The organism is Blautia sp. MSJ-36 (assembly GCF_018917985.1).
GTDB lineage: Bacteria > Bacillota > Clostridia > Lachnospirales > Lachnospiraceae > Blautia_A.
The window spans coordinates 1-54,099 of the sequence record NZ_JAHLPQ010000022.1; the positions used below are offsets into that span (position 1 = coordinate 1).

49 protein-coding genes are annotated in these 54,099 nt (G+C 45.5%); 8 read left to right on the top strand and 41 right to left on the bottom strand.

Going from position 1 to position 54,099, the window contains the following annotated elements; translation table 11 throughout:
* Positions 1-107: 107 nt before the first annotated feature.
* A complete protein-coding gene (mutY, locus tag KQI39_RS17425; protein WP_253293181.1) occupies positions 108-1,157 on the bottom strand; it encodes an A/G-specific adenine glycosylase in 1,050 nt (349 codons plus the stop codon).
* A 12-nt stretch (positions 1,158-1,169) separates the two neighbouring features.
* Positions 1,170-1,850 carry a DNA/RNA nuclease SfsA gene (gene sfsA, locus KQI39_RS17430; RefSeq protein ID WP_173762881.1) on the bottom strand — a complete coding sequence of 227 codons (681 nt, stop codon included), beginning with the start codon at positions 1,848-1,850 and terminating at the stop codon, positions 1,170-1,172.
* Positions 1,851-1,999: 149 nt separating this feature from the next.
* Between sfsA and KQI39_RS13080 the strand changes: the two genes are divergently transcribed.
* Entirely contained in the window at positions 2,000-2,620 is a 621-nt protein-coding gene (locus KQI39_RS13080; protein WP_216418900.1) for an HAD family hydrolase, read from the top strand.
* Between the two features lie 2 nt (positions 2,621-2,622).
* Positions 2,623-3,981, top strand: a complete 1,359-nt coding sequence (locus KQI39_RS13085; RefSeq protein ID WP_216418939.1) for an MATE family efflux transporter — start codon at positions 2,623-2,625, stop codon at positions 3,979-3,981.
* Between the two features lie 97 nt (positions 3,982-4,078).
* Here KQI39_RS13085 and KQI39_RS13090 read toward each other — a convergent pair whose 3' ends face one another.
* The 7 genes from KQI39_RS13090 to KQI39_RS13120 all read right to left on the bottom strand — a co-directional run bounded on the left by KQI39_RS13090 (position 4,079) and on the right by KQI39_RS13120 (position 12,318).
* Positions 4,079-4,378 (bottom strand): DUF3784 domain-containing protein, encoded by a 300-nt coding sequence (locus KQI39_RS13090; RefSeq protein WP_148447416.1) that lies wholly within the window; start codon positions 4,376-4,378, stop codon positions 4,079-4,081.
* Positions 4,379-4,475: 97 nt separating this feature from the next.
* The gene (locus KQI39_RS13095) at positions 4,476-6,128 is read right to left on the bottom strand and encodes a L,D-transpeptidase family protein (RefSeq protein ID WP_253293183.1); all 1,653 of its coding nucleotides are present in this window, start codon (positions 6,126-6,128) and stop codon (positions 4,476-4,478) included.
* A gap of 153 nt (positions 6,129-6,281) precedes the next feature.
* The gene (locus tag KQI39_RS13100) at positions 6,282-7,634 is read right to left on the bottom strand and encodes an MATE family efflux transporter (RefSeq protein WP_216418903.1); all 1,353 of its coding nucleotides are present in this window, start codon (positions 7,632-7,634) and stop codon (positions 6,282-6,284) included.
* A 188-nt stretch (positions 7,635-7,822) separates the two neighbouring features.
* The gene (gene gpmI / locus KQI39_RS13105) at positions 7,823-9,364 is read right to left on the bottom strand and encodes a 2,3-bisphosphoglycerate-independent phosphoglycerate mutase (RefSeq protein WP_216418905.1); all 1,542 of its coding nucleotides are present in this window, start codon (positions 9,362-9,364) and stop codon (positions 7,823-7,825) included.
* Between the two features lie 139 nt (positions 9,365-9,503).
* Positions 9,504-10,799, bottom strand: a complete 1,296-nt coding sequence (locus tag KQI39_RS13110; protein ID WP_148447422.1) for a homoserine dehydrogenase — start codon at positions 10,797-10,799, stop codon at positions 9,504-9,506.
* A gap of 54 nt (positions 10,800-10,853) precedes the next feature.
* The gene (locus KQI39_RS13115; protein WP_148447424.1) at positions 10,854-11,972 is read right to left on the bottom strand and encodes an Mbeg1-like protein; all 1,119 of its coding nucleotides are present in this window, start codon (positions 11,970-11,972) and stop codon (positions 10,854-10,856) included.
* 124 nt (positions 11,973-12,096) lie between these two features.
* Complete coding sequence (locus KQI39_RS13120; RefSeq protein ID WP_173762877.1) at positions 12,097-12,318, bottom strand: hypothetical protein; 222 nt, start codon at positions 12,316-12,318, stop codon at positions 12,097-12,099.
* 101 nt (positions 12,319-12,419) lie between these two features.
* Between KQI39_RS13120 and KQI39_RS13125 the strand changes: the two genes are divergently transcribed.
* Positions 12,420-12,698: a helix-turn-helix domain-containing protein gene (locus KQI39_RS13125; protein WP_148447428.1), complete on the top strand. Its 279-nt coding sequence runs from the start codon at positions 12,420-12,422 to the stop codon at positions 12,696-12,698.
* Positions 12,699-12,815: 117 nt separating this feature from the next.
* Here the strand turns inward: KQI39_RS13125 and tpiA are convergent, their stop codons facing one another.
* The 3 genes from tpiA to gap form a co-directional block, all read right to left on the bottom strand.
* On the bottom strand, positions 12,816-13,565 hold the full coding sequence (gene tpiA / locus KQI39_RS13130) for a triose-phosphate isomerase (protein ID WP_015527001.1): 750 nt from the start codon (positions 13,563-13,565) through the stop codon (positions 12,816-12,818).
* A 44-nt stretch (positions 13,566-13,609) separates the two neighbouring features.
* Entirely contained in the window at positions 13,610-14,806 is a 1,197-nt protein-coding gene (locus KQI39_RS13135; protein ID WP_216418907.1) for a phosphoglycerate kinase, read from the bottom strand.
* A 186-nt stretch (positions 14,807-14,992) separates the two neighbouring features.
* Positions 14,993-16,012, bottom strand: a complete 1,020-nt coding sequence (gene gap, locus KQI39_RS13140) for a type I glyceraldehyde-3-phosphate dehydrogenase (protein ID WP_021652276.1) — start codon at positions 16,010-16,012, stop codon at positions 14,993-14,995.
* A 260-nt stretch (positions 16,013-16,272) separates the two neighbouring features.
* Here gap and KQI39_RS13145 point away from each other — a divergent pair, with 260 nt between their 5' ends.
* Positions 16,273-17,091, top strand: coding sequence for a histidinol-phosphatase HisJ family protein (locus KQI39_RS13145; RefSeq protein WP_173762876.1), 819 nt, complete (start codon positions 16,273-16,275; stop codon positions 17,089-17,091).
* A 74-nt stretch (positions 17,092-17,165) separates the two neighbouring features.
* A complete protein-coding gene (locus KQI39_RS13150) occupies positions 17,166-19,136 on the top strand; it encodes a hypothetical protein (RefSeq protein ID WP_216418909.1) in 1,971 nt (656 codons plus the stop codon).
* 64 nt (positions 19,137-19,200) lie between these two features.
* Here KQI39_RS13150 and KQI39_RS13155 read toward each other — a convergent pair whose 3' ends face one another.
* From KQI39_RS13155 to KQI39_RS13170, 4 genes are all read right to left on the bottom strand, one after another.
* Positions 19,201-21,687 carry a cation-translocating P-type ATPase gene (locus KQI39_RS13155; RefSeq protein WP_216418911.1) on the bottom strand — a complete coding sequence of 829 codons (2,487 nt, stop codon included), beginning with the start codon at positions 21,685-21,687 and terminating at the stop codon, positions 19,201-19,203.
* Positions 21,688-21,777: 90 nt separating this feature from the next.
* On the bottom strand, positions 21,778-22,224 hold the full coding sequence (gene nifU, locus KQI39_RS13160) for a Fe-S cluster assembly scaffold protein NifU (protein WP_015526995.1): 447 nt from the start codon (positions 22,222-22,224) through the stop codon (positions 21,778-21,780).
* A gap of 28 nt (positions 22,225-22,252) precedes the next feature.
* Positions 22,253-23,440, bottom strand: a complete 1,188-nt coding sequence (gene nifS / locus KQI39_RS13165) for a cysteine desulfurase NifS (protein ID WP_148447435.1) — start codon at positions 23,438-23,440, stop codon at positions 22,253-22,255.
* Between the two features lie 25 nt (positions 23,441-23,465).
* Positions 23,466-23,894 carry an RrF2 family transcriptional regulator gene (locus KQI39_RS13170; RefSeq protein ID WP_015526993.1) on the bottom strand — a complete coding sequence of 143 codons (429 nt, stop codon included), beginning with the start codon at positions 23,892-23,894 and terminating at the stop codon, positions 23,466-23,468.
* Between the two features lie 122 nt (positions 23,895-24,016).
* On the opposite strand from KQI39_RS13170, the gene KQI39_RS13175 reads away from it, so the two are divergent.
* Positions 24,017-25,351 carry a polysaccharide biosynthesis protein gene (locus tag KQI39_RS13175; RefSeq protein ID WP_216418912.1) on the top strand — a complete coding sequence of 445 codons (1,335 nt, stop codon included), beginning with the start codon at positions 24,017-24,019 and terminating at the stop codon, positions 25,349-25,351.
* 42 nt (positions 25,352-25,393) lie between these two features.
* Complete coding sequence (locus tag KQI39_RS13180) at positions 25,394-26,425, top strand: 3-deoxy-7-phosphoheptulonate synthase (protein ID WP_118062126.1); 1,032 nt, start codon at positions 25,394-25,396, stop codon at positions 26,423-26,425.
* A gap of 158 nt (positions 26,426-26,583) precedes the next feature.
* Here KQI39_RS13180 and xerD read toward each other — a convergent pair whose 3' ends face one another.
* The 6 genes from xerD to uraA all read right to left on the bottom strand — a co-directional run bounded on the left by xerD (position 26,584) and on the right by uraA (position 33,081).
* A complete protein-coding gene (gene xerD, locus KQI39_RS13185; RefSeq protein WP_216418914.1) occupies positions 26,584-27,468 on the bottom strand; it encodes a site-specific tyrosine recombinase XerD in 885 nt (294 codons plus the stop codon).
* Positions 27,469-27,672: 204 nt separating this feature from the next.
* On the bottom strand, positions 27,673-28,281 hold the full coding sequence (locus KQI39_RS13190; RefSeq protein WP_021976877.1) for a stage II sporulation protein M: 609 nt from the start codon (positions 28,279-28,281) through the stop codon (positions 27,673-27,675).
* A 129-nt stretch (positions 28,282-28,410) separates the two neighbouring features.
* Positions 28,411-29,970: a ribonuclease Y gene (gene rny, locus KQI39_RS13195; protein WP_021976878.1), complete on the bottom strand. Its 1,560-nt coding sequence runs from the start codon at positions 29,968-29,970 to the stop codon at positions 28,411-28,413.
* Positions 29,971-30,110: 140 nt separating this feature from the next.
* The gene (locus tag KQI39_RS13200) at positions 30,111-30,599 is read right to left on the bottom strand and encodes a regulatory protein RecX (RefSeq protein WP_173763025.1); all 489 of its coding nucleotides are present in this window, start codon (positions 30,597-30,599) and stop codon (positions 30,111-30,113) included.
* A gap of 3 nt (positions 30,600-30,602) precedes the next feature.
* The gene (recA, locus tag KQI39_RS13205) at positions 30,603-31,655 is read right to left on the bottom strand and encodes a recombinase RecA (RefSeq protein WP_148447443.1); all 1,053 of its coding nucleotides are present in this window, start codon (positions 31,653-31,655) and stop codon (positions 30,603-30,605) included.
* Between the two features lie 175 nt (positions 31,656-31,830).
* Positions 31,831-33,081 (bottom strand): uracil permease, encoded by a 1,251-nt coding sequence (uraA, locus tag KQI39_RS13210; RefSeq protein WP_216418916.1) that lies wholly within the window; start codon positions 33,079-33,081, stop codon positions 31,831-31,833.
* 186 nt (positions 33,082-33,267) lie between these two features.
* Between uraA and pepT the strand changes: the two genes are divergently transcribed.
* Positions 33,268-34,494, top strand: coding sequence for a peptidase T (gene pepT / locus KQI39_RS13215; protein WP_216418918.1), 1,227 nt, complete (start codon positions 33,268-33,270; stop codon positions 34,492-34,494).
* 163 nt (positions 34,495-34,657) lie between these two features.
* Here pepT and KQI39_RS13220 read toward each other — a convergent pair whose 3' ends face one another.
* The 19 genes from KQI39_RS13220 to KQI39_RS13310 form a co-directional block, all read right to left on the bottom strand.
* Complete coding sequence (locus KQI39_RS13220) at positions 34,658-36,283, bottom strand: putative polysaccharide biosynthesis protein (RefSeq protein WP_216418920.1); 1,626 nt, start codon at positions 36,281-36,283, stop codon at positions 34,658-34,660.
* A 15-nt stretch (positions 36,284-36,298) separates the two neighbouring features.
* Complete coding sequence (gene ung, locus KQI39_RS13225; RefSeq protein WP_021976884.1) at positions 36,299-36,973, bottom strand: uracil-DNA glycosylase; 675 nt, start codon at positions 36,971-36,973, stop codon at positions 36,299-36,301.
* A gap of 21 nt (positions 36,974-36,994) precedes the next feature.
* Complete coding sequence (gene hisF / locus KQI39_RS13230) at positions 36,995-37,753, bottom strand: imidazole glycerol phosphate synthase subunit HisF (RefSeq protein WP_118513037.1); 759 nt, start codon at positions 37,751-37,753, stop codon at positions 36,995-36,997.
* Between the two features lie 2 nt (positions 37,754-37,755).
* Positions 37,756-38,388 (bottom strand): imidazole glycerol phosphate synthase subunit HisH, encoded by a 633-nt coding sequence (gene hisH / locus KQI39_RS13235; protein WP_216418922.1) that lies wholly within the window; start codon positions 38,386-38,388, stop codon positions 37,756-37,758.
* 146 nt (positions 38,389-38,534) lie between these two features.
* Complete coding sequence (locus tag KQI39_RS13240) at positions 38,535-40,058, bottom strand: sensor histidine kinase (protein ID WP_216418924.1); 1,524 nt, start codon at positions 40,056-40,058, stop codon at positions 38,535-38,537.
* Positions 40,055-40,735, bottom strand: coding sequence for a response regulator transcription factor (locus tag KQI39_RS13245; protein WP_148447456.1), 681 nt, complete (start codon positions 40,733-40,735; stop codon positions 40,055-40,057). Before KQI39_RS13245 ends, KQI39_RS13240 begins: the two co-directional genes overlap by 4 nt.
* Before the next feature lie 159 nt (positions 40,736-40,894).
* Positions 40,895-41,761 carry a phosphatidylserine decarboxylase gene (locus tag KQI39_RS13250; protein ID WP_216418926.1) on the bottom strand — a complete coding sequence of 289 codons (867 nt, stop codon included), beginning with the start codon at positions 41,759-41,761 and terminating at the stop codon, positions 40,895-40,897.
* Positions 41,758-42,441 (bottom strand): CDP-alcohol phosphatidyltransferase family protein, encoded by a 684-nt coding sequence (locus KQI39_RS13255; protein ID WP_216418927.1) that lies wholly within the window; start codon positions 42,439-42,441, stop codon positions 41,758-41,760. The genes KQI39_RS13250 and KQI39_RS13255 overlap by 4 nt, the downstream gene beginning before the upstream one ends.
* Before the next feature lie 27 nt (positions 42,442-42,468).
* Entirely contained in the window at positions 42,469-43,485 is a 1,017-nt protein-coding gene (locus KQI39_RS13260; protein ID WP_216418929.1) for a lysylphosphatidylglycerol synthase transmembrane domain-containing protein, read from the bottom strand.
* Positions 43,485-44,183 (bottom strand): phosphatase PAP2 family protein, encoded by a 699-nt coding sequence (locus tag KQI39_RS13265; RefSeq protein WP_216418931.1) that lies wholly within the window; start codon positions 44,181-44,183, stop codon positions 43,485-43,487. The genes KQI39_RS13260 and KQI39_RS13265 overlap by 1 nt, the downstream gene beginning before the upstream one ends.
* Positions 44,184-44,507: 324 nt before the next feature.
* A complete protein-coding gene (locus KQI39_RS13270) occupies positions 44,508-45,155 on the bottom strand; it encodes an L-rhamnose mutarotase (protein ID WP_216418933.1) in 648 nt (215 codons plus the stop codon).
* A gap of 126 nt (positions 45,156-45,281) precedes the next feature.
* Positions 45,282-46,205 (bottom strand): AEC family transporter, encoded by a 924-nt coding sequence (locus KQI39_RS13275; RefSeq protein ID WP_216418935.1) that lies wholly within the window; start codon positions 46,203-46,205, stop codon positions 45,282-45,284.
* Positions 46,206-46,230: 25 nt separating this feature from the next.
* Positions 46,231-47,418 (bottom strand): S41 family peptidase, encoded by a 1,188-nt coding sequence (locus KQI39_RS13280; RefSeq protein ID WP_216418937.1) that lies wholly within the window; start codon positions 47,416-47,418, stop codon positions 46,231-46,233.
* A 71-nt stretch (positions 47,419-47,489) separates the two neighbouring features.
* Complete coding sequence (ftsX, locus tag KQI39_RS13285; protein ID WP_148447465.1) at positions 47,490-48,395, bottom strand: permease-like cell division protein FtsX; 906 nt, start codon at positions 48,393-48,395, stop codon at positions 47,490-47,492.
* Entirely contained in the window at positions 48,385-49,068 is a 684-nt protein-coding gene (gene ftsE, locus KQI39_RS13290) for a cell division ATP-binding protein FtsE (protein WP_021976897.1), read from the bottom strand. The genes ftsX and ftsE overlap by 11 nt, the downstream gene beginning before the upstream one ends.
* A 305-nt stretch (positions 49,069-49,373) precedes the next feature.
* Positions 49,374-50,465, bottom strand: a complete 1,092-nt coding sequence (locus tag KQI39_RS13295) for a PucR family transcriptional regulator (protein ID WP_118062117.1) — start codon at positions 50,463-50,465, stop codon at positions 49,374-49,376.
* A 136-nt stretch (positions 50,466-50,601) separates the two neighbouring features.
* Positions 50,602-51,471: a YitT family protein gene (locus tag KQI39_RS13300; protein WP_148447467.1), complete on the bottom strand. Its 870-nt coding sequence runs from the start codon at positions 51,469-51,471 to the stop codon at positions 50,602-50,604.
* A gap of 110 nt (positions 51,472-51,581) precedes the next feature.
* Positions 51,582-51,956, bottom strand: coding sequence for a PqqD family protein (locus tag KQI39_RS13305; RefSeq protein WP_021976374.1), 375 nt, complete (start codon positions 51,954-51,956; stop codon positions 51,582-51,584).
* Entirely contained in the window at positions 51,956-53,854 is a 1,899-nt protein-coding gene (locus tag KQI39_RS13310) for an OPT family oligopeptide transporter (protein WP_177289732.1), read from the bottom strand. The genes KQI39_RS13305 and KQI39_RS13310 overlap by 1 nt, the downstream gene beginning before the upstream one ends.
* Positions 53,855-54,099: the final 245 nt, after the last annotated feature.

The window sequence follows — 54,099 nt, forward strand, 5'->3', positions numbered from 1 at the left end:
AACGAATCAATATCTTTCAAAAGAACGATATTTTCACCAAGGGGGACGTCTACCCTTTTTTAGCCAGAAAATAAGAGCAATTTTTTTCATTTAACTATTGACATTTATTAGCTGGACTTCATGTATCTGGTGTATGCGCGAAACGCAGATGGTATTGCATATTTTTTATCGGATTCTCTCTTATCCGCAAACAGGAACTTTTCCCTAGGTGCTTCTTCCAGGGAGGATACGGCGATACGATAGGCGCACATTCTCCATTCAATATGGGAAAAAATGTGCTTCGCATCCGGCAGTGCTTCGATCCTTAAGGGTTCCAGTCCCATATCTTTCACCTGGGCAAGCGCTGCCTTTTTGGTCAGGTGTCCTTCCACATTGGGAAGTTCATAAAGGCCTGCCAGAAGTCCTGTATCCGGGCGTTTCCGGATCGCTGTGCTGGCCCCGTCCTGGATCACAAGGACTGTGCGCTGTTCTATGGTGCGAGCTTTTTTCGGTGCTTTTACCGGAAGTTCTTCTACAGTTCCGTGTTTTCTGGCAAGACAGAACTGCCCAAGGGGACATTCTTCACACTTCGCCGTTCCGTTTGGAACACAGACTACAGCTCCCAGTTCCATCATGGCCTGGTTGAAATCCCCTGGCCGATCCTTAGGCATCCGCTCTGTAAGCTCGTTTTCCACGGCTTTCCGCACAGACTGTTTCATGATATCTCCCCTGTTTTCGGTCAGTCTTGCATATACCCGCAGCACATTTCCATCTACTGCCGGGACTTTCTTCCCATAGGCAATGGACGCAATGGCACCTGCCGTATATCTTCCTATTCCTTTTAACGAGAGAAGTGTCTCAAAGTCTTCAGGAATCCTGCCATCATATTCTTCCATGACCTGAATGGCCGCTTTCTGCATATTGCGAACACGGCTGTAATAACCAAGGCCTTCCCACAGCTTGACGATCCGCTCTTCCGGCGCTGCTGCAAGGGCTTCCACATCGGGAAGTTCCTGGATAAACCGTGCAAAATAAGGTTTCACAGCTTCCACCCGGGTCTGCTGGAGCATGATCTCTGATACCCAGGTATAATAGGCATTATTCTTATCACGCCAGGGCAGGATCCTCTTGTTTTTATCGTACCATTTCAGAAGGGGTTCTGCAATGTTTTCGGTCATATTGTTTCCTTTCTATAATTTCACCGGTACCGGATCACAGATCTTCATGGAATCTTCCGTGATGGCGCAGTCATAGGCCAGGATATGGACACCGGCATCTGCTGCCTCCTTAAGTGTTTCTCCGAACTTCGGATGTGTCTCCCGGTTCGGTTCAAAATACCGTACGTCCTTCATCTGGATTACCAGAAGAAGGTAGGCTTCATAGCCGTCAGCTGCCGCCTTCATCAGTTCGTAAAGATGCTTGATCCCACGCTCTGTAGGCGCGTCCGGAAAACGCACGATATTATTTTCTTCCAGGGTGACGCCTTTTACCTCGATAAAAGCCTTCCGCTCTTCGGATTCCACATACAGGTCAAAACGGGAGTTTCCGTATGTCTTCTCACGCCTGACCGTCACTTCCTCCGGAAAAAGGTTTCCGGCTGCCACCCACTCTTCTGCTGCTTTATTTGGGGCCTGGGAATCCATATTGATCCAGCGGCCCCCTTTGTTCACACAAATCAGATCGTATTTCGTTTTTCTGGCAGGGTTGTCACTCTTTTCCAGGATCACTTCCGTTTCCGGAACAAGAAGTTCCCGGCATCTGCCTGTGTTCTTTACGTGAACCGTCTCCAGCTGATCCCCGATCTGTACATGGGCGATAAACCGGTTGGGCCTGTCTTTGAAAATACCTCTGATCGTATTTTTATAGTTCATATTTTTTCCCTCGTATCTTTTACTATAACATAAAATCTTCAAAAGCGCAGTTGCTTTTTTTTCTTTTCTCATATAGAATTGTTTTGTACTATGTCCAGTACAAAGGGTTGCTTTTTTACATATTACAGATTTTTTGGGAGGTTTTTCTGATGGACAGTATTATTTTTGATGTTGACGGTACGCTCTGGGATTCCACCGGGATCGTAGCTGAGGCCTGGAGTGATTACCTTATCCATACGGAGCACATGGATACCGACGTAAGCGCCAAACGACTGATGGGGCTTTTCGGCCAGCTGCTGCCGGATATAGCAAAGACTCTTTTCCCTGAGCTTCCGGAAGCAGAACAGCTTCGTATCATCGACGGCTGCTGCCAGGCAGAGCACGAGGCACTGCTTCGCAAATGTGCTCCGCTGTATCCGGATCTTGAGAAAACACTGAAGATTCTTTCCAGCCGTTTTCCTCTTTTTATCGTCAGTAACTGCCAGGCCGGATATATTGAAGTGTTCCTGAAATCCACAGGCTTTGGCCACTATTTCAAGGGCCATCTCTGTCCCGGTGACACCGGCATGGCCAAAGCGGAAAATATCATGAAGATCCGCGAGGATAATAATCTTTCCGATCCGGTTTATATCGGTGATACTATAGGAGACTTTAATGCCTGCCGGAAAGCAGGAGTTCCTTTTATCTTTGCTGAATACGGTTTCGGTCAGGTGGATAAACCGGATTACCGGATCACCAGGCCTTTTGACCTTACGGAGATATGCAGATGAGTATGAAAAGATCAAAATCCATAGACCTTACTTCCGGTCCAATCCTGAAAACTCTTGCGGAACTGGCCCTTCCTATCATGGCCTCGTCCTTTCTGGGAACTGCCTATAATATCACGGACATGGCCTGGATCGGGCTTCTGGGATCCAAGGCAGTTGCCGGTGTGGGGGTAGGCGGCATGTATGTGTGGCTTTCCCAGGGACTGGTCGCCCTTCCCCGAATGGGAGGACAGGTAAACACAGCCCAGGCCTGCGGCAGGAAAGATTATAAAGAGGCACGTTCCTACGCGGCCAGTGCCCTGCAGATGACCATTCTCTTCGGTCTCTTATTTGCTGTGGCAAGCATCGTTTTTCTCGATCCGCTGATCGGATTTTTTAATCTGGCAGACCCTGATGCCTATGCTTCTGCCAGATCTTATATGCTGATCACCTGCGGACTGATCATTTTTTCCTTCCTGAACCTGACCCTCACCGGACTTTTTACAGCCCAGGGAGATTCCAGGTCTCCGCTGATGGCCAATTTTCTTGGACTTGTGGGAAATATGCTCCTGGATCCGCTCCTGATCCTTGGCATTGGACCTTTTCCACGGCTTGAAACGGCAGGTGCTGCCATTGCCACAGTAACTGCACAGTTCCTGGTTTTTGCAGTGCTGATTTTCCGGATCTTTACTTCCGGGCTGGAAACAAATGTACTTCGTGAACTTCATCTTTTTTCACGTTTTCCGGGAAAATTTTATAAAAATATCTTCCGCATTGGTTTTCCAACCGCTATCCAGAGCATGATCTACTGCATGATCTCCATGGTACTGACCAGAATGGTTTCCGCCTTCGGTGCTGCTGCCATCGCTGTCCAGCGTGTGGGCGGGCAGATCGAATCTGTTTCCTGGAATACCGCAGATGGTTTTGCCTCTGCATTAAATGCATTTACCGCACAGAATTTCGGTGCAAAAAAATACGACCGCATCCGCCATGGATACCGCATTTCTTTCGGCATCCTGGCAATCTGGGGTCTTATTATAACTGCATCTTTTGTGCTGCTTCCACGCCCGATCTCCGGTCTGTTTTTCCATGATCCGGAATCCCTTGGAATTTCCGTAAATTACCTGACTATCATCGGTTTCAGTGAAGCTTTTATGGCTATCGAGCTTATGACCATCGGTGCGCTGTCCGGCCTTGGAATGACGAAGCTCTGCAGTATCATCAGTATTATCCTGACTGGTTCCAGAATTCCACTGGCTATGCTGCTGACCCATGCGGGAATGGGACTTGATGGTATTTGGTGGGCACTTTCCCTTACTTCTATTGTGAAAGGTATCGTCTTTACGCTGACATTCCGGCATACCAGCCATACAAAATTAAAATAATTTTTCCCACATCAGGGACAAAAAGGACTCCCCGTAAATACAGGAATCATGCGGATACAGATTCCTTATTTACGGGGAGTCCTTTTTATTTTCTTCCTTATTTTTTCAGGCATTTTGTTCTGAGAACAAACAGATATACCGCAAGTATCACAAACAGCACAACCACATAAACAATCTTCGCTGTCACACTTGTGGTAAACGCATCAATTCCTGTTGCGATTCCAATCAGAATCAGACCGATTCCGGAAACTTTTTCCATTTTTTTCTCATCATACTTCTGCGCTCTGGCCTGGGTGTTTCCACCTTTCATAAAAACAGAACCATGGCCGGTAAGAATCATAATACCAATTACCAGTGCCGCAATTGCCAGTATGTAACTGAATGACTGGTCAAACATAATTATTTTCCTCCTTATAAATAACAGGAGCCCTGCACCGGATCACCGGCTGGCTCCTGTCTGATTTTAACCGAATATCCGCTTGATATGGGTTCGATCAATAGAAACAGATAATCGGAACATTGTACTGAATAATATTGTAAAGTTCTCCTGCCTTATCCGGTGGCATATTGATACAGCCGTGGGAACCTCCTGTAAGATACCGGTCACCACCAAAGTATGGCTGCCAGTCTGCATCGTGGAATCCAATTCCCCCGTTAAACGGCATCCAGTAGGTTACCGGCTGTTCATAGGAATATGTTCCATCTGCCTTCTTGGTACCACGGAGCACATCCGGGCTCTTCTTATAATACAGGGTAAAGATTCCTGGAGGCGTTTTCCTCTCCGGATCACTTGCAAGTCCGGATACAATATCGGACTCAAAAATCACACTTCCATCCTGATAATACCGCATATACTGTTCTGTAAGATCTACTTCAATGTAAGTATTTCCAAGATCGTTGGCACCATGAGAATTGGCTGTCATGGAATACACCGGCTCTCTTGTTGTCTGTGTACCGGACTGAATCTCCTGGGTAAGCTGTGCTACTTCTGCATCCTGATCAATCTTCCATCCATATGCAGAACCATATACCGATACGGTTCTTCCACTTGTGGTCTGGAACTGTCTCTCAGTGCCTACCGTATCATGAGAAGCGGCAAGTTGTGCTACATAATCCACAATATGCTGTTTAAAAGACGCATCGTCCTGTATCAGCTGTCCTTTTTCATCAAACTGCAGCCAGTCCTTAATAGTGCTTCCATCAAGTGTTACTGTCTCATCTCCAAATGTATAGGTGATGCTTGCTTTTGCGAAGTTATTATATGCATCTACCGTTGCCTGAAGATCTGCACTGTCACTGGTAACATCCGCTGTGACATATGCATCCGGATTACTGCCCAGATCTACTTCTGCATCATCACTGCTGATGGCTTCGCTGATCATCTGGTATGCTTCCTTCACCTTCAGCTCCGTGCCCTCGGTTTCCGGCACAATGGTAAATTCTGAATTGTTAAAACTTACATATGCATTCTCCGGCGCCACCTGGTTTTCTTTCTGTGCACAGTTCAGTGCTTTCACCTGTGTTTCCAGCTTACTCTTGTCAAAAGCTGTTTCTTCCTTGGCTGTGTAAGTGGTTTCTCCAAAAAATCCCTTCACCCACTCATATGGCTTCTGAGATTTCAGGAGTTTCAGAATTTCGCCACTGGATATATAGCGATAATCAATATCTGATCCTGTAATGGTCTGTGATTCCTGATCTCTCGCTTTTACCTCGATGGTATAGTTCTCCATCTTGCTGGCAATCTCCTGCTCCACCTCATAGGCAGTCTTGTTGGAACTGTCAATTCCGTTGATCGTTGTCCCTTCAAAAAAGTGGTTCGTGTAATAATAAGACACTCCGGCATATGCACAGCCGGCTGCTACCAGAACCATGGCCGCGATCATTCCGGTTACTTTTAACGCCTTATGCTTCTTTTTTTGGGGGAGAACGATTGGGGCAAATTCAGATTCATCAATCGGCACATACGTGATCTTCTTCGGTCTTGCCGACTTGGAAGGTCTCGCTGACTTCGAAGGCCGGGCAGACTTTTGAGAAGCAGATGCATCTGATTTTTTCTCAGGCTGGGCATCTCCGACTGTATCGCTGACAATCTTGGCCATGGCATCATTGATTTTATCTTCGATATCCCTCTTCTCCTCGTTGCTCATATTTTTATTTCACCTCTATGTTTATGTGTCTTTCGAAAAGACACCTTTCCATTGATACTTTCCGGGCTGATCTGTACTTATGTACACAGATCAGTTACCAGCTTTTTCATTATATCATACTTTCTGGAAATTGCATCTCATTTCACGGTTTTTTTATAACTTATTTGTACCGTACAATTTCCGGGACATATCTTTCATAACATAGAAATACATAACCCAGAGAAGCACCGTTGCAAAAATCCATGCCACCGGACTTGCCAGACAGGTGCCAATATAGCTGCTTCTTCCTGCCGCAATCGTAGCTGTGATTCCTCTTCCCGCAAGTTCTGCCACGCCGGCCATCATAGGAAGAAGACCATATCCCATTCCCTGGATTCCGTTTCTAAGTACATTGACAAAATACAGCGGAATAAAGAACAACGCCACACATTTTACATAGATTGCTACCATAGGAAGCACTTCTTCAATGTTATCCGAGATAAACAGATATGCAAAATATTTGCCAGCAAAGAACAGAAAACCTCCCACAATAATCGAGTATACAATTCCGATAAAATGGGAAGCCCGGAATCCTTCCCTCACTCTTTCAAGCTTTCCGGCTCCGATATTCTGTGCGTTATAGGTAGCGCTGGCAGTTCCCTGTGCCACAAATGCCTGGGTAAAAATCTGCTCGATCTTACTTCCTGCGGTAAATGCTGCCACTGCATAGGAACCCAACATATTTAAGGCAGACTGTACCATCATGGTTCCGATCGCTGTAATGGAATACTGAAGTCCCATGGGAATTCCAACACCAATCTGCTTGAAGGCAAGACTGCGCCGGAAATACCAGTCTTCTTTTTTCATGCGGAGTTCCGGCACAAATTTCCAAATATACAGAAGGCATAAAACTCCGGATACTCCCTGGGAAATAATGGTAGCCCAGGCTGCTCCGGGCGCTCCCAGCTTAAACACTATGATAAATACAAGATCCAGCACGATATTCAGCATCGCAGATAAGATCAGAAAATACAGTGGTATCTTACTGTTTCCCAGTGCACGGAGGATACTGGCCAGAATATTATATAAAGCCTGGGCAAAAATACCTCCGCAGATGATCATAACGTAAGCATATGCATCGTTAAAAATATCATCTGGTGTATGCATGAATTTCAGAAGTGCATGCATGCCTGTCATGCTGATTGCTGTCATAACTGCGGAAATCACTGCTGTCAGAATCAGTGCGTTACCTACTGTCTGGCGCATCTCATCCATTTTTCCCGCACCATATTTCTGCGCGGTCAGTACGGTAAAGCCGGCAGTCAGTCCCAGAAGAAAACCTATGATCAGAAAGATGATGGTTCCTGTTGAGCCCACTGCCGCCAGTGCCTTTGTTCCTACAAATTTTCCTACAACCACCGCATCTACCATATTGTAGAACTGCTGAAATACATTACCAATAAATACCGGGATCGTAAATCCCAGGAGCACTTTTACCGGTTTGCCCTGTGTCATGTCTGTTTTCATGAAATATTCTTTTCCCCCAAATTACCCAAAAGTTACCTGTTTTTATGTATCAGAGGGATTATAGTTGAAATGGAATGATTTTACAAGATGATTTTGAAAAAATTTTTTATGTGTGGAAACAGAAACAAGGAAATACAAAAAATCCCCGCAGATCTGTGAAAATCTGCGGGGATTCCATAATATCTTATTTATTTCTCAACAAGAAGAGACTCTCCTGTCATTTCCTTCGGCTGCTCTATGCCCATAAGCTGGATCAGTGTCGGAACGATGTCTGCAAGGCATCCGTTCTCACGAAGTGTGTATTTCGGATCTGCGTTTACCAGGATAAACGGAACCGGGTTGGTTGTATGAGCTGTCCATGGCTCACCTGTCTCATAGTTTACAAGCTGTTCTGCGTTACCGTGGTCAGCACAGATAAAGAGCTGTCCGTCAACCTCTTTGATTGCCTCTACAGCCTTACCTACACACTCATCAACAGTCTCAACAGCCTTGATTGCAGCTGCCTCAACACCTGTGTGGCCAACCATATCCGGGTTTGCGAAGTTGATGATGATCACATCATATTTGTCAGATTTGATCGCCTCTACAAGTTTCTCGCAAACTTCCGGTGCGCTCATCTCCGGCTGCATATCGTAGGTCGGAACCTTCGGGGATTTTACAAGGATTCGATCCTCTCCCTTGTTCGGCTCCTCAACGCCACCGTTGAAGAAGAAGGTAACATGTGCATATTTCTCTGTCTCAGCGATACGTGCCTGTGTCATATCATGAGCTGCAAGGTACTCACCGAATGTATTGTGAAGAAGAACTTTGTGGAATGCTACCAGTTTGTTCTGGATAGTATCGTCATACTCTGTGAAGCATACGAATGTGGTATCCAGTCTCTTAGCTCTCTCAAAGCCTTTGAAATCATCATCACAGAAAGCTCTTGTGATCTCTCTTGCACGGTCCGGACGGAAGTTGAAGAATACAACGGAATCCTTATCGGAAATCGTTGCAACCGGTTTTCCGTCTTTCTCGATAACTGTCGGAAGTACGAACTCATCTGTCTTGTCATCGTCATAGGAAGCCTGAACTGCTGCTGCAGCGTCTGTTCCCTTTACGCCTTCGCCCTGTGTAAGTGCTTTGTATGCAAGCTCAACACGATCCCAGCGATTATCACGGTCCATTGCATAGTAACGTCCGGAGATCACACCGATCTCACCAACGCCGATCTCTTTCATCTTGGCTTCCAGCTGCTCTACAAACTCTTTACCGGATGCAGGCGGTGTGTCACGTCCGTCCAGGAAGCAGTGTACATAAACTTTCTTGAGACCTTCTCTCTTGGCCATCTCAAGAAGTCCGTAGAGATGTGTGTTGTGGCTGTGTACACCACCGTCAGAAAGAAGTCCCATGAAATGGATTGCAGAATCGTTCTCTTTTGCGTTCTTCATTGCAGCGAGAAGTGCCTCGTTCTTGAAGAAATCTCCGTCCTGAATCTCTTTTGTGATTCTTGTAAGCTCCTGGTATACGATACGGCCTGCGCCCATATTCATATGACCAACCTCGGAGTTACCCATCTGTCCGTCCGGAAGACCTACAGCAAGACCGCTGGCATTACCTTTTACAAACGGATAATCTTTCATAAGTCCGTCCATAACCGGTGTCTTCGCCTCATATACAGCATTTCCGTCATGTCTGTCATTGAGTCCGTATCCATCAAGGATCATTAAAACTGTTGGTTTTTTACTCATAATTTTCCCCTTCTTATCTTTGATCGAAGTTCCATCCGGCGTAAGCTTCCGGTGATCCGGAAATGTCCTGCGCCATCTGGGATTCTTTTGTTTTCCATTTTATATAGTACCAAAATCCAGGAATTTTGCAACGCTTTTTTTATTTCTCATATACACGGATCATGGAAGAAATCTTTCTTACAGATGCACTGTTCTCCAGCTCTTCCTTGACCTTAAAGAAAGCTCCCTCACTTACCAGCTTGGTGATCACAACAACCTCTGCAGTATCCGGTCTCTTGCTCTCTTTCTGCATGATCTGTGCGACACTTGCCTGATATTTTGCAAAGTGCTCCAGGATCTCTGCCAGCACACCGCAACGGTCCTCAACCTGCAGACGGAGGAAGTAACGGTTGTGGGTATCTGCCATGGCTTTTACAGGAAGTGTCTTATAGCAGGTGCAGCCCACACGGCCGCAGCAGTCTGCCTTCATGTTGCGGACTACCTCAAATACATCTCCAACAACCGCACTTGCTGTTGGAAGTTCTCCTGCTCCACGTCCGTAGAACATAGTATCACCTACAGCATCTCCATGTACAAATACTGCATTGTAGGAATCATTGACAGATGCAAGAGGATGCTCTGCAGGGATCAGCATTGGGCATACATAGGCCTCAACGCCATCCTCCTGGCAGCGGGCAACACCCAGAAGTTTGATCTCACAGCCCATTTCCTTGGCGTAACGGATATCTTTCGCTGTGATCTTGGTGATTCCCTCGATATGAACATTGTCAAGGGTAACTCTGGAATTAAAAGCAACAGAAGCAAGGATCGCTACCTTTCTTCCTGCATCAATTCCTTCTATATCTGCAGTCGGATCTGCCTCTGCATATCCAAGCTCTGTGGCAAGGGCAAGGGCATCGGAAAATTCCATTCCTTCCTGGGACATCTTGGTAAGGATAAAGTTCGTAGTTCCGTTTACGATTCCCATAACTTCCGTTACATGGTTGGCCTCGAGGCTATTCTTAAGCGGGCTGATAATCGGAATTCCTCCGGCAACAGCAGCCTCAAACAGGAAATCTTTCTGTGCAGCCTTGGCAGTTTCCAGAATCTCTTTTCCGTGAACTGCGATCAGGTCTTTATTTGCAGTTACTACATTCTTTCCGGCTTTCAGTGCTGCAAGAATGTAAGTACGGGCCGGCTCAATTCCACCGATCAGCTCGATCACAATATCAATAGAAGGATCTCCTTCGATATCTGCCCAGTCTGTTGTAAGAACAGATGGATCTTCTACTTTTTTAGATGCTTTTTCGAGGTTACGCACCAGGATCTTTGTGATCTTTACCTGACATCCAAGCTTGGCTGTCATTTCCTGCTCCTGATTTTTGATAACTTTATAGACTCCGGTTCCTACTGTTCCAAGACCAAGAAGGGCCGCATTTACGACTTTTTCGCTCATTTTCTGATGTCCCCTTTCCGTTTTTTCCAATTTTTATCAGAGTTAACTCCTATGTTATGGCAGAAAACGCTTTTTGTCAAGCTCCGGCAGCGGAAGGAGTTCCAGCCAGCTGCCAAAAATTCCGACAATCAATTCCTGTACCATAGCTTTGGAGTGAGGCTCCATTTTATCCAGCTGTCGTACCATGGCAGCCAGACTTTTCAGGCCTCCATCCTGAATCTGGGAAATCGTATCCGCGCCGGTGGCCTCAAGCACAGAAAAAAGTTCTCCTATCAGATGTGCCCTTTCCTCTTCATTCATAGTATCAATCCATTTGTGAAGACTCCGGTCTGATGCCGCCGCCCTCCTTGTCAGTGTTTCTTTCTGAATAAAAGACGGCCCCATCACCTCCCAGGTAAAAGCATCGTGCTGCAGGATGCCTTTCTGACTGCTTGCCACGATCAGCGGTTCTTTCTGATGCGTAAGAAGCATACCGATCACAGATGCCTCCGGTATAATACGGGTGACTTTTGGCAAAACCTTCTCCACTCTCTCAGGGCTGAAAAATTCCTCCGGAAATCCTGGTCCGTCGTTATCGTAAACAGAAAGAATCTTCTCCTGAAGTATTTCATTACACTGCATGGCAGCATACATAGCCAGATTACCACCTTTGGAATGTCCTCCGATACGCAACATGGACTGCAGATAGGTTCCGTGTTCTTCCAGATATTCCAGAGCTTTTCTGTGGGATGGAACAACTCCATTGCTCAAATTAAAATCCTCTTTCCATCCCACAATCGTATCATCGGTTCCCCGGAAAGATATATAGGATGTTCCATCTCCCAGCCCGATCATCACTGCCGCAAACTGCTGTGCCTGTCTGGACAGAATTTCATTCACAAATCCTCCCACTATGCATTCCCGGAATCGTTTCGAACGGGCCATCTTTTCAAGAAGAACCGGCGTATTCTGCAAAAACGCACTTTCTGCTTTCATATCCTGTTCTTTTTTTTCTGTGGAAAATCTCTCTGAGAGATCCTTTATGCAAAGAGTATCTCCATTTTTCAGCTCGGTTATCTCATCCAGATCCAGATAGGAAAAGCATGACAGTATCAGATTGTCAACTTCATTAAACGGTGACTGTTCAAAAGTAAGGTCCCCTCTCCAGTCAAGATAATCCAGAATATTTCCCATAAAACCCTCCACAAATAATCACATAAGCGTCTTCCGCACAGTTACAGTCTTTCTTTCTATTATAATACATAACTGTCCGGTTTCATCCATCCTCTGTTTTTCTTTATCATACCATAAAACCTGATTATTTGCCCTGTTTATCCAGTTTTTTCCTGAGATAGATAATGTAATGAATACAGCCACAGGTAAAAGCCGGAAACAGAATTGACAGGCCTGCTGCTGACACTACATAAATTACAGCTCCTTTTCCATTCTGCGGTGCTCCGGCCACAAAACAATAGAACATGGTAGTCGAAAAATATATGGTAACCGCCAATGAAAAAAATACCTTCAAAAATTTCCTCATTGTTTCTCCTTTCCATAGTGTCTCTATAAGGACACTGTTGTGATTCCAATTTTACATTCATAATAAGATTAATTCAAGGACGAATCGGACAGGATAAACATATGATAAAGTATGACAGATTTTGGGTCACAATGAAAGAACGAGGTATTACTCAGTATGATCTTTATGAACACTATGAAATTACCCGTTCTCTTCTGGACAGGCTTAGAAAAAACAAAAACATTGAAATTTTTACAATAGACAGGTTGTGTTCCATTCTTCACTGTGATATTGAAGATATCGTAGAACATATTCCTGATCCGGATGAAATGAATAATAATCCAAAAGAAATTTCGGAGAAAAACAGTTCTTCCTCCGAAAATAAGAAAAACTCTCTCTGAGCATAAACACCGAATTTTTATTTCTGCGTATTTATGTCAGAGAGAGTTTTTTTTGACAAATAGATTTTCCATTATTCCACAAAAAAAAGGGGCCGAAGCCCCTTTCTTTGTTTATTCTTATTTGTAGTTTACGATCTTTCCGAAATCTGGTTTCAGGGAAGCGCCACCTACAAGACCGCCGTCGATGTCAGCCTGAGCAAATAAGTCAGGAGCTGTTGCAGCGTTTACAGATCCGCCGTACTGGATACGAATCTCTGCTGCTGTAGCGTCATCATAGATCTCAGCGATGCATTTACGAATATCAGCGCAAACTTCCTGAGCCTGCTCTGTTGTAGCTGTCTTACCTGTTCCGATAGCCCAGATCGGCTCGTAAGCGATAACTGCTGTCTTAGCCTGATCAGCTGTAACACCCTGGAATCCAACCTTAACCTGCTGACGGATGAAGTCCATTGTTACGCCCTGCTCTCTCTGAGTAAGTGTCTCACCGCAGCACATGATCGGTGTGATACCATGCTCGAAAGCTTTGAGCATTTTTTTGTTAACGTCTTCGTTTGTCTCACCGAAGTACTCTCTTCTCTCGGAATGTCCAAGTACTACGTACTTAACGCCTGCATCTACGAGCATAGCCGGAGCGATCTCTCCTGTGTAAGCACCTTTCTCCTCGAAGTACATGTTCTCAGCACCAACCTGGATGTTTGTTCCTTTAGCTGCCTCAACAACAGGGATGATGTCGATAGCCGGTACGCAGAATACTACGTCAACTTCATCGTTAACAACAAGCGGTTTTAAAGTCTCAACAAGCTTTACAGCCTCGCTTGGTGTCATGTTCATTTTCCAGTTTCCAGCAATAATTTTCTTTCTTGCCATTGTTTTTATCTCCTTTTTGTGTTCGTGGAACACTTTATTTTTTATCAGTCTTTATCGTTAGCTGCTGCTACACCTGGGAGCTCTTTGCCCTCAAGGAACTCAAGAGAAGCACCGCCACCTGTAGAGATGTGTGTCATCTTGTCACCATATCCAAGGATATTTACAGCTGCTGCAGAATCACCACCACCGATGATTGTTGTTGCGTCTGTCTCAGCAAGAGCTTTTGCAACTGCCTCTGTACCATGTGCGAAGTTTGGCATCTCGAAGCATCCCATCGGTCCGTTCCATACAACTGTCTTAGCATCTTTTACAGCATCTGCAAAGATTTTCTCTGTCTCTGTTCCGATATCCATTCCTTCCCATCCGTCCGGAATCTCACCACGTTTTACGATCTGGATGTTGCAGTCGTTGGAGAAGTCATCACCGATTCTGTTATCTACAGGAAGAAGAAGTTTTACACCTTTCTCCTCTGCTTTCTTCATCATGTCGAGAGCATACTGAAGGTAATCATCCTCGCAAAGGGATCTTCCGATATGTCCGCCCATAGCTTTGGAGAATGTATAGGACATTCCACCACCGATGATCAGTGTGTCTACCTTGTCAAGAAGGTTGTTGATAACGGAGATCTTGCTGGAAACCTTAGCACCGCCAAGGATTGCAACGAATGGTCTCTCCGGATTGTTTACAGCGTTTCCGAGGAAATCGATCTCTTTCTGCATCAGATATCCTACAACTGCTGTTTTCACATATTTGGTAACACCTACGTTGGAGCAGTGAGCTCTGTGAGCAGTTCCGAATGCATCGTTTACGAATACATCGCAGAGGGAAGCAAGATCTTCGCTGAACTTGTCTTCGTTCTTTGTCTCTTCTGCACGGTAACGTGTGTTCTCAAGAAGAACTACATCACCATCTTTCATCTCTGCTACAGCAGCTTTTGCGTTCGGTCCTACTACCTCAGGATCTGCTGCAAATTTAACTTCCTGGCCAAGAAGCTCGGAAAGACGAACTGCTACAGGTGCAAGAGAAAGCTCCGGTTTCGGCTCTCCCTTCGGTTTTCCAAGGTGGGAGCAGAGGATAACTTTTCCGCCGTCTGCGATCAGTTTCTTGATTGTAGGAAGAGCAGCTACAAGACGGTTCTCATCTGTGATCTTTCCGTCCTGAAGCGGAACGTTGAAGTCGCATCTTACAAGTACTTTCTGTCCTTTTACATTGATATCGTCAACACTTTTTTTGTTCAGCATCTCTATATCTCCTTAACTTTTATTTCTGCAAAAGCAGATGAATAAGGGCGAGCGGTATTGTTGTCCGCTCTGTTAACAGTCATTTCCTCAGACATTTTTTTGTTTGGTCTTTTGGAAAAAAAGGGCCCGGTCCTCTTCAGACCGGACCCTTTCTGAGTCTATTCTTCTACACCCGTTCGCAGAAAATTAAGCGTTCAGAAGTTTTCCGAAGTGCTTGATTGTACGAACCATCTGGCTTGTGTAGGAGTTCTCGTTGTCATACCAGGAAACTACCTGAACCTCTGTTGTGCCATTCTCAAGTGGAAGTACCATTGTCTGAGTAGCATCGAAGAGGGAACCAAATCTCATACCAACGATATCGCTGGATACGATCTCATCCTCGTTGTATCCGAAGGACTCATTGGAAGCTGCTTTCATAGCTGCGTTGATCTGCTCTTTAGTAACGTTTCCTTCAACTACTGCTGTAAGGATTGTTGTAGAACCTGTTGGGGTAGGTACACGCTGTGCAGAACCGATAAGTTTGCCGTTAAGCTCTGGGATAACAAGTCCGATAGCTTTAGCAGCACCTGTGCTGTTCGGAACGATGTTAACTGCAGCTGCACGGGATCTTCTCAGATCGCCTTTTCTCTGCGGTCCGTCAAGTGTCATCTGATCGCCTGTGTAAGCGTGGATTGTGCACATGATACCGGATTTGATCGGTGCAAGATCGTTAAGAGCCTTAGCCATTGGTGCAAGGCAGTTTGTTGTACAGGAAGCTGCGGAGATGATCTTGTCCTCGTTTGTAAGACCCTGATGGTTTACGTTGTAAACGATTGTCTTAAGGTCGTTTCCAGCCGGAGCGGAAATAACTACGTGCTTAGCACCTGCATCGATATGAGCCTGAGCTTTGTCTTTGGATGTGTAGAAACCTGTGCACTCAAGAACTACGTCTACACCGATCTCTCCCCATGGAAGCTCTGCAGCGTTAGCCTTAGCATAGATTTTGATCTCTTTTCCGTCTACTGTGATGGAATCCTCGCCTGCTGTTACTTTATCAGCAAGAGCATATCTTCCCTGTGTAGAATCATATTTTAATAAGTGAGCAAGCATCTTAGGAGATGTAAGATCGTTGATTGCTACGATCTCAAATCCTTCTGCTCCAAACATCTGACGGAATGCAAGACGACCGATACGTCCAAAACCATTAATTGCAACTTTTACTGCCATGATAAATTCCTCCTATGAATTGAATGGTGATTTAAATCGTTCCTTTGTTAAAGAAACATCAACCTGTCTCATATTGTACCTAATTCCAAACAAAAATTCAAGAGCTATTTATAAAAAAGCACATTAAAATAAATATTAAGAAAATTTCCGAAAAATGTGTTATAATTCTGTGAGAGAAATTTCTGTCCTGCCAGCTGTAACACAACAAGCAGGTACAGCAGCTGTTACACACTACACAGACTTGAATATGGAGGTACAAAATGGGCCAGAAAATTTTATGGGACTGCCATATGCACTCCTCTTTTTCCGCAGATTCCGAAACACCCATGGAAAATATGATCCAGGCCGCAGTTGATAATGGTCTTACAGGAATCTGTTTTACGGAACACCTTGATCCGGATTACCCGGAAACGCCGGAAAATCTGGACTTTTCCCTGGATATCCCGGCATACCGCCAGCGTCTTTTTGAACTGGCTGATGCTTTTCGGGACCAGATCACTGTAAATTTCGGAATCGAACTTGGACTTCAGCCCCATCTTTCTGAATCTTTCTCCGGACTTCTGAAAGAAATCCCCTTCGATTTTGTTATTGGTTCTTCTCATGTCGTACACGGATACGATCCCTATTATCCTTCTTATTTTGAGGGACGGAAAGAATCCGCCTGCTATATGGAATATTTTGAATCCATTCTGGAAAATGTCGCTGCCTTTGATGAAATGGATGTCTACGGACATATTGATTATGTGGTGCGTTACGGCCCCAATCAGAACCGTCAGTACTCTTATGGCCGCTATAAAGAAATCCTGGATGAAATTCTCCGCACACTGATCCGTAAGAACATTGGAATCGAATTAAATACCGGCGGTTATCACTACGGCCTTGGCGAGCCAAATCCATGTGTAAATGTAATCCGCCGCTATCATGAACTTGGCGGTGAAATTATTACCATCGGTGCAGACGCCCACACCCCGGATAAAATCGCCTATGCTTTTGACAAAGCAGCAGATGTTCTCCGTGAATGCGGCTTTTCCTATTATACTGTGTTTAAAAACCGTCAGCCGGTTTTCCATAAGCTGTAGATCTATTTCTCTCTCCGGTCAGAGAGTTTACATTTTTATACCGAAAATACCATTTATCTAAGGAGGAACTCTATATGTCAACAAAAAGACTCCAGAAAAAGAAAGCTGCCATGCAGGCAAAAAAAGAACAGCAGCTGAAGAAAAATACAGTTGCTGCTAAAATTGAAACTTCTAAGACAGAACCACCGAAAGTAGGAACAAGCAAAACCGAACCGGTCAAAGTCGAGACTTCCAAGACTGAGCCACTCAAGGTGGAAACCTCCAAGACCGAGCCAATCAAAGTCGAGACTTCCAAGACCGAGCCGATCAAGGTGGAAACCTCAAAAACCGAACCGATCAAAGTCACAACTGCAAAGACCGAACCGGCAAAAGTAACTACTTCCAAAACAGAACCTCTGAAAGTTGAGACTTCCAAAGAAGACACCGCCTACGATGCCCTCTACGAGAAACGCCTGAACCACTACTACAATGATCTGAAATGGCTCTACTGCGAGCTGTTCCGTAATCATCCGGAGGTTTCCGGCACATTCTCAAGCCTCACAAAGAAGATGAAAGAGATCTACCGTGAGCGTTCTCTTTCCATGAAAGAAGCTGACCAGAACTGTGCTGCGGATCCGGAATGGTTCCGTAAGACCACGTTCACCGGAATGGCTGTAAATCCTGCGGATTTCGCAGATACCCTTGCCGGACTGTCCAGTAAGCTGGACTATATCAGTGAATGCAAGGCAGACACTCTGTACCTGACAGATCTTTTCCAGGCAACTTCCAACTGCTCTCTTCGCATTATCCCGGAGATTGGAAGTTCAGAAGATCTGCACGACCTTGCAGTTAACTGCCAGAAAGCAGGTATCCGCCTGGCTCTTGAAATCCCGTTAAGCCTTTCTGTGGACGACCCACAGTCCGGTGCTCCATGTGTACTTCAGACTCCGGCCTTTTTCAATGCAATGCTTCTCCAGATCCTGGAACTTGCAAATGAGGGGGCTTCTGTATTCAGCCTTGGTGTCCTCCCTGTGATGAACAGCGAAAACCTCTGGAAGCTGCATTCCCTTCTCCGTATGACACGAATGGTCTGCGAGATCGTATGCCCAGGAGTCCTTCTCCTTGGCGAGACAGACCGCACCCCTTCCGAAGCAGCTGCATTCGGCGGAACTTCCGATATGCCGGAACTTCACATTGTAAACAGCACACAGCTGATGTCCGATATCTGGCACACGGTTGCCACAAAGGATACTGCTCTTCTCCGCCACGGAATTGATAAGACTGCCAATCTTCCACAGGCACCGGTATTTCAGAATTATCTCCGCAACCGCAACACGGTACGCTGGAATCTGGACTATGATTTTCTGAAAGACAGCTTTATCACAGAAGGCCCTCACAGAGATTATCTGAATGAATTCCTCGCCGGTCTTTTCCCGGATTCTTTTGCCCGGGGCGAGATCTATGTAAATCCGGAAACCGAAGAAGCAGAACTCTGTGGAACAACTGCCTCCCTTGCAGGAATCGAACGTTTTGATTATGAAGGAAATGCCGATGGTGTCAGCCGCGGAATCCGCTATGACGTAACACTCCACGCACTGCTTCTTTCCCTTCCAGGAATTCCGGTACTTCGAAGCGGTGACGAAGTCGGACAACTGAACGATTACACCTACAAAACCGACACTTCCAAGGCTTCTGATCCCCGCTGGCTCCACAACGGACGCTTCAACTGGACACTTGCCCAGAACAGAGCCGATGCCGAAACGATCCAGGGACGTATCTTTAACAGCCTAGAACAGCTGGAATCCATCCGCGCCAGCCATCCGGTATTTGCACCAGATGTTCCTGCACACACACTGGAAACCTGGGAAAAATCCCTCCTTGCCCTGGTAAAAGAAACTTCTGAAGAAAAACTGATCTGCATCTACAACTTCAGCGACCAGGACAAAGTAGCCTGGATCAACGAGCAGGACGGTACTTACACAGATCTCCTTACCGGAGTTCAGAGAGACGCTCAGGCCGTAGAGCTCCCTGCCTTTGGATTTATCTGGCTTATGCATACGAAATAACGATTTCCACCCAAAAGGACACTGCCCGTAAAATGGCAGTGTCCTTTTACATTTCTCATATTTTTTATTTTCTCAGCTTATCAATGAATGCGGCAAATTTCCCCTGCTCTCCCTTATCCAGCGAACGGCTGTAGATATTCTTGATCCAGGCCGTAATCACATCGATCAGGATCGGAGAAAACGTCATCAGAAGGAATACCAGAATGATCATTCCAAATTCCAGGGATCCCAGAGTCAGCAGATTCTGCAGAATCACGGCTGCCCCGAAAAAGATCACCTGCATACTGTAAATAATCACCTTACGATAGGTATTCAAAGGTGCGTAAACCGTCTTAAGTGCCGCCATATAATTCCAACCTGTTACAAGCACACAAGCCGTATTCAGCATTGCATTGGAATGATATACATTCTGACATACCAGCATCACGCTGAACACACAGCCTGTGATCGTCACAGCGGCCGGAAATGCATTCATAAACACGTGACGCAAAAATGTGTGGTCAATCTTCTCATAATTGTTCTCCTGGGCCAGAAGAAACGTAGGAATGCCAACTGCACAGGCACTGATCAGAGACATCTGAATCGGTTCAAAAGGATAGGAATCCCCAAAGAAGATCGTGATCAGTGACAGCAGCACGGAAAAAATCGTCTTGATCAGAAACATGGATGCTGCAGTACGGATATTATTTACAACCCGTCGTCCCTGATTCACGATCTCCGGCATCGCCGCAAAATTGGAATCCAGCAATACCACATTTGCAATATTCTTGGCCGCATCACTACCCTCAGCCATGGCAATACTACAGTCTGCCTCTTTAAGAGCCAGAACATCGTTTACGCCATCACCGGTCATTGCAACCGTATGCTTCTGTGCCTGCAAAGACTTCACCATCGCCTGCTTCTGCTGCGGTGTCACACGTCCGAACACACTGTATATTGCAACTGCCTCGTCCATCTGTTCCTGGGTTGTGATCGTTGTTGCATCTACATACTGCTCCGCATTTTTAAGGCCTGCACGTCTGGCAATGGCAGAAACCGTCACCGGATCATCTCCGGAGATCACTTTCAGATCCACGCCCTGGCTCTCAAAATATGCCAGCGTATCCGGTGCCTCTGCACGGATCACATCCGTAAGAAGCAGAAGTCCGATGGGTTCAAGTCCTGCCGGGATCTCCGTGCCTTCATTTACATTCTCACTGTGAGCAACAACCAGAACACGAAGTCCCTCTTTCGCAAAACCACTACAATATTCTGCCAGCTGGGGATTTCCTTCCGGGAAAAGAAACTGCACAGCGCCCATCAGATAAGTGCCTGTATCTTTAAAAGCTGCTCCACTGTACTTTCTGTCGGAAGAGAACGGGATCACATGATCCAGTTCCATATCCTGGGATACTTTAAATCTTGCACGGAGGGCATCGGCAGTGGCATTCTGATCTTTCAGCACAGAAAGAAGATTTCCCATGATATGTTCAATTTCCTGAATCTTCGCCGGATCTTCCTGACTGTGCTCCTCTGTACCATCTTCTGAATTCTCCTCTTGTGAGAGAATCGAACTCTCATCCTCTTTTGCGATTGCTTCTGATGCGGAAACTGCAGAAGTCTCATCATACACTGGCGGATAGCTCTCCACCGCTTCCACACACATAGTACCCTCTGTGATGGTTCCTGTCTTATCCAGACAGAGTGTATCCACACGTGCAAGAGTCTCAATACAGTACAATTCCTGCACCAGCGTTTTCTTCTGAGCCAGCTTCAGGGCTCCCAGGGTCAGTGCCACACTGGTAAGGAGAACAAGTCCCTCTGGGATCATTCCAAGAACTGCCGCAACCATATTGACAACAGAATCCCGGATATTATCTCCCACAAAATAATACTGTTTATAAAAAAGCATCGCACCCAGTGGTACGATAATAATACTGATCACCTTCAGAATAGCATTCAGGGAATTTCGAAGCTCTGAATTATGGCGTTTGAATTCCTTGGCCTCACTGGTGATCCTTGACGCATAGTTGTCACTTCCTACATGGATGATCTGGCAGCACGCCTGTCCCGCTGTCACAAAACTTCCAGAAAAAAGCTCATCTCCCGGATTCTTCGGAAGATTGTCCGCCTCACCGGTAAGCAGAGATTCATTGACCTCCAGGTTTCCTTCCAGGATCTTCGCATCTGCTGGGACCTGTTCTCCGGCCTTCAGAAAGATCAGGTCATCGACAACCAGCTTCTCTGTAGAAATTTTCCATTTTTTTCCTTCACGCAGAACAACCGTCTTGGATTCTGTCAGGATCGCCAGCTTGTCAATGGTCTTCTTGGCACGGATCTCCTGAATGATTCCGATTACGGTATTAATAAAAATGATTCCTACAAACATGGAGTTTTTGTAGGAACCAACCAGCAGTACGAGAACCAGCAGCACCAGGTTCAGAAAATTGAAGAATGTCAGTGTATTCTCCAGAATGATCTGTTTATATGTCCTGGTGTTGGGGTTTTCGTTATTATTTACCTGGCCCTGCGCAATTCTTTCCTGAACTTCTTCGTTCGTAAGTCCTGTCATGCTTCTTACTTACCTGTCCTTTCAATGGCTTACGGTTTCTGTTCGATTGAAGCTTGCTCATGCCTCGGTTATGATCGCAAATACAGAGGATTAATATTCCTCTTCTGTGTCCTCTTCACCTTCGTGGATATCAGACTTCGGTTTGGAAAGACCTTCGATCTTAATGTGATGTTTCTCTGCATAATCCCAGAGAGCCGCATGAATTGCTTCCTCAGCAAGCAGGGAACAGTGAATCTTTACCGGCGGAAGTCCGTCCAGAGCCTCCATAACGGCTTTGTTTGTTACTTCCATAGCTTCCTCAATGGTTTTACCCATTACAAGCTCTGTTGCCATGCTGCTTGTTGCAACTGCCGCACCGCATCCAAATGTTTTGAATTTGCAGTCTTTGATAATATGAGTTTCGTCATCAATGTCAAGGAATATTCTCATAATATCGCCGCATTTTGCATTTCCTACAGTACCCACGCCGCTTGCGTTCTCAATCTCACCTACATTACGTGGATGCTGAAAATGATCCATTACTTTTTCACTATACATTATTTTTTCCTCCTGGCAAGTGTTTTTATTATTTTTTCTGCTTTTTAATAAAATCTTCATATAATGGAGACATACTTCTTAAATTTGCAGTAATATCTTTCAGTTTATCTACTACAAAATCAACGTCCTCCATTGTTGTCTCCTCGCTTAATGTCATACGGAGTGATCCGTGTGCGATCTCATGAGGAAGGCCAATAGCCAGCAGAACATGTGACGGATCCAGAGAACCGGATGTACATGCAGAACCGCTGGATGCACAGATTCCGAAGTTGTCAAGCATCAGAAGAAGGGACTCACCCTCGATGAACTGAATGCTTACGTTTACGTTGTTCGGAAGACGTTTTACCTTATCTCCGTTAAGACGTACGTACGGGATCTCTGTGAGAATTCTGTTAATCATATGATCTCTAATCTCGATCTCTTTTGCAGTACGCTCTTTCATGGATTTGTTTGCACGCTCTGCTGCAAGACCGTATCCTACGATACCAGGAACGTTCTCTGTACCTGCACGACGTTTTCTCTCCTGTGCTCCGCCGTGTACGAAGGAACGGATCTTAACACCTTTACGGATATAGAGGAAACCGATTCCTTTCGGTCCGTTGATCTTATGTCCGCTGGAGCTGAGCATATCAATGTTAAACTCATCTACATTGATCGGGATCTGTCCGAATGCCTGAACAGCGTCTGTATGGAACAGGATTCCATGCTCATGTGCGATCTGTCCGATCTCTTTCAGCGGCTCAAGAGTACCGATCTCATTGTTTGCAGCCATAACAGAAATCAGGATGGTCTCCGGTGTGATGGCTTTCTGAAGTTCATCCAGGTCAATGAAACCGTTCTCATCCACATCCAGATATGTGACCTTCGCACCGCGCTCTTTTTCAAGGTATTCGCAAGTATGAAGGATTGCATGATGCTCGATCTTTGTTGTGATGATATGGTTACCTTTATTCTTGTATGCCTCAAAAGTTGCTTTCAGAGCCCAGTTGTCAGACTCGGAACCGCCCGCTGTGAAATAGATCTCCTCTTTCTTGGCTCCGATCACGTCTGCGATCTGCTGTCTTCCTTTTGCGATGGCAGCTTTACTGTTTGCCGCAAAATCATAAACGGTTGAAGCATTTCCGTAAAACTCTGTAAAATATGGCAGCATTGCCTCCACAACTTCCGGTGCGGTCTTTGTGGTAGCCGCATTGTCCAGATATATCATTTTTCCCATTTTCTTTTCCTCCTGTTCAGGATAATTATTTTTCGTGTATTCTCCGGCTTTCTTCGATCAGCTCGCTGAGCATCAGTGTATCCACTGCATCCGTGATGCTGTCGTTGATCCTCTTCCACACTAATTTAGCTACACAGAGATCGGAGCCCTGGCAGCCACCGTCACCTTCTGTTCCCGGACATGTTGCAGCCTCCAGACCGCCCTCCAGGACACGAAGGATATCTCCCACTGAAATCTCTTCTGCCGGTCTTCCAAGGAAGTATCCTCCGGCTGCGCCGCGGACACTCTTCACAAGGCCCGCTTTCTTTAAAAGTGCCATCAGCTGCTCCAGATAGCTGACTGATATATTCTGACGGCCCGCAATACTCTGAAGCGAGACCGCTTCTTTCTCACTGTAAAGACCAAGGTCTATCAAAGCCTTAAGTCCGTATTTTGCTCTTGTTGACAGTTTCATCCGCTCACCTCTTTTTCAATTCCCAGTGTTTTCCTCGGATTTCATGTTTACTCTATCAGAAACATATGGTTCTGTCAAGACTAACTTCTTCATATACTGACAAAAAAGACTCAAGGTTATCCATGTCAAAAAAAATATTTTTCAAAGGAACCCTGATTCTTGCCTGCACAGGCCTTATCAGCCGTATCGCAGGTTTCTTTTATAGAATATTCCTCTCCCATGCCATTGGTGCGGAAGGTCTTGGCCTGTATCAGCTGGTTCTTCCTCTCCAGGGACTTATGGCCGCTTTATCCTATACAGGGATCCAGTCTGCTCTTTCACGTCTGATTGCGTCCAGACTTGCTCTTCAGGAGAAAAAGGAGGCACGGTTTTCGCTGGTCACAGGAACACTTGTGGCTGTCTTTTTTTCTGCTGCAGCCGGTTTTCTGATTTTTCGGCACACAGATTTTTTTGCTTCTGCAATCCTGCAAACACCGCAGACTGCCGGTCTTCTTCGCATAACAGCTGTCAGTATTCCGCTCTGTGCCATACACTCCTGCATTGACAGCTATTATTATGCCCGGAAAAAAGCCTCTGTTCCGGCTGTCGTACAGCTTTCGGAGCAGGCTGCACGGATCGGCACTACCTATATCCTGTATCTGATCTTTCTTTCCGAAGGACGTCCGATCACTGCATTGATCGCAGCGGGTGGCTCCCTTGCCGGAGAGGCTGCCGCTTCGCTGGTGTCGCTGTTGGTAGTTTCCTTCCATTTTGGAAATCACCCTGTACAAGAAAAAACTCCCGTCAGGGTCTTTCCGCTGATAAAGGACCTTTTCACACTGTCTTTTCCCATTTCCCTGAACAGGATCCTTCTGACACTTCTCAGCAGCATAGAAGCGGTCCTGATCCCACAGATGCTTCTACGTTCCGGCATGACAGCCTCAGACTCACTGAAGATCTATGGGATCTTTACGGGAATGGCACTGCCCCTGCTCCTGTTCCCTTCCACACTTACGTCTTCCGCCGCTGTGATGCTGATGCCTTCCATCGCACAGCTCGATGCACTGGGAGAACAGAAGCAGATCCGTCGTATCACAGACCAGACCTTTTTTCTGTGCATGTTCCTGGGATTTCTGTGCGGAAGCGGATTCTTTCTTTTTGGCCCATTCCTCGGAGCGCTGCTTTTTCACAGCCAGACTGCCGGCACCTACATACGGTATCTGTCCTTTATCTGTCCTTTTCTTTATACAAACATCATGCTCACCAGCATCCTGCATGGGCTTGGAAAACCGGGGATCTGTCTGCTCCACAGTATTGCCGGCATTCTCATCCGCATTTTCTCCGTTGTTTTTATAATTCCGGCAACAGGGATCCGAGGCTATTTTTACGGGATTTTTCTGGGTGAGCTGCTGCTTACTCTTCTACACGTGAAAGCGCTAAAATTTCCCTATCGACAATCGGACAATAATCGTTTATAATAAATAATCGAAATGTCTATAGTTATGGAGGAATAGAGTACTATGAGTTTTGAATTCATAAAAAAACTGCCAACTCCTGAGGAAATCCGCAATCAGTATCCCATCGATGCTGAACTTCAGGCTCTCAAGGAGAAACGCGATGCTGAGATTCGCGACGTTTTCACCGGAAAATCCGATAAATTCCTCGCTATCATCGGACCATGTTCTGCAGATAACGAAGATGCTGTATGCGATTATCTTTTAAGACTTCGCAAAGTTCAGGAAAAGATCGAGGATAAAGTCCTTATCATCCCGCGTGTTTACACAAACAAACCACGTACAACCGGTGAAGGATACAAGGGAATGGTCCATCAGCCAGATCCTGAGAAGAAACCGAACCTTCTTGCCGGACTGATTGCAATCCGTAAGATGCACATGCGTGCCATCCGCGAAAGTGGTTTTACCTGTGCAGATGAGATGCTTTACCCGGAGAACTACCGTTATCTTTCTGATCTTCTTTCCTACGTTGCTGTAGGTGCACGTTCTGTTGAAGATCAGCAGCACAGACTGACAGTCAGCGGCATGGACGTTCCGGCTGGTATGAAGAATCCTACCAGTGGCGACTACAGCGTTATGCTGAACTCCATCGTTGCAGCACAGGGCGCTCACCGCTTCATTTACAGAAGCTGGGAAGTTGAGACCACCGGTAACCCGCTCTCCCACGCAATCCTTCGTGGTGCGGTAAACAAACACGGAGAAGCTATCCCGAACTACCATTATGAGGATCTTCGTCTTCTCTATGACAAATACCACGCAAAGAACCTTGCCAACCCGGCAGTAATCGTGGATACCAACCACTCCAACTCCAACAAGCACTACGAGCAGCAGGTTCGTATCGCAAGCGAGGTTCTTCACAGCCGTCAGGTAGATCCTGAGCTTCACACTATGGTAAAAGGTCTCATGATCGAGAGCTATATTGAGCCAGGCAATCAGAAGATCGGTGTAGATCACATCTACGGAAAATCCATCACAGATGCATGCCTTGGATGGGATGAGTCTGAGAAACTGCTTTATACGATTGCTGAGAACTGCTAAGATCCGTCCGATCTGCAGTTTTAACAAATCAAGGGGTCCCTACGGGATTGCAAATATTCCCTTGACTGAAATGCACATCAAAAGAACCGACGTTCTTCCTTTTTTGGAAGCGTCGGTTCTTATTTTTTTCTGCTTAATATTATATTTCTGTTTACAGGTTAATGCCTCGGATGCGCCTTCATATACACATCGCGCATTTTTGCAACACCAAAATTCAAATAGATCTGTGTAGTGGAAATGTCCGAATGTCCCAGCATTTCCTGTACACTCTTTACATCCGCCCCGTTCTGCAGCATATGTGCGGCAAAAGAATGTCTCAGGGTGTGTGGTGTGATATCATGCTGGATTCCTGCTTCTTCCGCATATCCCTTCAGCACTTTCCAGAACCCCTGTCTGCTCATGGACTTTCCTGAACAGTTGGTAAAAAGGCTCTGTGTCTCATTTTCTTTCACAAATGTTCCACGGGCTTCTTTCAGATATTTCTCCATGGCATTCCTGCACACATTTCCCACAGGAATGACCCGTTCCTTCTCTTCATCGTGACAGACCACATAACCAAGCTGAAGATTCATATCCTCCAGATTCAGGTGAAGCAGTTCACTGACACGCATTCCTGTCGCATAAAGAAGTTCCAGCATGGCGCTGTCCCGAATTCCTTTCGGGGTATTCAAATCCGGCTGTCTCAGAAGTCTGTCCACTTCATCCACAGAAAGAATCTCCGGCATCCTCTTCTCAACCTTAGGTGGCTTCAGTTCCAGGGATGGATCTCTCTCAATCCGGCCTTCCTGCTGAAGATACTGAAACAGTGCACGGATCGAAGCCACATTTCTGGAAATGGTAGAAGAGGCAAACTGTCCTCTCTCCATGTAACTGAGATATCCCTCCAGTTCCAGCTCTCCCACTTCACGGATATCATAAATTCCACGCTCTTCAAAATATGCTGCCATCTTCTTCAGATCTCTCTGATATGACACCTCTGTATTATGAGATGTTCTTTTTCTATTATGTAAATATGTAATAAATTCCCGTATCTCTATGTCCATTCTCTTACATCCCGTTTCTAAATAACTCATTATCAACAAAATCGTAAAATCTGTATTCTTTTATGACTGAATTATACTGTGTATTTTACATAAAATCAAACGGTTTTTCAGCGCAAAACCACGCAATTTCAACACTTTCCGCCTCAAACCACCAAATATCGCAGATTTTATGGAAACCATCACTACATATTGTAAAAAATTTTTTCAAAAAAATTTCAGCCCCTTTACAACTTTCTCAAGAATCCACGGATTCAGGAAACTTTCCGCAAGAATTCCCCCTGTATACACCAGAAATGCAGTCATTCCCTGCCGGATATATAGCCTCGATTTCTGAGGTACAAGCCCATAGTTTTTCCAGATATCATAGGACTGTCTGTATACAAGACCAGCAAGATAAAAATACACCGGAATATAGATCACATACTGAGGAATCAGAAGTCCGGCCCCGGCCACACCTCCGTAAATACCAAATTCCAGCACGGATAAAGTCAGGATAAGTCCTGTCTCCATCCCAAGAATCAGCATATAAGCCACTGACAGCGGTACCCCAAATATGGTAAACCCACAGAAAAACAGAAAAAGAAAGAGTACTCCCCTGTGTCGTAACACTTCCAGCAAATATGCTCCGCCGGAAATATCTTTCCCCGCAAAATTCCGGATCAGATAGAAAGAAGCCAGGGTTTTCTGTTTCCATTCCATTTTCCAGATCAGATTCGGTATGATATTTCCCACCAGAAAACCGGTCAGAAAAAGAATCTCTGCCGGAAAACGACCAGCTGTTTTCCATTTTCTGCTTTCATTTCTTTTTTCCATTCACTCACCCTGTACCAGTTTACGTCCAAACTCTCCGTAATATAACCTGTTTCCGGGCAGCAAAAAAGCCGGCCAGCTATTAAAGCTGTCCGGCTTTCATTATTTCCAGAGTATTCTGTGAGTGAAAGCTTATTTTGCGTAATCAACCGCTCTGCTTTCACGGATCACATTAACCTTGATCTGTCCCGGATATTCAAGTTCTGCTTCGATCTGCTTTGCAATGTCTCTTGCAAGGAGAACCATATCTGCATCACTTACGTGATCCGGTACAACCATAACACGAATTTCTCTTCCTGCCTGAATAGCAAAAGATTTTTCTACGCCCTTGAACTCATTGGTGATATCCTCGAGCTGTTTCAGACGATTGGTATAGGTTTCCAGTGTCTCTCGTCTTGCACCAGGTCTTGCCGCGGAAATTGCGTCAGCAGCCTGTACAATACAAGCGATAAGAGATTCCGGTTCCACATCGCCATGATGGGACGCAACTGTGTTGATAACGATCGGGGATTCCTTATATTTCTTACAGAGATCCACGCCAATCTGGATATGAGAACCTTCCACCTCATGATCAATGGATTTACCAATATCATGAAGAAGTCCGGCACGTTTGGCCATACGCACATCCACACCGATCTCTCCTGCGAGAAGTCCGGAAAGCTGTGCAACCTCAATGGAATGTCTTAAAGCATTCTGACCATAACTGGAACGGAATTTCATACGTCCAAGAAGTTTCAGAAGTTCCGGATGGATTCCATGAACACCCACATCCATGGCTGCTGTCTCACCGTCTTCACGGATCTGTGTTTCCACTTCTTTCTGGGCTTTCTCCACCATCTCTTCAATTCTTGCCGGATGAATACGTCCATCCACAATAAGTTTCTCCAGAGCCACTCTGGCGATCTCTCTACGGATCGGATCAAACGCGGAGAGAACAACTGCCTCCGGTGTATCATCAATGATCAGATCCACACCGGTAAGTGTCTCCAATGTACGGATGTTACGGCCCTCACGACCGATAATCCTTCCCTTCATTTCATCACTTGGAAGCTGTACCACAGAAATTGTTGTCTCAGATACGTGATCTACCGCACATTTCTGGATAGCATTGACCACATATTCCTTGGCTTTCTTGTTGGCTTCTTCTTTGGCTCTGTTCTCAAGCTCCTTATAGAGTCTTGCAACATCCACCTTTACGTCATCTTCTACAGATTTCAGTAATTCTTCTTTTGCCTGTTCGGAGGTAAGACCTGAAACTCGTTCCAGTTCCCGTACTCCTTTTTCCTCAAGTTCATTTACTCGTTTTTCTTTTTCTTGTAACTCGTTAAATTTCGCTGTACATTCCAGCTCACGCTTCTCCACTGCATTGGCTTTTTTGTCAACAGATTCCTCTTTTGACAAAACTCGCTTCTCGTATCTCTGCAGCTCGTTTCTCCGTTCCTTGGTTTCCCTTTCCAGTTCATTTTTAGTTCGCAGAGATTCTTCCTTTACCTCAAGTAAAGTTTCGCGTTTCTTGGTCTCTGCTGCTTTCAATGCTTCATCAAGAATATTCCTTGCTTTATCCTCTGCTGTACCTACGATTTCCGCATCCTTGCGTACTTTCTTGTCAACAGCAACCTTGCAAGTAACAGGAACTGCAATAAGTAGCGTGACTACCACAGCGACAATAACACCGATAATTGTGCCTGCCACAGGAGCACCTCCTTATTTAGTTTTCATTGTACAAATACAACAATACAAGTTTAGCTGTTTTTCACATTTATGTCAAGTTTTTCTCATGAAAAAGCCGATTTTGGTTAGCACACATGAACTGTGACTTTTTTTGTATGGAATTATTCCATCTCGTGCTTCACACGGATGTTCATTTCTTCCAGAATATGAGAAATATCCTCGTACTTAAATGCTCTTCTGGCAAGGTACCCATAGAGTCTCCGCATCTGTCCTTCATCAAGCTCGGTATCCGGTGCATATTTCTTCTCTATGGTCTTCCGTAAAACGGCACGTTCATCGGGTTCCATAAGTTCTTCCATTTCCTCCCAGGCTTCCAGTGCAGTCTGACGGTCCACGCCTTTCATCTGAAGCTCGGAAAGGATCTTCTGGCGGCTCTTGGACTCCATGCGGAAAGAAATGTATGTCCTGGCATAACGGGCATCATTAATATAGCCGTAAGACTTCACATAGGCAATGGCATCCTCCACTGCCTCCGGTGAAAATTCAGCCTGACGGAGTTTATCCGTCAGGCCTTTCTCTGTACGATCCATATGTTCCAGAAGCCGCATGGCTTTCTTTCTTGCCCGGTTTCGTTCTTCCGGATTCAGCATGGATTATTCCTCTTCTTCCGTATCCGCTGTCTGTGTCGCAGCTTCTGCTGTTTCATCTGCCGGATCCAGGTGATACTGTACACGTACCTTCTTCTCGATCTCATCACGGATCTCCGGATGCTCTCTCAGGAACAGCTTGGCATTCTCACGTCCCTGTCCGATCTTATCACCCTCGTATGCATACCATGCGCCGCTCTTATTTACAATGGAGCAGTCTGCCGCAAGATCCAGGATGTCTCCCTCTCTGGAAATACCGGTTCCGAACATGATATCAAATTCTGCCTGTTTAAATGGAGGAGCCACCTTGTTCTTAACTACCTTCACACGGGTATGGTTACCTACCATCTCACCGCCCTGCTTCAGTGTCTCTACACGGCGTACATCCATACGGACAGATGCATAGAATTTCAGGGCACGTCCACCGGTTGTGGTCTCCGGATTACCGAACATTACGCCGACCTTCTCACGGAGCTGGTTGATAAAGATCACCACACAGTTGGACTTGCTGATAACAGCAGTCAGTTTACGGAGTGCCTGTGACATCAGACGTGCCTGCAGGCCCACATGGCTGTCTCCCATATCGCCCTCGATCTCTGCCTTGGGAACAAGGGCTGCAACAGAGTCCACGATCACGATATCCACAGCACCGGAGCGCACCATGGTCTCTGTAATCTCCAGAGCCTGCTCTCCGTTATCCGGCTGTGAAATGTAAAGATTATCAATATCCACACCGATATTCTTGGCGTAAACCGGATCAAGGGCATGCTCTGCATCGATGAATCCTGCGATTCCGCCTCTCTTCTGAACCTCGGCAACCATATGTAAAGCTACGGTTGTCTTACCACTGGACTCCGGTCCGTAGATCTCCACGATACGTCCCTTCGGCACACCACCTACGCCAAGAGCGATATCAAGGCTTAAGCATCCTGTAGGAACAGCCTCCACCTGCATATGGGAGCTGGAATCTCCAAGTTTCATAACAGAGCCCTTACCAAACTGCTTCTCAATATTTCCAAGGGCTGCTTCCAGCGCCTTCTGCTTCTCTTCACTGATCATTCTGCAATCTCCTATTCTTTCTTCTCTTCTATCGCTAAGTTTCCTGTTTTTTCGAACCTTTGTTCGTGTTTTCTGTATTACATAGTATTATAAAACGGAATGATTGTCAAGCAGAAAAAGCAGATAGAAAGGTTTCCCTTTTTATCTGCTTTGTAAAATGAATGCTCTTATTTTTTTACTGATCGTTGGTCAGTTTCAGTTTATCCAGGATATAGAACACAAGGCTTAATGCCATGGCAACCACGCACGCCAGCACCATACCTGTAAGCTCTACATTTCCAAGTTTCAGGGCAATTCTGGAAAGTCCCACAACAAAGACAACACTTGTCAGTGTCAGGTTTCTGGATTTGCTGTAATCCACGTGATTGTCAACCAGCATACGAAGTCCGGAAGTTCCGATCATTCCGTAAAGGAGGAAAGAAATTCCGCCGATAACCGGACCAGGGATAGTACTGATCAGGGCTGCCAGTTTGCCAAGGAAAGAACAGCAGATGGAAAGCACTGCCGCACCGCCGATAACCTGTACGCTGTAAACCTTTGTCACAGCCATAACACCGATGTTCTCACCGTAAGTGGTGGTCGGCACAGAACCAAGGCATCCGGAAACTGTGGTGGAGAAGAAATCCGCAAACAGGGATCTGTGAAGTCCCGGGTCTTTCAGAAGATTTCTTCCGACGATCTTTCCGGTTACGATCTGATGTCCGATATGCTCGGAAGTTACCAGAAGCAGTGCAGGGAAAATCGTCATGACAGCCTCAAAATTAAATTTCGGGGATGTAAAGTTGGGAAGGGCAAAAAACGCCGCTTCTCTTACCTGGGTAAAATCCAGAAGCCCACATGCACCTGCTGCCACATATCCGGCAATGATCGCGATCAGGATCGGAATAACAGAAAGAAAACCACGGAACAGAATCTGTCCGAATACCGCTACTCCAAGTGTCACCAGAAATACGATCACATTCTTCGGATCTACCTTGTCATCCAGAAGTCCTGCCGTACTTGCCGCATTTCCTGCAAGTTCCAGACCAATCAGTGCAACTACCGGTCCCATTGCCGCGGTAGGAAGCACGATATCAATCCAGTCCGTTCCACACTGACGGACAATAAATGCCACGCACATACCTGCAATACCAAGTACAACGAAACCGCCAAGGGCATACTCATAACCGTACTTGCTGATGACCAGAAGTGCCGGTGAAAGAAAAGCAAAACTGGAACCTAGGTATGCCGGTGCCTTTCCTTTTGTGATGAAAATAAAAAGAAGTGTTCCCACGCCATTCATCAGAAGCACGATGGCCGGATTGATGCCAAAAAGGAACGGCACCAGTACGGATGCTCCGAACATGGCAAACATGTGCTGGATACTTAACGGTATCAGCATTTTTACAGGTACTTTTTCCTCGACCTGTATGATTCTTTTTTCCACTCTCAAATCCTCCCGTTTTTTATTATCTCACCGATTATAGCACAGGTTTTCTCATCGTGGGAGATTTTTTCCACAAATATGCGGATACTATGTGGTATACTGTTGTTATCTCCGGGAAAACAGATAGTTCACGGAAATGTAAGTACAATCTGTTCCGGATAATTTTTCAGAAAGGACTTTTCTTCTATGAAAGCATACGAACGACTTTTATCCTATGTAAAAATATTCACACCAAGCAACGAAGAGAGCACTTCTTCCCCTTCTTCCCAGTGTCAGTTTGATCTGGCGCATGTCCTTGTAGAGGAACTGAAAGGACTTGGTATCTCTGATGTAAGTCTGGATGAGCACTGCTATGTTTATGCTCATCTTCCGGCCACAAAAGGACTGGAACACTGCAAAACCCTCGGCTTTATCGCTCATATGGACACCGTTTCCGATTTCTGCGATCATGCGGTCATCCCTGTGATCACTGAAAATTACGATGGAAAAGATCTTCCTCTTGGCACAAGCGGCAGAACTCTTTCCCCGGAAATGTTTCCACACCTTACTTCTCTTGCCGGACGGACACTCATCACCTCAGACGGAACCACAATCCTGGGTGCTGACGACAAGGCCGGCATTGCGGAGATCCTCACAGCGCTGGAGCATATCCTTAAGGAAAAAATACCTCACGGACCTCTCTGTGTTGCATTTACGCCAGATGAAGAGATCGGCATGGGACCGGCTCACTTCGATGTAAAAAAATTCGGTGCAGATTACGCCTATACCCTGGACGGTGATACAGAAGGCGAGATCCAGTACGAAAACTTCAACGCCTGCAGTGCAAAAGTAATTTTCCAGGGCGTCAATGTCCATCCCGGTTCTTCCAAAAATACCATGGTCAATGCTGCCCTTGTTGCCATGGAATTTAATTCCATGCTCCCCTCTGCGGATACGCCAAGGAACACAGAGGACTATCAGGGATTTTTCCATCTGTGCTCCATGAAAGGAGATGTTTCCCAGGCTGAACTTCAGTATATTGTCCGGGATCACGATGCCGCTTCTTTTGAAGTCCGCCAGAAAACCCTTGCACATATCACCAAAATTCTCAACGAAAAATGGGGTGAAGGTACCGTGACCCTTACCATCACCCAGCAGTACCGCAATATGAAAGAGATCATTGATACCTGCCCGTGGCTGATCACCCTGGCAGAGGATGCCTGCCGTGCCTGCGGTGTCACACCGCTAATCTTGCCTATCCGTGGCGGCACAGACGGAGCCCAGTTAAGTTTCATGGGACTTCCCTGCCCGAATCTGGGAACCGGCGGACATGCCTATCACGGGCCTTATGAGCACATTACTGTTGAAGGAATGGATGCTGCTGTAGATGTTACCCTTGAGATCATAAAACTGTTTTCCCAGAGAAAAGATTGAGAAAATCCCCTTAAAACCCTGCATCACCAGAAATCTGATATAAACAAAAAATACCCACAGATCCTCCGGCCGGTTATTTGCCGGAATAAATCTGTGGGTATTTCTATACCATATAAAATTCATCTGAACCAGGTCGAATCAGACGAAGACTTCCTTGATTCGGTCAAATGATCTTCATCATTCTCGCCAGTTTCTTCATATACCTTCCACCAGGCATCATGCCCAGATCTTCTTCACTTGGCTTACTTACAAACAGATATACAATAAAGTATACTGTAGCAGCCAGGATCACGGAAATACCAAGGCAGATCACATTGGAATGGATCAGCGCATACAGTCCGTAATATACCACTCCCGCAACAACTCCCATTGGAATAGATGCCAGGAACGGGCTTAAATAAGCACTTCTCCATGGGTTCTTGTAACCCATATATTTCTTGATGGAACGGTCGTTGAGAAGACACATCACAACCGCATAGACGATCTGTGCGATGACGATGGTATAAACGCCAAGGTTGGTAAATACCAGAAGCAGTGCCATGGCGATTACATCGGCCACCAGAGCGATAGCTGCATGGATCATCGGAAGTTTCGGCTTGCCGATTCCCTGAAGTACACCGTTGGTGATATTGGAGTTACCGTTGAGGATAATGGTAATTCCTCCCAGAATCAGAAGCTGTCCGCCTACACCATTGGTTCCCGGGAAGATCAGTCTTGTGATCGGTCCGGAAAGAACTGCAAGACCTACTGCCGCCGGAATGGAAATCAGCATGCTGATCCAGGTGGCACGGTCGGTCTTCATATTGGCACCCTCAATATCATGCATGGCATAATGTGCAGAAACCTCCGGAATCATGGAAGTAGGTGCCGTACTTGCCAGAGTCAGCGGAATATTGATCAGTGTCATATAATATCCATACTCGGAATACAGCGTCTGAATCACGTTCTTGGCAGCACCTTTGATGTCCATAATGCCAGAATACATATAGCTGTTGATATATCCGTTTACATTGTAGATAAAAGCGCTGAGAATGATCGGCATGATGATAAGCACAATATTGCTCATTACATGGCCCATACTCTCATTTACGGAATGATGGTCATTGGCGATCCTTTTTCGAATGATCTTGCGGTTTACCCCGTAGACAATCAGCATAAAGATCAGAGCGGAAGCCACACCGGCACCGGTACCCATGGTAGCACCTGCCGCACCCCAGCGATGAACCAGATCCATATCTCCTGTTGCGGAGAAATGCTGAATAAATACATGTGACATCAGAAGCGCAAAGGTTGCCACAAAAATCTGTTCAATAATCTGTGAGATCGATGTCGGCATCATATTGCGGTATGCCTGGAAATATCCGCGGAATACACCGCACAGACCGGACATGAAAATTGTAGGCGCAAGCATCTGCAGTGCCAGACGGGCATTTGCCATACTGTCCGGAACCAGGATTCCCGCTCCAAATACACAGACAAGTGCCACGATACCGCCGGCAACTGCCGCATAGATCAGTGCACCGTAAAATACTTTCTGTGCATCTTTATATCTGTGAAAAGCGATCTTCTCCGCCATGATCTTGGATACCGCCTGTGGAATACTGAAAGACGCGATCATCAGCAGAATGAAATATACATTCTGTGCAAACTGGAAAAGCGCAAAACTCTGGCTTCCCAGTGTGGTTGAAAGCGGGCTCTTGTACAGCATTCCGATGATCTTGGAGATCAGCGCCGCTACCATAAGAAAAGAGGCGTTTTTCACAAGTGTGTTATCGTTTTTTTTACCCATTTTACTTTTCCTAACTTAAATATTCTCGATCTGCCAGTCAATGGGTTCTTCCCCGTTGGCTTTCAGAAATTCGTTGGCCTTACTGAAATGCTTGCATCCGAAAAATCCCCGATAAGCAGAAAGGGGACTTGGATGTGGTGCTTCCAGGATCAGGTGCTTCGGATTGTGAAGCATGGATGCCTTCATCTGGGCAGGCCGACCCCAGAGAAGAAATACGATCGGACGGTCCTCCTCATCCAGGATCCGGATGGCAGCATCGGTAAACTGTTCCCAGCCGATTCCTCTGTGTGAATTGGCCTGATGGGCACGGACTGTCAGCACTGTGTTTAAAAGAAGCACGCCCTGTTTTGCCCATTTTTCCAGATTACCATTGTTTGGGATGTAACATCCCATATCATCCTCAAGTTCTTTATAAATATTCACCAGAGATGGTGGTGTTTCCACACCTTTTTTTACGGAAAAACAAAGCCCGTGGGCCTGTCCGTCATTGTGATAGGGGTCCTGTCCCAGGATCACAACCTTTACCTGATGCAGCGGCGTAAAATGAAACGCATTGAACAGATCTTCCGGAGGCGGAAAAATCTTTCTTGTTCGGTATTCTGTCATCACGGTTTTATAAAGTTTGGCATAGTAAGGCTGATGAAACTCACCTTTCAGCGCCTCCTGCCAGTCTCCTGCTATAGGAGCCATATCCTTCACCTCTCATCCAACTTATCTTCTCACGGAAATTCCTTTTTCCGCAAGGTAATCCTTCACTTCACGGATTTCCAGTTCTTTGTAGTGGAACAGAGATGCTGCCAGTGCCGCGTCTGCTCCGCCTTCAGTCAGTGCATCATAAAAATGCTCCAGAGTTCCGGCACCACCGGAAGCGATCACAGGAATGGAAACCGCATCTGCAACGGCTCTTGTAAGTTCAATGTCGTATCCTGCTTTTGTTCCGTCGCAGTCCATGCTGGTAAGAAGGATCTCACCTGCACCGAGTTCTTCCACCTTCTTCGCCCATTCAAGAGCATCAATACCGGTATCCAGTCTTCCGCCATGTTTGTAGATATTCCAGCCGCCATCCGGCCTTCTCTTGGCATCAATGGCAACTACCACACACTGGCTTCCGAATTTCTGTGCAGCTTCATGGATCAGCTCCGGACGGTCGATGGCTGCAGAATTTACAGAGATCTTATCTGCGCCTTCGCGGAGAAGTTTCCGGAAATCATCCACAGTACGGATTCCTCCGCCTACGGTAAAGGGGATAAATACATTGGCAGCAACGGCTCTTACCATATCTACCACCGTATCACGCTCCTCACAGGAAGCAGTGATATCAAGAAAAACAAGCTCGTCCGCACCGGCTGCGTCATAAGCTTTGGCAATTTCCACCGGATCTCCGGCATCTTTCAGATCAACAAAATTCACGCCTTTTACTACACGTCCTTTATTTACGTCCAGACATGGGATAATTCGTTTTGTAAACATGATTATGCCTCCTCCTTTCCGGTGCCTGCCTCAAGTGCCGCAAAATTCTCAAGGATCTTCAAGCCCCACCGGCTGCTCTTTTCCGGGTGAAACTGGCATGCAAATACATTCCCTTTCTCCACAGATGCGTGAATACATGTACTGTACCGGGTGGTCGCTTTCACGATCTCTTCATCTTCTGCCTGAAGATAATAGGAATGTACAAAGTAAACGTATGTGTTTTCCGGAATATCTTTAAATAATCTTCCCTTGTTCTGAAGATGCAGAGAATTCCAGCCCATATGTGGAATCTTCAGTCCCGGGCTTGGCGGGATCCGTAAGATCTTTCCTTTCAGGATTCCAAGGCCTTCCACTCCCGGTGTCTCATCACTGCTCTCAAAAAGCAGCTGCAGTCCAAGACAGATTCCAAGAAAGGGGGTTCCTTTTTCTACAATCTCATGTATCACCGGAACAAGTCCGTATTTATTGAGATTCTCCATAGCATCACCAAAACTTCCAACACCTGGAAGAATTACTTTATCTGCTTTCAGAAGCACCTGGGGATCTCTTGAGACGACAGTCTCCTGTCCCAGATACTGAAGTGCTTTTTCCACACTTTTTATGTTTCCTGCATCGTAGTCAATGATTCCTATCATAATAATGCTTCCTCCTGCTCTTTTGTATCTCGATATTCCTCTCTCACCTTCGATTTACATTGATTTAGTATAACGCAAAAACAGGCGGTTGCAAAGACTTTTCTCCGCTGCCGCCCGTTTTTGTGCATTATCACACTAAAGTTTCATTATTTCCGATCCAGTGTAAACCAGAATTCCACACCATTGTCAAAGTTCTGCACGCCATATTCCTGGTTCATGCTTTCCATGATGGCTTTTACAATGGATAAACCAATACCGCTTCCGCCGTATTCCCTGGTTCTCGCTTTATCAACTTTATAGAATTTATTCCAGAGATTTGGCACATCCGCTTCCGGGATCGGAGTTCCGGTGTTAAACACACTGATCTTCACACGGTTATCCTCATCCTGGAGCTTGATCTCGATCTCCCTCTCTCCGTCCAGATGATTCAGGGCATTGCTTACATAGTTTGTCACGACCTCTTCGATCTTAAACTCATCGGCCCATACATAAACCGGCTTCTCTGCCTCAAAAATCACATTGGCCTCTTTCTGTCCGATCATGATGTTCATGGTCTGGAGTACGCCACGGATCAGGGATACGATATCAAACCGCTCCATCACAACTGCATCTTTGCCGGATTCCAGCTGGTTCAGGGTAAGAAGATTTTTTACCAGTTTATTCATCTTGGAAGCTTCATCCATAATGACATCGCAGTAGAACTCTCTGCTCTCAGGGTCATCGGAAATGTTTTCTTTCAGACCTTCTGCGTAGCCCTGGATCAGAGCGATGGGAGTTTTCAGCTCATGAGATACGTTATCCAGAAATTCTTTTCGCATCTTGTCGATCTTGATCTTATCCTCAATGTCCCGCTGCAGTTCATTGTTCGCGGATTTCAGTTCACTGATGGTGGTCTCAAGCTGTGAAGACATCCGGTTGAAATTATCTCCCAGGACATCGATCTCATTGCCCACCTTGCTCTCGTATTTTGCCTCAAAATCCAGATCCGACATTTTTTTTGAAAGATCTGTAAGCTCACTGATGGGACGGGTGATCCGTCTGGTCACAACCATAATGATCAGGCCGCTTAAGATTATGATCATCAGGCCTACCACAAAGTAGAACTTATTGGAAATATTGGCGCTCTCCCGGATGCTTTCAAGTGGTGTCCTTATAATAAAATAATGATCATCATCCAGCTGTCCCCAACATTCCACATAATCCATTCCCGCAAACCGGTCGTGGGACTGCTGAATCGTATAGTTGTCGCCTTCTTTCAGAGTCCGGCTCTTATCTCCGTCCTCATCCAGATCGTAGACATAGCCAAACAGTTTGCTCTGAAGCATTTTTTCATTTTCGCCCCAGGAAAGCCAGCTGGTATTGCTGCTGTCGATGATGACCCAGGAAAGATTGTTTCTGGAGCTTGCCCTTTGCACCTCATCCGGGATACTTTCTGATCCTTCCCCGCTGTCGCTGTTCATCATCTTGTCAATATCTGTATTTTCCAGCGTTGTGCGGAGATCCAGAAGCACATCGATTTTTTTTGTTACATAATATTTTTCAAGAAAAGCTCCGTTGATCACGGTGATGGTCAGAATGGATAAAAACAGCAGACCGATAAAATATGCGGTGATCTGATGGCGGAGACTGTGGATTTTTTTCTGCCTTTGTTTTTTCTTTGGCTTTTTCATTCTCCTACCTCAAACTTGTATCCCATACCCCAGACTGTCTTGATGTACTCTCCTTTGTCGCCCATTTTGCTTCTCAGCTTCTTGACATGGGTATCAATGGTTCTTGCATCTCCAAAGTAATCATAATTCCACACAGAATTGAGGATTTTTTCTCTGGAAAGGGCGATTCCCTCGTTTTCCAGGAAATATGTCAGAAGCTCGAATTCCTTGAAACTTAAATCCATCGGTTTATCATCTACCGTTGCCTGATGTGCCGCCTTGTCGATAACGATGCCGCCTGCGGAAAGTACCTCGTCCGGGTTACTCTGTCCGGTTCTTCGAAGGATGGCTTCTACACGTGCCACCAGAATCTTTGGGCTGAAAGGTTTGGAAATGTATTCGTCTACCCCAAGTTCAAATCCCAGAAGTTCATCACGTTCATCGCCTCTTGCTGTCAGCATGATAATCGGAACCTTGGAATTCTTGCGAATCTCACGGCATACTTCCCAGCCGTCCATCTTCGGCATCATCACGTCCAGGATCAGCAGTGCGATGTCTTTTTCTTTATAAAAAATATCCATGGCTTCCTCACCGTCACCAGCTTCCAGTACTTGAAAATTCTTTTTAGTAAGGAAATCTTTTACCAGTTTTCTCATTCTGCTTTCGTCATCTACTACAAGAATCTTTAATGCGTCCATTCTATCTTCCTCCGTTTCTATGATTATCCCTCTGTCATGTATATTCTCGTCATTTATACTGGTAATATATCACAGGTTTGTGTTGTGTGTGTGAACGTAATTTCATTTTTTAAGAAAATTTTGTGTAAAGCAAATATAAAAAAGAGAACCCTTTCACATTCAAAAGAATTCTCCGATTTTTTCTCCCATAAGTACTCTTGTTTCCATTCCTGCCTGTGAATTTTTGAGGATATCTTCATCTGGCTTTACCGCATTTTTTTCGGTGATCAGCACAATGGTGGAACCTCCGAAAGCAAAATTGCCTTTTTCCTCTCCGCGTTTCACAGATGCCCTTCTTGGCCGGTTTTCGATCTTCCCCACAAAGAGAGCGCCAACTTCCATCATCAACACGGTACGGAAATTTTCTGTTTTCAGAAGGGAATATTCCCGGCTGTTTTCTTTATAAATAGGACAGGCATCGTTTGCTACGGGATTGACTGTATGCAGGATTCCCGGGATTCGGATCCGCCTGGACTCTGCTGCATTGTCCGGGTAAATATATCTGTGATAATCCTGGACACAGAGACGAAGGACCCACACATAGCCACCCTGATATCTTTTTCCAAGGGAAGGATTTCTTAAAAGTTCCTCCACTGTATAGCCGGTCTGTTTGATATGAAGACGGGCTTTTTCATCCACAGGATATACGCTGGCACGACAGTCACAGGGACTGATAAAATGCCCTGGTTCCATATCGATCCTGCGGGCATCTTTTCGGATCTTACGCTTAAAGAAATCATTGTAGGAAGTATATTTCCGTTTTTCATAATCACTCATATCCAGATGATTGAGCCGGATAAACGGTTCCACCGCTGCCGCCGAAATCCTGGAATCCAGAAATTTTCCCATGGCAATGGAAACAGCCGGATTGACCAGGGGACGGATCATCATACGCCCGGCCACTGAACCATAGATCTTTTCCAATAGATTATTCTGAAAAGAATCCTCTTCTTTAATATTTCCCTTTCTGTCTGCTGTCCGGATCATAAGCTACCGCCTCTCTCCATGGAAAGTTTGTAGAGATAATTGAATTTCCACCATCCTTCATTGTAGAAAAGGACCAGAAGAACTGCCACTGCAACTACCGCAACGATGATCACCAGCTCCCGGTTGGTCGGCTTACGGAATTTAAAATCCAGGATAAACAGAAGTCCTACTGCCAGCATTGCAATGTGAAGGATCACCACGAACCATTTATACTCCGGAAAAAGCAGTGATACCACAAACAGAAGAGGCAGAATCACGGACATGGACGTGATGGGAAGTCCCTGATAATATTTCCGGTTCTCGGAAGTTTCATTCTGGCGTTTCTCTTCCATAACATTGAAATATGCCAGGCGGATCAGGCCTGCAAGGCCATAGAATAAAAGAATGGCAATTCCGTAAATATGATACATACCAAGTTTAAATCCCAACACAATGGGAAGGATTCCAAAACAGACGATATCTGCAAGGGAATCGATCTGAATTCCGAAACACTTCTCATCCTCCGTTCTGTTCTTCTTGGTTCTCGCAATCTTTCCGTCAAACATATCGCACAGTCCGGAAAATGCCAGACAGCACACTGCTGCCGAAATATGGTCTGTCACAGCGCAGAAGATCCCGATCATGGAAGACACTACGCTTATGTAAGTCATTATTACCGTGTAATCATAAAATCCTATCATTTGCACACCTCATTTTTTCTCTTTCGATTACTTTTTCCCAATAGTCAGCTGCGCCACTACTGTAAACACTGCACTGATCAGCAGTTCCCCGTAATATCCAAGACCTCTGCTAAGTACCATTCCCGGAAGCAGAAGTCCTCCGAATACCGGGCTGAAAATATTAAGGAACAACGTCTCACTGATTCCCATTCCTCCCGGAAGCGGCAGCATATCCACAGATACCGAGATCACTGCCTGGAGAAAAAGGATCTCCCAAAATCCGGTACCGTGAAGGCCAAATGCCTGATATACAAACCAGGTTACCGCAAACAGTGCCATACGCTGAATAAAAGTGATTCCAATAACTTTAACGATCACAAATGGATTATTCTTCAGATATGCCGCAGTATTTCGGTAAGTATCCATAGAATCTTCCAGTTTTTTCAGCCGCTCCTCTTTTTTCTTCATCAGATGAAACCGCTCCAGAAGTTTCATTCCCTTTACCAGGATCGCTTTTGCCAGAAGGGGATGGAACACCAGGATGGTCATAAATGTAACGCAGAAAATATTCAGTGCCAGACCCAGATAAAACACCGGCAGGATTCCTTCCAGATATTTATGGAGAAATCCTCTTCCGAAAATCGCGATTCCCACACCGATCACCACAAGCACCAGTTTATAGGTGATGGTTACAATCATCAGGATCACCGTTGATACTGGAATGGAAATCTTTTCTTTTTTCATATAGTAGATCTGCATGGGCTGTCCGCCACTGGCGGACGGTGTGATACAGCTGAAAAAAAATCCCACAGAAGAAAACAGAAAGCAGGTTTTCTTTTTCAGACGGATCCCACTGGATCTCATCATGTACCAGATGATGATGGATTCCCCCCAGATAAAAAATGCTACCAGTGCAATTCCCGGAACCAGCCACCGTTTATCTGCTCTGTGTATGGCATCCATCATGGAAGATAAATCTTCTCCGTGAAAAACACCGTAGATAGTCAGGGCGAACACGACTGCCAGGAACACTCCGTTAAATATGATCTTTTTTTTGCTCTTCATCACTTGGCACCTTCTGTATATCTGTTGATTTTCTTCTCAATTTTAGTTCCGAACCGTTCATAAATATGCCAGATCTCTGTTTTCTGTCCCAGCATAAAGCATATCTGTGCCAGGATTACACCACCGGCCACATCCACCAGTACATGCTGCTTGGTAAAAAGAGTTGACAGAAAAACCAGCACAGCCAGCACAAAGGATACGCCCTTGTACCACGCCGGAATTCTTTTCTGATCTTTGATCCCCAGGAAACAGAACCAACTTACCAGACAGTGGATGGATGGAAAAAGGTTATCCGCCGCATCAATGGAATAAAGCCACCCTGCCAGCAGATTCCAGAACCCGCTTCCTTCGATCATCGGTCTTGTATTGGTTGTTGGATATGCCAGAAATATGATCAGACACACGCAGCGGGATATAAAATCCGCGGTAAAAAAACGATAAACCTGTTCCTTCTCCTGCCTTGCCGCAAGGATATAATTCACTGTCCAGAATATATAACAGCCGAAATAGACAATTAAAAACTGCGGCACAAACGGGAGCCGCAGGTCAAGACTACTTTCTATGTTGTGATGGTACCAACCGCCTGCAATTGCCCTTGAACCGGAATATACAAGACAGTTAAATACAAATGAAAAAACAAGGGGAAAAAGCCCGTACGCAGGTACGACCCCTGTTACATATTTCCAAAAACGTTTCATAAATTCACGCCTCATTATTTTATTGATCTCAGGAAGAAAACGTATTTTTTCCTGATGTTTTCTGTTACTCACAGTATAACAGTCGGGGCGTATGGTTTCAACTAAATATGGGAATTTTAAGAATTGTTAAGATTTCAGTTCAGCTAATTTTTCTTTTTTGTTCATACTTTTTTCAGAATGACGTCACAGAATGACCACAAAATGTGAGTATATTATTAGATGTGCAAAGGGTACTACCTTTGATAACACTTTTTTCTTTTTCATACTGCCGGGGCTACCTCCAAACAAAGCCCCGGCCTCCTTCCTTTTTATTTCCCCATTTTTTTAATTGTACCATGCAAGACGTACACTGGACGGATGTACTTCTTTTGTCATCCAGTCCACATCGTTGGTGATCCAGTCCATGATCCCCAGCTGACGTGTTTCCCATGCGATGGTTGCCTCTCTTGCTTCCGGTGTTTCTTCCACTTCCATGGTGGTGTCGATCTCATCATATCCAAAAATATATCCGCCTGCGCTCCAGATGCTGAAGTTGCTGTCCGGGCCCGGATCTATTGTATCGCCTCTCTGTGCTACAAGTCCGTCATGACGAGCCTTGTATTCTTCCTCACAGCCGTCTTTTAATTTTGTCATGAACATTCTGTGGCGGATCAGCTCTTTGTTTTCTCTCACAACACCAAAATTATGATACATCAGACGCATGTCTTTTCCAGGAGTGGAGATCCAGGTAAATGTATCCTGGATTTTTTCAGTCAGTGCTGCTTTTACTTTCTCCTCTTTTGGAGAGATCACAGCTCCGTCTGCATTTTCATAATATCCGAAGATCAGGTCTGCAGCATTCCAGATGCTGAAATTATGAATGCCGTTGCGATCCAGATATGCGGTAAGCTCCGGCCAGATTTCGCCTAAGGTCTTACGGTAATCGTTCATTTTTCCTTCTTTTACTTTCATTGCAAAAGCATGTCGTTCCATTTATCTTTCCTCCTGTTGTCTTTTTCTCTCCACATTCTGAATTGATTTTATCACTTTTATCCTGCATTTACAATTATGAAGACATATTTGTCAGACAGATATTCGTACTCTGCATTCAGTACTTTCTCAGGCCAGATAAAACATCACCATCAGAGGCATGGTTATAATACTTACCAGCGTTGTCATTACATTGATGGTGCTGGCATAGACCGGATCCTGGTCGTAGAGCTGCGCCAGTTGAACAACCGTTGTTGCCGACGGTGTAATCACCGCCATCAGACTGATCAGAAGGATTGTTTTTCCATCTTTTACCAGCGACGCCACTGGCAGATATTTCAAAAGCAGAAGTATAATCAGCGGAGTCACCACCATTTTCAGGATCGTGATCAGATAGATCCTTAAATGGCTGAAAATATCTTTCCAGTCTACCTCCGTCATGGTCATTCCAAGCATGATCATGCACACCGGTCCCAGAGTAGCCGAGATCTGGCTCATGGCGTTTCCAAGGATCACCGGCAATCTGATCTGTGTGAAAAACAGAACAATGCCCAGGATAATGGCGATCAGATTGATGTTGCAGAGGATTTTTTTCCAGTTGACGCCTGCCTTTGACTCCATCAGAGACTGACCATGAGTCCACATCAGGATCATCTGTACGCTTAAAAACGCACTGGCGTAGATCACCCATTTTTCACCAAGTACTACGGTTACAAGTGGAATCACCAGATTTCCGGAATTGGAATAGATGATGGATTCTTTTTCCACCACACTTAATTTCAGCGGTTTGCCGATGATCTGGATAAATACCAGAAGGAAAATATGGATCAGGACGGCTGCTGCCATTGCCAGAAGAAAACCATCCCGGATGCTTCTGGAATATTCAATCTGAAAAGCATTGATCATCACGCATGGCATGATGATGTAAATGCAGAGGACAGAGAGCGTCTTGCTGCTTTTTGCATCAATCAGTCCACGTTTTACCACCGCAAACCCGCAGGCCATCATCAGAAAAAATACGATGATCTGCTGCAATAATTGTAAAGTTATCATTTTCTTTTCTCTCCCCTCGCACGCATCAGTTCTGTCCCAGCTCTTTCAAGGCCGTCTGAAGCTGCGTGTCTTCCTCATGTGTAAGTTCTGCCCAGTCTGTAATGTCTCCGGAAAGCTCTGCCTCCACATCCGGAGTGATTCCTTTTTTGTTGATGTCATTGCCCTTTGGTGTAAAATATTTCGCGATGGTAATCTTTACCGCACTGCCATCGGTAAGTGGCTGGATGGTCTGCACCACGCCTTTTCCATAAGTAGTTGTCCCTACGATGGTTCCAATCCCGTAGTCCTTCACTGCTCCCGCAAAAATCTCCGATGCACTGGCACTGTTTCCGTTTACCAGAACAGCCAGCGGTATATCCAGTTCATTTTTTCCGTCGCAGGTTTCCTCTTCCCGTTTTCCGTTTTTGTCCTCTGTATAAACGATCAGTCCTTCCGGAAGGATCTGGCGGAGTATATCACAAACTGTATTCAGAAGCCCTCCCGGATTATCACGGAGATCGACTACCAGTTTTTTCATTCCCTGACTTTTAAGATCTGCAAATGCTTTTTTATACTGATCACTGGTTACCTCGGAAAACTCGGAGATCCGGATATAACCGGTGTCTCCGGAAAGCATCTCATGGGAAACAGTCTTGATCTCCACATCCCGGATCTCCACTTTGATATCCTGGGTTTTCTCTTCATTTTCTCTCTGTATGGTCAGTGTTACAGAATCTTTCTCGCTGTCACGAACCATGGAAGCAATATCGGAAGTTTCTTTTTCTGTGACATCCGTCCCATCTATTGCTTTGATCACGTCTCCGGTTTTCAGCCCTGCCTGTTCTCCAGGTCCGCCTTCATAAAGCTGTACCACTGTTGCCCCTCCGTCGTTATCTTTCTGAAGGACTGCCCCGATTCCCACATAGGAACCTTCGTTGGATGTATTCAGCTCTTTATACTGTTCTGCCGTATAATAAGTGGAGTATGGATCCTGCAGTCCACTGAGCAGACCTGCATAAAGTCCTTCTCTCAGACTGCTTTCATCCTTTTCATCCAGATATTCTTCATCGATCAGCTCTTCCAGGTAATTCAGCTTCTGGACTGTCTTCATATCTGACAGCGCATTTCCTTTGGGAAACAGAACTTTCTGGTAGCTGACAAACCCGGCTCCTGTCACAACAAGCGTGGCTGCCACTCCGATGGCTACGCCTTTTTTGAACTCTTTATTTTTCATATCTTTCCTCTTTCTTTATATACCGAAAACGGCTGCCGGTTTTCCGACAGCCGCTGCTATAAATTATTTTCTTATACTCTGAGATGTTTTCTTGTTGTGAAGAAGCTTCCCAGAAGACCGATTCCAACACCAAGACCAAGACCCATGGGGATCAGTCCTTCATAGATCTGCCAGATCGGAATAAAATCCACAATACCGGTGAGCACATTGAATTTCATCAGGATAAACTCAACTGCAGAATTATACAGGAAGAACAGTCCAACCAGCGGAATGGCTGCGCCGATCACACCCAGAATAATTCCTTCCAGAAGGAATGGAAGACGTACAAATGCATCGGTAGCTCCTATATATTTCATAATACCAATCTCTTCCTTACGGACCGAAATACCCATCGATACAGTATTGCTGATCAGGAATACAGAAATGATCAAAAGGATTGCAATGACGGCAATGGATACATAAGAAACCAGTTTGTTAATAGATCCCAGTGTCTTAGAAGCCTGCTCAGACTGATTTACCTTGCGGACATGATCCAGACTCTGGATATAATTTACCAGCTCTGTCTGCTTGGTGATATCGTTAAGATATACCTGATAGTTGGAAGAATTGGCAAGAGGATTATCATCCTTAAATCCATCTGCTGCATCTTCATCGCCAAAATATTTCTGTTTATAATCTTCCCACGCCTGGTCTGCAGACTGATAATCCATTCTGGCAACTTCCGGTCTGGCCTGAATGGCATCACCGACTGCCTGGATCTCTTCCTCTGTAGTTCCCTCATCAAAGAATACCGTAATTGGCACTTCTTCTTCTACTTTATGTGCTATGGAATTTACGTTGTTAACAATGGAATAGAAAATTCCTACCAGAAAGATGCATGCAGCCATTGTAATGATACATGCCAGGGAAAACATCCAGTTTCTTTTTATATTCTTAAATCCCTGCTTCAGGGTATACCAGATCGTACTAGGCCTCATGATATCCTCCCTCTTTCTCATCGCTGATGATCTTTCCATTGTGCATGGTGACTACTCGTTTACGCATGGCATTGACGATGTCTTTGTTATGGGTGACTACCAGAACGGTGGTTCCTCTGTCATTGATCTGCTCCATCAGAGCCATGATCTCCTCGGAAGTCTTCGGATCCAGGTTTCCGGTTGGCTCATCTGCCAGAAGGATGTCCGGGCGGTTTACCAGTGCTCTGGCAAGGGCAACTCTCTGCTGCTCACCACCGGAAAGTTCATCCGGATATGCCTTATATTTCCCTGCAAGACCTACTTCCTGGAGAACCTCCGGAACACGTTTACGGATCACGCGGGTCGGTCTTCCGATAACACGCTGTGCAAATGCTACGTTCTCATATACATTACGGTCTTTTAACAGGCGGAAATCCTGAAATACTACGCCAAGCTTTCTGCGATATTTGGCCACACGTCTGTGTTTCATCTTCTCCAGACGTTCTCCGCTGACTGTAATGGTTCCATTGGTAGAATCCAGCTCTTTCATCAGAAGCTTGATCAGTGTGGATTTACCGGAGCCACTGCTTCCTACTACAAATACAAATTCCCCTTTATCAACATGTAAGTTCGCATGATTCACAGCCGGAAGACCCGGACCATAAGATTTGCTCACATCTACAAGATCGATCATATGTATCCTCCTCTATATTGCAAAAGCATAATTATCTTAACTTTTTTGTAACATTATTGTAATATATATCTCGCATAAATGCAAGAATAAATTTTCCAAGCTGTAACAGCCCTCTTCGAGTTATTTATTTTATAATAAAAATGCAAAAAATACAATAGAGCCCCAAGGGTTATCTGTGAAGTTCATGTGAAATCTTCAAATTATTATTGAAGGCACACGATATCCCGCTGCAAAAAAATCATACAAAAACTGCCGCCCATTCCGGTAAGGAGCAGGCAGCAGTCAAAAAATCTGATCTGATGATATTAATATTCAAGCGTTTCCATGTACTTCATATAACGCACAACCATCAGTGCAATCTTAAATGTGATGGCATCCTCAAACACCCGAAGATCCAATCCGGTACTCTTCTGGAGTTTATCCAGGCGGTATACCAGTGTATTTCTGTGAATGTACAGCTGACGCGAAGTCTCGGATACATTCAGGCTATTCTCGAAGAATTTATCGATGGTGACAAGTGTCTCCTCATCGAAGTCGTCCGGAGATTTGTTATCAAAGATCTCACGGATAAACATCTTACACAGAGGAATAGGCAGCTGGTAGATCAGTCGTCCGATTCCCAGTGAGCTGTATGCGATCACTTCCTTGTCTCCAAAGAAGATCTTACCTACATCAAGTGCCATACGCGCTTCCTTATAGGAACGTGAAACTTCCTTCAGCTCATTGACGATGGTACCGTATGCCATATGGACATCCTCACCGTCTTTATTCAGGTCAAGAGTATCCAGAATGGTGTGAGCCAGCTTATCCATCTCCGGATAGCCCTCTCCTTCTTCCAGTTCCTTGACAATAATAATGCTCTTCTCATCAACTGCAGTGATAAAATCTCTGCTCTTTCCGCCAAAAAGGCTCTTCACGCTCTCCACGGAGCTGTGATCTTTCTCCTGGTTCAGTTCCAGGATCATGACTACACGACGGACATCTGCTTCAATATGAAGTTTCTTCGCTCTGTTGTAAATATCCACCAGAAGAAGATTATCAAGAAGAAGATTCTTGATAAAGCTGTCCTTGTCAAAACGCTCCTTGTACGCTACGATCAGATTCTGGATCTGGAAGGCTGCAAGTTTACCTACCATATAAGTATCCTCATCATCTCCATGGGCTACCAGGACATATTCCAACTGATAATCATCACAGACCTTAAAGTACTGAAATCCCTTGACAAGCTGGCTGTCCGCCTGGGATTCTACAAAAGCCTGGATATCTGCCGGCTGGATTTCAAAATCAGAAAAGGTAGACGCCAGTACCTTACCGTCTGTGTCAATGACACAAAATTCCGTCCTTGATATTTCTTTAAGTCCCTCGAGCGTATTCTGTAACACCTGATTCGATATCATTCCGTTCAATCCCTTCTCACTTATGTGTATGCTTATCTTCTGTCTTTCCCTCTCTATCTATGGCTATTTTAATACAAAATCACCAAAAATAAAAGAGGAAAACTGAAAAAATTTACAAATTTTTGTTGAAATCCGCCTAATTTTTCTCTATAAAGCCTTCTCCATGAACCTCTCTTGCATCGGAAACAATCACAAAAGCATTGGGGTCAATATCATTCACCAGCTCTTTCAGCTTCACGATTTCCTTCTTATTTACCACACAGAAGATGATGGTTTTCTCCTGGCCGGAGTACATACCCTTGCCACAGATTCCGGTTGCCCCACGGTCCAGGTCTTCCATAATGACCTTTGCCACCTCATCCGGCTTCTCCGTAATGATAAATGTCTGCTTGGAAAACTTCAGACCTTCGATCAGGCTGTCGGATACTTTTGTTACCAGATAAACTGCAATGATGGCATACAGAGCACGCTGGATGCCAAACACATACATACCCACAATTACAACAAGACCGTCAATAAACTGCATAATCTGTGCGATGGAATAATGACGCAGATATTTCTGGATCAGCGCTGCCATCATATCTGTTCCGCCTGTGGTTCCCTGTCCAAGGAAAACCATTCCGATACCGATTCCCTGGATCACACCACCATATACAGCAGCCAGAAGAAGATCATCTCCCGCGATATTCCACACCGGCTGAAGGGCAAGCCAGGTTGAAAGGGAGATTTCTCCGATCAGAGCTTTTTTTACAAAGGAAAATCCTCTGATCTTACATCCCAGAAGAAACAGCGGGATATTCAAGGTAATGTTGGTAAGCCACAGCGGGATACCCCCATCTACGATTCCTCCGGTCCATCGTTTCACAAGGATCGCAATACCGGAAAAACCACCGGTTACCAGCCCGGAAGCATCAAACACGGAATTGATGGCAAGTGCCATCAGTCCGGTTCCAACTATGATCAGAAGATAATCCAGATACCATTTCTTTTTTGTCACAAGACTCATAAAGTGCTCCTTTCATTTATCATATGACAACTGCATCAGTTTCCCGTACTGACGTGTCATAAAAAGAACGGGACCGTACACTATTTTGCGTCCGTTCCCGTTCTCTTTTGCTATTTGTCTGTCTTCTTATTTATAAAATGAACAAACTCATAGCTTTCCATTATCTGAAAGTATTTTACGATTCTCGGATAAAGCGGTTCTGCCTTATCCCCGAAATGTTCTTTCACCAGCAGGGCAAGATCCTGCACGGTTTTTGTTCCATCGATCTCAGGCCAGATAAAAGTTCCCATTTCATCAAGGTGAACCTTGGAAAACCTTGGCTTGCCAAAAACCTTCTGCGCGATAGTATTGAACATACCTTTATTCTCTATCTCAAGAATGATCCGCTGCTTCAGGTCCCGGTGCCACCGGATCGACTGGTTTGTTTCCGGGATCAGATCAAGATAGTTGATATCCTGTTTCTTATCCTTTTTGTTTTTTCTCATCAGGCTTTCTTCTTTCTCCAGATAGAGAATTTAAGCAGTGACAGGATCATGATGATCATCAGTACAACACCGCCGATATTTCCGAAGTTTACAATACCGGACATATCAAGGCTGATACCGAATACTGCAAATACTGCAAGAAGAATACCAACAAGACCCTCGCCGGCGATCATACCTGCACAATACAGGGTACCATCTGTGGACTGAGCTGTCTTTGTCTTCTCGTCAACACCTTTTCTGCGGTCAAGTAATCCACGTACAACACCACCGATCATGATGGTAGCGTTCAGGTAGATTGGAAGGTAAAGACCGATTGCGAAAGGCATTACCGGAATACGAAGGATCTCAAGGCAGATTGCAAGGAATACACCAATGAATACAAGTCCCCATGGAAGGTTTCCGCCCATGATTCCCTCAACGATCATCTTCATAAGCTGAGCCTGCGGAGCAGGGATCTCGGCTGTACCATATCCCCATGCTGCATTCAGAAGATACAGAACACCACCGATAGCAAGACCGGAAACAACAACACCAAGCATCTCACCCATCTGCTGTTTCTTAGGTGTGGCACCAAGAAGGTATCCTGTCTTAAGATCCTGAGAAGTATCACCAGCGATGGCTGCGATGATACAGATAACAGAACCAACAGCGATCGCTGCTGTCATTCCGTCGATGCCTGTTTTACCGGAGCTCTTGATTGCAAATGTAGCGATCAGAAGAGTAGCGATAGCCATACCGGAAACCGGGTTGTTGGAACTTCCTACAAGACCTACCATACGGGAGGATACAGTTGCAAAGAAGAATCCAAAGATTACGATGATAAATGCACCAAGAAGAGTTACCGGGATAGCCGGAACGATCCAGATGATAAATACCATTGCAAAAACGCCAAGAAGGATGAACTGCATCGGAAGATCCTGTGCGGTTCTCGCTGTGCTTGTGCTCTTGCTTCCTTTCATGCTCTTCATGGAGTCACGGAAGGTTGTAACGATCAGCGGCAGGGATTTGATCAGGGAAATGATACCACCGGTTGCGATGGCACCTGCGCCGATGTATTTAACGTAAGTAGACCAGATTGCTGCTGCTCCGCCGTTTGCGTAAAGCTGTGCAATGGTTGTTCCCTCTGCTGCAGGGTACATCCATGTGTCAGGTCCGAACAGGCAGATCATCGGAATGATAACCATCCAGCCCATAAGGGAACCAACGAACATGTAAGATGCGATCTTCGGTCCTACGATGTAACCAACACCGAGAAGTGCCGGATAAACTTCCATACCGATCTCACCCTTGAAGGATTTGAATGCTGCTGCAACGTCTGCCGGAAGCAGTTTCAGTCCATCAACAACGAATTTGAAGATGGCTGCAAGTCCCATACCGGAGAATACTGTGGAAGCGTTTGCTCCACCTTCCTCACCGGCAAGAAGAACATCTGCGCAGGCAGTTCCTTCCGGATAGAGCAGAGTTGCGTGCTCTTTAACAATGAGGGCATTACGAAGGGGTACCATGAAAAGTACACCAAGGATACCACCGCAAAGTGCGATCAGAGTGATCTCAACGATGCCTGGTTTGTCTGAAAGTCCTTCCTCTGCCCAGAGGAACAGTGCAGGCATGGTAAAAATAGCACCTGCTGCAAGAGACTCACCGGCTGAACCGATAGTCTGGACCATATTGCTCTCCAGGATGGAGTTTCTGCGAAGAAGTACGCGGATAACACCCATGGAGATAACTGCCGCCGGAATGGAGGCAGATACTGTCATACCAACACGAAGGCCAAGATAAGCATTGGCTGCGCCGAAGATGACAGCAAGGATACATCCCATGATCACAGATGTAACTGTGAGCTCCGGAGTAACTTTCTCCGCCGGAATGTAAGGTTTGAACTCTGTGTTTTTGTTCATATTTCCTCTCCCTTTATTTAGTAAATTAGTAACGTTATCTAGTATAACAAATTCCGCTTATTTTTGCAAGGAATTATCTCTGTAATATTATGTATTATTTACAATTTTATGGATAATTATAAGCAAGTCAAGACCACCCGCTTAGCGGGTGGCTTGCTCTGTCCCTATAAGGGACTATTCCCTGCTTGCGCCCGGAAGGCGCACTGACAGTCTGCCAACTGCACCACATTTACAGCAGCCCCTTC

What these genes read in the sequence shown, in the direction of transcription:
- mutY (WP_253293181.1), bottom strand. Translation starts at nt 1,157, where the DNA reads ATGACCGAAAACATTGCAGAACCCCTTCTGAAATGGTACGATAAAAAC.
- sfsA (WP_173762881.1), bottom strand. Translation starts at nt 1,850, where the DNA reads ATGAACTATAAAAATACGATCAGAGGTATTTTCAAAGACAGGCCCAAC.
- KQI39_RS13080 (WP_216418900.1), top strand. Translation starts at nt 2,000, where the DNA reads ATGGACAGTATTATTTTTGATGTTGACGGTACGCTCTGGGATTCCACC.
- KQI39_RS13085 (WP_216418939.1), top strand. Translation starts at nt 2,623, where the DNA reads ATGAAAAGATCAAAATCCATAGACCTTACTTCCGGTCCAATCCTGAAA.
- KQI39_RS13090 (WP_148447416.1), bottom strand. Translation starts at nt 4,378, where the DNA reads ATGTTTGACCAGTCATTCAGTTACATACTGGCAATTGCGGCACTGGTA.
- KQI39_RS13095 (WP_253293183.1), bottom strand. Translation starts at nt 6,128, where the DNA reads ATGAGCAACGAGGAGAAGAGGGATATCGAAGATAAAATCAATGATGCC.
- KQI39_RS13100 (WP_216418903.1), bottom strand. Translation starts at nt 7,634, where the DNA reads ATGAAAACAGACATGACACAGGGCAAACCGGTAAAAGTGCTCCTGGGA.
- gpmI (WP_216418905.1), bottom strand. Translation starts at nt 9,364, where the DNA reads ATGAGTAAAAAACCAACAGTTTTAATGATCCTTGATGGATACGGACTC.
- KQI39_RS13110 (WP_148447422.1), bottom strand. Translation starts at nt 10,799, where the DNA reads ATGAGCGAAAAAGTCGTAAATGCGGCCCTTCTTGGTCTTGGAACAGTA.
- KQI39_RS13115 (WP_148447424.1), bottom strand. Translation starts at nt 11,972, where the DNA reads ATGGGAAATATTCTGGATTATCTTGACTGGAGAGGGGACCTTACTTTT.
- KQI39_RS13120 (WP_173762877.1), bottom strand. Translation starts at nt 12,318, where the DNA reads ATGAGGAAATTTTTGAAGGTATTTTTTTCATTGGCGGTTACCATATAT.
- KQI39_RS13125 (WP_148447428.1), top strand. Translation starts at nt 12,420, where the DNA reads ATGATAAAGTATGACAGATTTTGGGTCACAATGAAAGAACGAGGTATT.
- tpiA (WP_015527001.1), bottom strand. Translation starts at nt 13,565, where the DNA reads ATGGCAAGAAAGAAAATTATTGCTGGAAACTGGAAAATGAACATGACA.
- KQI39_RS13135 (WP_216418907.1), bottom strand. Translation starts at nt 14,806, where the DNA reads ATGCTGAACAAAAAAAGTGTTGACGATATCAATGTAAAAGGACAGAAA.
- gap (WP_021652276.1), bottom strand. Translation starts at nt 16,012, where the DNA reads ATGGCAGTAAAAGTTGCAATTAATGGTTTTGGACGTATCGGTCGTCTT.
- KQI39_RS13145 (WP_173762876.1), top strand. Translation starts at nt 16,273, where the DNA reads ATGGGCCAGAAAATTTTATGGGACTGCCATATGCACTCCTCTTTTTCC.
- KQI39_RS13150 (WP_216418909.1), top strand. Translation starts at nt 17,166, where the DNA reads ATGTCAACAAAAAGACTCCAGAAAAAGAAAGCTGCCATGCAGGCAAAA.
- KQI39_RS13155 (WP_216418911.1), bottom strand. Translation starts at nt 21,687, where the DNA reads ATGACAGGACTTACGAACGAAGAAGTTCAGGAAAGAATTGCGCAGGGC.
- nifU (WP_015526995.1), bottom strand. Translation starts at nt 22,224, where the DNA reads ATGTATAGTGAAAAAGTAATGGATCATTTTCAGCATCCACGTAATGTA.
- nifS (WP_148447435.1), bottom strand. Translation starts at nt 23,440, where the DNA reads ATGGGAAAAATGATATATCTGGACAATGCGGCTACCACAAAGACCGCA.
- KQI39_RS13170 (WP_015526993.1), bottom strand. Translation starts at nt 23,894, where the DNA reads ATGAAACTGTCAACAAGAGCAAAATACGGACTTAAGGCTTTGATAGAC.
- KQI39_RS13175 (WP_216418912.1), top strand. Translation starts at nt 24,017, where the DNA reads ATGTCAAAAAAAATATTTTTCAAAGGAACCCTGATTCTTGCCTGCACA.
- KQI39_RS13180 (WP_118062126.1), top strand. Translation starts at nt 25,394, where the DNA reads ATGAGTTTTGAATTCATAAAAAAACTGCCAACTCCTGAGGAAATCCGC.
- xerD (WP_216418914.1), bottom strand. Translation starts at nt 27,468, where the DNA reads ATGGACATAGAGATACGGGAATTTATTACATATTTACATAATAGAAAA.
- KQI39_RS13190 (WP_021976877.1), bottom strand. Translation starts at nt 28,281, where the DNA reads ATGGAAAAAAGAAATGAAAGCAGAAAATGGAAAACAGCTGGTCGTTTT.
- KQI39_RS13200 (WP_173763025.1), bottom strand. Translation starts at nt 30,599, where the DNA reads ATGCTGAATCCGGAAGAACGAAACCGGGCAAGAAAGAAAGCCATGCGG.
- recA (WP_148447443.1), bottom strand. Translation starts at nt 31,655, where the DNA reads ATGATCAGTGAAGAGAAGCAGAAGGCGCTGGAAGCAGCCCTTGGAAAT.
- pepT (WP_216418918.1), top strand. Translation starts at nt 33,268, where the DNA reads ATGAAAGCATACGAACGACTTTTATCCTATGTAAAAATATTCACACCA.
- KQI39_RS13220 (WP_216418920.1), bottom strand. Translation starts at nt 36,283, where the DNA reads ATGGGTAAAAAAAACGATAACACACTTGTGAAAAACGCCTCTTTTCTT.
- ung (WP_021976884.1), bottom strand. Translation starts at nt 36,973, where the DNA reads ATGGCTCCTATAGCAGGAGACTGGCAGGAGGCGCTGAAAGGTGAGTTT.
- hisF (WP_118513037.1), bottom strand. Translation starts at nt 37,753, where the DNA reads ATGTTTACAAAACGAATTATCCCATGTCTGGACGTAAATAAAGGACGT.
- hisH (WP_216418922.1), bottom strand. Translation starts at nt 38,388, where the DNA reads ATGATAGGAATCATTGACTACGATGCAGGAAACATAAAAAGTGTGGAA.
- KQI39_RS13240 (WP_216418924.1), bottom strand. Translation starts at nt 40,058, where the DNA reads ATGAAAAAGCCAAAGAAAAAACAAAGGCAGAAAAAAATCCACAGTCTC.
- KQI39_RS13245 (WP_148447456.1), bottom strand. Translation starts at nt 40,735, where the DNA reads ATGGACGCATTAAAGATTCTTGTAGTAGATGACGAAAGCAGAATGAGA.
- KQI39_RS13250 (WP_216418926.1), bottom strand. Translation starts at nt 41,761, where the DNA reads ATGATCCGGACAGCAGACAGAAAGGGAAATATTAAAGAAGAGGATTCT.
- KQI39_RS13255 (WP_216418927.1), bottom strand. Translation starts at nt 42,441, where the DNA reads ATGATAGGATTTTATGATTACACGGTAATAATGACTTACATAAGCGTA.
- KQI39_RS13260 (WP_216418929.1), bottom strand. Translation starts at nt 43,485, where the DNA reads ATGAAGAGCAAAAAAAAGATCATATTTAACGGAGTGTTCCTGGCAGTC.
- KQI39_RS13265 (WP_216418931.1), bottom strand. Translation starts at nt 44,183, where the DNA reads ATGAAACGTTTTTGGAAATATGTAACAGGGGTCGTACCTGCGTACGGG.
- KQI39_RS13270 (WP_216418933.1), bottom strand. Translation starts at nt 45,155, where the DNA reads ATGGAACGACATGCTTTTGCAATGAAAGTAAAAGAAGGAAAAATGAAC.
- KQI39_RS13275 (WP_216418935.1), bottom strand. Translation starts at nt 46,205, where the DNA reads ATGATAACTTTACAATTATTGCAGCAGATCATCGTATTTTTTCTGATG.
- KQI39_RS13280 (WP_216418937.1), bottom strand. Translation starts at nt 47,418, where the DNA reads ATGAAAAATAAAGAGTTCAAAAAAGGCGTAGCCATCGGAGTGGCAGCC.
- ftsX (WP_148447465.1), bottom strand. Translation starts at nt 48,395, where the DNA reads ATGAGGCCTAGTACGATCTGGTATACCCTGAAGCAGGGATTTAAGAAT.
- ftsE (WP_021976897.1), bottom strand. Translation starts at nt 49,068, where the DNA reads ATGATCGATCTTGTAGATGTGAGCAAATCTTATGGTCCGGGTCTTCCG.
- KQI39_RS13295 (WP_118062117.1), bottom strand. Translation starts at nt 50,465, where the DNA reads ATGATATCGAATCAGGTGTTACAGAATACGCTCGAGGGACTTAAAGAA.
- KQI39_RS13300 (WP_148447467.1), bottom strand. Translation starts at nt 51,471, where the DNA reads ATGAGTCTTGTGACAAAAAAGAAATGGTATCTGGATTATCTTCTGATC.
- KQI39_RS13305 (WP_021976374.1), bottom strand. Translation starts at nt 51,956, where the DNA reads ATGAGAAAAAACAAAAAGGATAAGAAACAGGATATCAACTATCTTGAT.
- KQI39_RS13310 (WP_177289732.1), bottom strand. Translation starts at nt 53,854, where the DNA reads ATGAACAAAAACACAGAGTTCAAACCTTACATTCCGGCGGAGAAAGTT.